The 57,671-nt window shown below is 62.0% G+C and carries 44 protein-coding genes and 6 pseudogenes (1 of these 50 only partly in view); 22 read left to right on the top strand and 28 right to left on the bottom strand.

Annotated features, from left to right (window positions below; translation table 11 throughout):
* The 5 genes in view from MF410_RS35095 to MF410_RS35075 are tightly spaced (at most 40 nt apart) and all read left to right on the top strand, a layout consistent with a single transcriptional unit that may run on beyond the window.
* Positions 1–842, top strand: the 3' portion of a protein-coding gene (locus tag MF410_RS35095; RefSeq protein WP_064841519.1) for an ABC transporter permease. The gene continues 31 nt to the left of window position 1, outside the view; the window shows 842 of its 873 coding nt (coding positions 32–873); the start codon falls outside the window, past its left edge; its stop codon occupies positions 840–842.
* A 1-nt stretch (position 843) separates the two neighbouring features.
* Positions 844–1,644 (top strand): ABC transporter permease, encoded by an 801-nt coding sequence (locus MF410_RS35090; protein ID WP_097626293.1) that lies wholly within the window; start codon positions 844–846, stop codon positions 1,642–1,644.
* Positions 1,641–2,717, top strand: coding sequence for an ABC transporter ATP-binding protein (locus MF410_RS35085; RefSeq protein ID WP_222134906.1), 1,077 nt, complete (start codon positions 1,641–1,643; stop codon positions 2,715–2,717). The genes MF410_RS35090 and MF410_RS35085 overlap by 4 nt, the downstream gene beginning before the upstream one ends.
* Before the next feature lie 10 nt (positions 2,718–2,727).
* Positions 2,728–4,182, top strand: coding sequence for an NAD-dependent succinate-semialdehyde dehydrogenase (locus tag MF410_RS35080; protein WP_131711285.1), 1,455 nt, complete (start codon positions 2,728–2,730; stop codon positions 4,180–4,182).
* A gap of 40 nt (positions 4,183–4,222) precedes the next feature.
* The gene (locus MF410_RS35075; RefSeq protein ID WP_131711284.1) at positions 4,223–5,023 is read left to right on the top strand and encodes a PhnD/SsuA/transferrin family substrate-binding protein; all 801 of its coding nucleotides are present in this window, start codon (positions 4,223–4,225) and stop codon (positions 5,021–5,023) included.
* A 14-nt stretch (positions 5,024–5,037) separates the two neighbouring features.
* Here MF410_RS35075 and MF410_RS35070 read toward each other — a convergent pair whose 3' ends face one another.
* The 11 genes and pseudogenes from MF410_RS35070 to MF410_RS35020 all read right to left on the bottom strand — a co-directional run.
* The gene (locus MF410_RS35070) at positions 5,038–6,567 is read right to left on the bottom strand and encodes an FAD-dependent oxidoreductase (RefSeq protein WP_239621444.1); all 1,530 of its coding nucleotides are present in this window, start codon (positions 6,565–6,567) and stop codon (positions 5,038–5,040) included.
* Positions 6,564–7,781, bottom strand: a complete 1,218-nt coding sequence (locus tag MF410_RS35065) for an NAD(P)-dependent oxidoreductase (RefSeq protein WP_239621442.1) — start codon at positions 7,779–7,781, stop codon at positions 6,564–6,566. Before MF410_RS35065 ends, MF410_RS35070 begins: the two co-directional genes overlap by 4 nt.
* A 9-nt stretch (positions 7,782–7,790) precedes the next feature.
* A complete protein-coding gene (locus MF410_RS35060; protein ID WP_003591637.1) occupies positions 7,791–8,771 on the bottom strand; it encodes a GHMP kinase in 981 nt (326 codons plus the stop codon).
* On the bottom strand, positions 8,768–10,717 hold the full coding sequence (locus MF410_RS35055) for an HAD-IIIA family hydrolase (RefSeq protein WP_222134910.1): 1,950 nt from the start codon (positions 10,715–10,717) through the stop codon (positions 8,768–8,770). The genes MF410_RS35060 and MF410_RS35055 overlap by 4 nt, the downstream gene beginning before the upstream one ends.
* Entirely contained in the window at positions 10,707–11,648 is a 942-nt protein-coding gene (locus MF410_RS35050) for an SDR family NAD(P)-dependent oxidoreductase (RefSeq protein ID WP_222134911.1), read from the bottom strand. Before MF410_RS35050 ends, MF410_RS35055 begins: the two co-directional genes overlap by 11 nt.
* A 32-nt stretch (positions 11,649–11,680) precedes the next feature.
* Positions 11,681–12,640 carry a lysylphosphatidylglycerol synthase transmembrane domain-containing protein gene (locus MF410_RS35045; RefSeq protein ID WP_222134912.1) on the bottom strand — a complete coding sequence of 320 codons (960 nt, stop codon included), beginning with the start codon at positions 12,638–12,640 and terminating at the stop codon, positions 11,681–11,683.
* A complete protein-coding gene (locus tag MF410_RS35040; RefSeq protein WP_222134913.1) occupies positions 12,637–14,607 on the bottom strand; it encodes a hypothetical protein in 1,971 nt (656 codons plus the stop codon). Before MF410_RS35040 ends, MF410_RS35045 begins: the two co-directional genes overlap by 4 nt.
* Positions 14,608–14,627: 20 nt before the next feature.
* Positions 14,628–15,866, bottom strand: a complete 1,239-nt coding sequence (locus tag MF410_RS35035; RefSeq protein WP_131711278.1) for a glycosyltransferase family 2 protein — start codon at positions 15,864–15,866, stop codon at positions 14,628–14,630.
* A gap of 17 nt (positions 15,867–15,883) precedes the next feature.
* Positions 15,884–16,510, bottom strand: a complete 627-nt coding sequence (locus MF410_RS35030; RefSeq protein ID WP_239621440.1) for an SIS domain-containing protein — start codon at positions 16,508–16,510, stop codon at positions 15,884–15,886.
* Positions 16,511–16,717: 207 nt separating this feature from the next.
* A complete protein-coding gene (locus tag MF410_RS35025) occupies positions 16,718–17,074 on the bottom strand; it encodes a RidA family protein (RefSeq protein WP_222134914.1) in 357 nt (118 codons plus the stop codon).
* A 16-nt stretch (positions 17,075–17,090) separates the two neighbouring features.
* Positions 17,091–17,249: pseudogene (locus tag MF410_RS35020) on the bottom strand (ABC transporter permease); the annotation flags it as partial.
* A 12-nt stretch (positions 17,250–17,261) separates the two neighbouring features.
* Between MF410_RS35020 and MF410_RS35015 the strand changes: the two are divergent.
* Positions 17,262–17,573, top strand: a pseudogene (locus MF410_RS35015) (UDP-galactopyranose mutase); the annotation flags it as partial.
* 35 nt (positions 17,574–17,608) lie between these two features.
* On the opposite strand, the gene ugpC reads toward MF410_RS35015, so the two are convergent.
* The 5 genes and pseudogenes from ugpC to MF410_RS34990 form a co-directional block, all read right to left on the bottom strand.
* Entirely contained in the window at positions 17,609–18,586 is a 978-nt protein-coding gene (ugpC, locus tag MF410_RS35010; protein ID WP_131711275.1) for a sn-glycerol-3-phosphate ABC transporter ATP-binding protein UgpC, read from the bottom strand.
* Between the two features lie 3 nt (positions 18,587–18,589).
* On the bottom strand, positions 18,590–19,417 hold the full coding sequence (locus MF410_RS35005) for a carbohydrate ABC transporter permease (RefSeq protein WP_097626279.1): 828 nt from the start codon (positions 19,415–19,417) through the stop codon (positions 18,590–18,592).
* Positions 19,414–20,292, bottom strand: a complete 879-nt coding sequence (locus MF410_RS35000) for a sugar ABC transporter permease (protein ID WP_131711274.1) — start codon at positions 20,290–20,292, stop codon at positions 19,414–19,416. The genes MF410_RS35005 and MF410_RS35000 overlap by 4 nt, the downstream gene beginning before the upstream one ends.
* A 121-nt stretch (positions 20,293–20,413) precedes the next feature.
* Complete coding sequence (locus tag MF410_RS34995; protein WP_097626277.1) at positions 20,414–21,697, bottom strand: extracellular solute-binding protein; 1,284 nt, start codon at positions 21,695–21,697, stop codon at positions 20,414–20,416.
* Between the two features lie 37 nt (positions 21,698–21,734).
* Positions 21,735–24,055: pseudogene (locus tag MF410_RS34990) on the bottom strand (family 78 glycoside hydrolase catalytic domain).
* Between the two features lie 144 nt (positions 24,056–24,199).
* Here MF410_RS34990 and MF410_RS34985 point away from each other — a divergent pair.
* On the top strand, positions 24,200–25,258 hold the full coding sequence (locus MF410_RS34985; RefSeq protein ID WP_222134917.1) for a LacI family DNA-binding transcriptional regulator: 1,059 nt from the start codon (positions 24,200–24,202) through the stop codon (positions 25,256–25,258).
* A gap of 60 nt (positions 25,259–25,318) precedes the next feature.
* Here the strand turns inward: MF410_RS34985 and MF410_RS34980 are convergent.
* Positions 25,319–25,534, bottom strand: a pseudogene (locus tag MF410_RS34980) (alpha-L-fucosidase); the annotation flags it as partial.
* Here MF410_RS34980 and MF410_RS34975 point away from each other — a divergent pair.
* Positions 25,525–26,272: pseudogene (locus MF410_RS34975) on the top strand (mandelate racemase); the annotation flags it as partial. The pseudogenes MF410_RS34980 and MF410_RS34975 overlap by 10 nt on opposite strands.
* A 512-nt stretch (positions 26,273–26,784) precedes the next feature.
* A protein-coding gene (locus MF410_RS34970; RefSeq protein WP_239621483.1) for an IS5 family transposase occupies positions 26,785–27,542 on the top strand; the annotation gives its coding sequence in 2 pieces (ribosomal slippage) (positions 26,785–27,109 and positions 27,109–27,542; 759 coding nt in all).
* Positions 27,543–27,714: 172 nt separating this feature from the next.
* On the opposite strand, the gene MF410_RS34965 is transcribed toward MF410_RS34970, so the two are convergent.
* Both MF410_RS34965 and MF410_RS34960 read right to left on the bottom strand, forming a co-directional pair.
* The gene (locus MF410_RS34965) at positions 27,715–30,867 is read right to left on the bottom strand and encodes an efflux RND transporter permease subunit (RefSeq protein ID WP_239621439.1); all 3,153 of its coding nucleotides are present in this window, start codon (positions 30,865–30,867) and stop codon (positions 27,715–27,717) included.
* A complete protein-coding gene (locus tag MF410_RS34960; protein WP_222134919.1) occupies positions 30,867–31,967 on the bottom strand; it encodes an efflux RND transporter periplasmic adaptor subunit in 1,101 nt (366 codons plus the stop codon). The genes MF410_RS34965 and MF410_RS34960 overlap by 1 nt, the downstream gene beginning before the upstream one ends.
* A 320-nt stretch (positions 31,968–32,287) precedes the next feature.
* On the opposite strand from MF410_RS34960, the gene MF410_RS34955 reads away from it, so the two are divergent.
* From MF410_RS34955 to MF410_RS34945, 3 genes are all read left to right on the top strand, one after another.
* Positions 32,288–32,974 (top strand): response regulator, encoded by a 687-nt coding sequence (locus MF410_RS34955; RefSeq protein ID WP_222134920.1) that lies wholly within the window; start codon positions 32,288–32,290, stop codon positions 32,972–32,974.
* Between the two features lie 2 nt (positions 32,975–32,976).
* Positions 32,977–34,266, top strand: a complete 1,290-nt coding sequence (locus MF410_RS34950; RefSeq protein WP_222134921.1) for an ATP-binding protein — start codon at positions 32,977–32,979, stop codon at positions 34,264–34,266.
* Positions 34,267–34,381: 115 nt separating this feature from the next.
* Positions 34,382–35,833 (top strand): efflux transporter outer membrane subunit, encoded by a 1,452-nt coding sequence (locus tag MF410_RS34945; protein ID WP_131711267.1) that lies wholly within the window; start codon positions 34,382–34,384, stop codon positions 35,831–35,833.
* A gap of 10 nt (positions 35,834–35,843) precedes the next feature.
* Here the strand turns inward: MF410_RS34945 and MF410_RS34940 are convergent, their stop codons facing one another.
* The 6 genes from MF410_RS34940 to MF410_RS34915 are packed head-to-tail and all read right to left on the bottom strand — an operon-like array spanning position 35,844 to position 42,833.
* Positions 35,844–36,680, bottom strand: a complete 837-nt coding sequence (locus tag MF410_RS34940; protein ID WP_183780235.1) for a CoA ester lyase — start codon at positions 36,678–36,680, stop codon at positions 35,844–35,846.
* Entirely contained in the window at positions 36,677–37,129 is a 453-nt protein-coding gene (locus tag MF410_RS34935; protein ID WP_183780233.1) for a MaoC family dehydratase, read from the bottom strand. Before MF410_RS34935 ends, MF410_RS34940 begins: the two co-directional genes overlap by 4 nt.
* The gene (locus MF410_RS34930) at positions 37,129–38,994 is read right to left on the bottom strand and encodes a biotin carboxylase N-terminal domain-containing protein (RefSeq protein WP_239621438.1); all 1,866 of its coding nucleotides are present in this window, start codon (positions 38,992–38,994) and stop codon (positions 37,129–37,131) included. The genes MF410_RS34935 and MF410_RS34930 overlap by 1 nt, the downstream gene beginning before the upstream one ends.
* Before the next feature lie 8 nt (positions 38,995–39,002).
* The gene (locus tag MF410_RS34925; protein ID WP_222134924.1) at positions 39,003–40,613 is read right to left on the bottom strand and encodes a carboxyl transferase domain-containing protein; all 1,611 of its coding nucleotides are present in this window, start codon (positions 40,611–40,613) and stop codon (positions 39,003–39,005) included.
* The gene (locus tag MF410_RS34920) at positions 40,610–41,755 is read right to left on the bottom strand and encodes an isovaleryl-CoA dehydrogenase (RefSeq protein ID WP_222134925.1); all 1,146 of its coding nucleotides are present in this window, start codon (positions 41,753–41,755) and stop codon (positions 40,610–40,612) included. Before MF410_RS34920 ends, MF410_RS34925 begins: the two co-directional genes overlap by 4 nt.
* A 43-nt stretch (positions 41,756–41,798) precedes the next feature.
* Positions 41,799–42,833 (bottom strand): AraC family transcriptional regulator, encoded by a 1,035-nt coding sequence (locus MF410_RS34915; protein WP_097626265.1) that lies wholly within the window; start codon positions 42,831–42,833, stop codon positions 41,799–41,801.
* Between the two features lie 131 nt (positions 42,834–42,964).
* Here MF410_RS34915 and MF410_RS34910 point away from each other — a divergent pair, with 131 nt between their 5' ends.
* The 7 genes from MF410_RS34910 (at position 42,965) to lpdA (ending at position 51,030) form a co-directional block, all read left to right on the top strand.
* Positions 42,965–43,732 carry a 3-hydroxyacyl-CoA dehydrogenase gene (locus MF410_RS34910; protein ID WP_222134926.1) on the top strand — a complete coding sequence of 256 codons (768 nt, stop codon included), beginning with the start codon at positions 42,965–42,967 and terminating at the stop codon, positions 43,730–43,732.
* 23 nt (positions 43,733–43,755) lie between these two features.
* Positions 43,756–44,943, top strand: coding sequence for an acetyl-CoA C-acyltransferase (locus tag MF410_RS34905; protein ID WP_222134927.1), 1,188 nt, complete (start codon positions 43,756–43,758; stop codon positions 44,941–44,943).
* A 14-nt stretch (positions 44,944–44,957) separates the two neighbouring features.
* Positions 44,958–46,085, top strand: a complete 1,128-nt coding sequence (locus MF410_RS34900) for an acyl-CoA dehydrogenase family protein (protein ID WP_097626263.1) — start codon at positions 44,958–44,960, stop codon at positions 46,083–46,085.
* Positions 46,086–46,148: 63 nt separating this feature from the next.
* Positions 46,149–47,381, top strand: a complete 1,233-nt coding sequence (locus MF410_RS34895; protein ID WP_183780221.1) for a 3-methyl-2-oxobutanoate dehydrogenase (2-methylpropanoyl-transferring) subunit alpha — start codon at positions 46,149–46,151, stop codon at positions 47,379–47,381.
* Position 47,382: 1 nt separating this feature from the next.
* Positions 47,383–48,396: an alpha-ketoacid dehydrogenase subunit beta gene (locus tag MF410_RS34890; RefSeq protein ID WP_131711263.1), complete on the top strand. Its 1,014-nt coding sequence runs from the start codon at positions 47,383–47,385 to the stop codon at positions 48,394–48,396.
* 3 nt (positions 48,397–48,399) lie between these two features.
* Entirely contained in the window at positions 48,400–49,629 is a 1,230-nt protein-coding gene (locus tag MF410_RS34885) for a dihydrolipoamide acetyltransferase family protein (RefSeq protein ID WP_239621437.1), read from the top strand.
* Between the two features lie 3 nt (positions 49,630–49,632).
* Positions 49,633–51,030 carry a dihydrolipoyl dehydrogenase gene (lpdA, locus tag MF410_RS34880; protein ID WP_222148870.1) on the top strand — a complete coding sequence of 466 codons (1,398 nt, stop codon included), beginning with the start codon at positions 49,633–49,635 and terminating at the stop codon, positions 51,028–51,030.
* A gap of 296 nt (positions 51,031–51,326) precedes the next feature.
* On the opposite strand, the gene MF410_RS34875 is transcribed toward lpdA, so the two are convergent.
* Entirely contained in the window at positions 51,327–52,265 is a 939-nt protein-coding gene (locus tag MF410_RS34875) for a LysR family transcriptional regulator (RefSeq protein WP_239621436.1), read from the bottom strand.
* A gap of 115 nt (positions 52,266–52,380) precedes the next feature.
* On the opposite strand from MF410_RS34875, the gene MF410_RS34870 reads away from it, so the two are divergent.
* On the top strand, positions 52,381–53,454 hold the full coding sequence (locus MF410_RS34870; protein WP_131711260.1) for a tartrate dehydrogenase: 1,074 nt from the start codon (positions 52,381–52,383) through the stop codon (positions 53,452–53,454).
* A gap of 198 nt (positions 53,455–53,652) precedes the next feature.
* Positions 53,653–54,129 (top strand): Lrp/AsnC family transcriptional regulator, encoded by a 477-nt coding sequence (locus tag MF410_RS34865; RefSeq protein WP_003577877.1) that lies wholly within the window; start codon positions 53,653–53,655, stop codon positions 54,127–54,129.
* 95 nt (positions 54,130–54,224) lie between these two features.
* Here MF410_RS34865 and MF410_RS34860 read toward each other — a convergent pair.
* Together MF410_RS34860 and MF410_RS34855 are read right to left on the bottom strand one after the other, a co-directional pair.
* A pseudogene (locus tag MF410_RS34860) lies at positions 54,225–55,600 on the bottom strand (aspartate aminotransferase family protein).
* Positions 55,601–55,613: 13 nt separating this feature from the next.
* Complete coding sequence (locus tag MF410_RS34855; protein WP_131711259.1) at positions 55,614–56,450, bottom strand: GNAT family N-acetyltransferase; 837 nt, start codon at positions 56,448–56,450, stop codon at positions 55,614–55,616.
* 409 nt (positions 56,451–56,859) lie between these two features.
* On the opposite strand from MF410_RS34855, the gene MF410_RS34850 reads away from it, so the two are divergent.
* Positions 56,860–57,528, top strand: a complete 669-nt coding sequence (locus tag MF410_RS34850; RefSeq protein WP_097626254.1) for a haloacid dehalogenase type II — start codon at positions 56,860–56,862, stop codon at positions 57,526–57,528.
* The last annotated feature ends 143 nt before the right edge of the window (positions 57,529–57,671 follow it).

Here is a 57,671-nt window from a genome sequence, read left to right as displayed (position 1 = left end):
TTGCGCCCTTGCCGAAGATACGCAGGCCAACAGGTTTCAGCGGGGTCGTTCCGGCTTTCGCCTTCGTCGGTATCTTTTTCGTCGTGCCGGTAGCGATACTGCTGTTGCGAAGCGTGCTGGAACCCGTGCCGGGTCTGGGAAACTATGCGCAACTGATCGGGTCATCGACCTATCTGAAGATTTTCGCCAACACCTTCATCGTCTCGGGTCTCGTCACGGTGATTTCGCTCGCGATCGGTTTTCCCGTCGCCTGGGCGCTGGCAATCATGCCCGGCCGGCTGACCTCGGTGATCTTTGCGATCCTGCTGCTGTCGATGTGGACCAACCTCTTGGCCCGCACCTATGCCTGGATGGTGCTCCTGCAGAGGACGGGGCTGATCAACAAGATGCTGATGGGAATGGGCCTGATCGACCAGCCGCTGGCGCTCGTCAACAATCTGACCGGTGTCACGATCGGCATGACTTATATCATGCTGCCTTTTATCATCTTGCCGCTCTATGGCGTGATCAAGAAGATAGACCCGTCGACCCTGCAGGCGGCCGCCCTTTGTGGCGCCAACCGCTGGCAGTGCCTGACGCGGGTTCTGCTGCCGCTGGCGATGCCCGGCATGGCGGCGGGCGCCCTGATGGTCTTCGTCATGTCACTTGGTTATTTCGTCACGCCCTCGCTTCTCGGCGGCACTGCCAACATGATGCTCGCGGAGCTGATCGCGCAGTTCGTGCAGTCGCTGGTCAACTGGGGAATGGGGGGCGCTGCGGCGCTGGTCCTTCTGGTGGTGACGCTCTCGCTTTATGCCGTGCAGTTGCGCTTCTTCGGCAATCAAAACCCGGGAGGACGTTGACATGCTGCTCAATTTCGACCGTCTCGGCTGGTGGAAATACGTCCTTCTCGGCATAACGCTTCTGACCGCAGCCTTCCTGCTGCTGCCGATCGTGTTCATCGCGGCGCTGTCCTTCGGCTCCTCGCAGTGGCTGATCTTTCCGCCGCCGGGCTGGACGTTTCAGTGGTACAGCGAACTCTTTGCCGACCCGCGCTGGCTGGAATCGGCTTTGACGAGCCTCAAGATCGCGGTCATCGTGACGATCTTGTCGGTGCTGCTCGGGCTTGTGACATCCTTCGGGCTGGTGCGTGGTTCGTTCATGTTCCGGGATGCGCTGAAAGCGCTGTTCCTGACGCCGATGATCCTTCCGGTCGTGGTTCTGGCGGTCGCCCTCTACGCCTTCTTTCTCAGGATCGGCCTTGGCGGCACGCTGACGGGCTTCGTCATTTCGCATCTCGTGCTGGCACTGCCCTTCTCGATCCTGTCCATCTCGAGTGCCCTGGAAGGCTTCGACAAGTCGATCGAGGACGCGGCCGTGCTCTGCGGCGCCTCGCCTTTGGAAGCGAAGATCAGGGTCACCCTTCCGGCAATCAGCCACGGGTTGTTTTCGGCGGCCGTCTTCTCGTTCCTGACATCCTGGGACGAGGTGGTGGTGGCGATCTTCATGTCCAGCCCGACCCTGCAGACGCTGCCCGTGAAGGTATGGGCGACGCTCAGGCAAGACCTGACGCCGGTTGTCGCCGCCGCATCGACCCTTCTCATCCTTTTGACGATCATCTTGATGGCGCTGGTTGCCGTCGTGCGTAAGGTACTGAAACAATGAACGAACCATTCCTTCAGATCCGCGGAATACGCAAGGAATACGGCCCTGTGGTCGCCGTACATGATGTTACCCTCGACGTTCGGCGCGGGGAGTTCCTGACCTTTCTCGGGCCATCGGGATCGGGCAAGAGCACGACGCTGTACATCCTGGCGGGATTTGACAATCCGACGAAAGGTGACATTACGCTGGAGGGCAAGACCCTGCTCGCCACGCCGTCGCACAAGCGCAACATCGGCATGGTGTTCCAGCGCTACACGCTGTTCCCGCATCTGACGGTGGGTGAAAACATCGCCTTTCCGCTGAAGGTCCGGCGCAAATCGAAGGCCGAGATCGACAGCAAGGTGAAGGAGATGCTGCGCCTCGTCCGTCTCGAAGGCTTCGAGGATCGCAAGCCCGCGCAAATGTCCGGCGGCCAGCAGCAGCGCGTCGCGCTTGCCAGAGCCCTTGCCTATGATCCGCCGGTGCTTCTGATGGACGAGCCGCTGTCTGCGCTCGACAAGAAGCTGCGCGAGGAAATCCAGCATGAGATCCGTCGCATCCACCAGCAGACCGAAGTGACGATCCTTTATGTCACACACGACCAGGAAGAGGCACTGCGGCTCTCCGACCGCATCGCTGTCTTTTCCAAGGGGGTCATCGACCAGATCGGCACCGGCCCCGAACTCTACGCCAATCCGAAGACCCGCTTCGTTGCCGAATTCATCGGCGACAGCGACTTCATTTCCTGTGACCTGCTGTCGTCATCCGACGGACAGGCCACGATTTCGCTAGGCCGCGGAACCGTCTTCAACAGCATTCCGGTGCATGGAAAAGGCGCTGCCGGCACAAAAGCAGCCTTGATGCTGAGGCCGGAGCGCATTCGGCTGTCGCGCGCTCATGCGGGAGTGGGTCTCGCCGCGACTGTCAGCGACATTACTTTCCTCGGCAACAATATTCACGTTTCCACCGAAATGGCCAACGGCGAGGCGCTGGCGGTTCGCCTGCCGTTCGGCCACGATGCGATCACCGGGCTCAGCCGCGGTGACACGGTGCATCTGGATTTCGATCCGGGTGCGGCCCACGTATTCTGTTGAAAGTCATCCTATGAAGCTTAATGATCCCTCGCTGTTCCGTCAGGCATGCCCGGTCGGCGGCCGCTGGATCGAAGCGGAAGGCCGCCAGGCGACGACTGTGCGCAATCCGGCAACCGGCGAGCCGCTCGGTGCGGTCCCCGACCTCGGGGCGGCGGAAACGGAAGAGGCCATCGCCGCCGCCGTCATTGCCCAGAAGCTTTGGGCGAAGAAGACCGCCGGCGAACGCGCCGCCGTTCTCAAGGCATGGCACCGCCTGATGATCGAAAACCGCGACGATCTGGCGATGATCCTGACGCTGGAGCAGGGAAAACCGCTCACTGAGGCTAAGGGAGAGATCACCTATGGCGCGAGCTTCATCGAATGGTTCGCCGAGGAGGCAAGACGCATCAACGGCGAGACCATACCGGGACATCAACCGGATAAGCGCATCCTCGTGCTGCGTCAGCCGGCAGGCGTGGTGGCGGCGATCACGCCCTGGAACTTTCCAAATGCGATGATCACCCGCAAGGTGGGCCCGGCCCTTGCCGCCGGCTGCGCCGTCGTTCTCAAGCCGGCGCCGCAGACGCCGTTCTCGGCAATCGCCATCGCCATTCTTGCAGAGCGCGCCGGCCTGCCGGCAGGCCTGCTCAACATCGTGACCGGTGATGCTGCCGCAATTGGCGGGACGCTGACGGCAAGCCGTGACATCCGGGTCCTGACCTTCACCGGTTCCACCCGGACGGGCGAGCTGCTTTACCGGCAATGCGCGCCGACGATCAAAAAGCTCGGCCTCGAGCTTGGCGGCAATGCACCCTTCATCGTCTTCGACGATGCTGATCTCGACGCGGCCGTCGAAGGCGCAATCATCGCCAAGTTCCGCAATAATGGCCAGACCTGCGTCTGCGCCAACCGGCTCTATGTCCAGGACGGCGTCTATGAGGCCTTTGCCGCCAAGCTGGCGACGGCCGTTTCGGCACTGAAGGTTGGCAATGGCCTGGAGCGCGATGTCGTGCTCGGCCCGCTCATCGACGAAAACGCCGTTGCCAAGATCGAAGCCCATATCGGCGATGCCGTCTCTAGGGGCGCCCGGATTGTTTCAGGCGGCAAGCGCCATGCGCTTGGCGGCCATTTCTTCGAACCGACCGTTCTCCGCGATGTCGCGGCCGGCATGCAGGTCGCCCGCGAGGAAACCTTCGGACCTCTTGCGCCGCTCTTTCGTTTCCGCGACGAAGAGGACGTCATTGAACAAGCAAATGACACCGAATTCGGGCTTGCCTCTTATTTCTATGCACGCGATCTGTCGCGGGTCTTCCGTGTCGCTGAAGCGCTCGAATATGGGATGGTCGGCGTCAATACCGGTCTGGTCTCCACCGCCGAGGCGCCGTTCGGCGGTGTCAAAATGTCGGGTCTCGGTCGCGAAGGCTCCAGGCACGGGTTGGACGAGTATACCGAACTCAAGTATGTATGCCTGGGCGGCATTGCCTGACTTGGTCGACATTTGCGCATGCCGCAAAAGAAAGACCAGCATGCAATTCGCCAGCATAGCGATGTATCTCACACCCCAGCCGCTTGCAGATGCGACGGCCAAGCTCTGGTCGTTCCTCCGGCATTATCTCTCGCAGGCCGGCCTGACGGACCTGCCCGAAACGCTCGATCGGACGCTGCCCTATGACGAGGCCTGGCTGAGATCGGATCTTCTCCTTTCGCAGACCTGCGGCTATCCCTTTGCCAGCCGCCTGCGCGGCAAAGTTCGCCTGGTTGCGACACCGGTCTATGATCATCCCGGCTGCGACGGTCCGCTGATGCGCAGCTTCATCATCGTCCGCACGGGTTCTTCCCTTCGCACGCTGGAGGATCTGCGCGGCACCACGGCTGCAATCAACAGCCCCGACAGCAATTCCGGCAGCAATCTCTTTCGCGCGGCCGTCGCTCCGCGTGCCCGCGAAGGCCGTTTCTTCGGGCGGATCATCGAAACCGGCAGCCATGGCAACAGCATCGCTGCCGTCGTCGAGGGCAGGGCGGATAGCGCGGCCATCGATTGCATCACCTATGGCAATATTCGCCGTTTCAATCCCGGCCATGTCGACGGGGTCCGCATCATCGCCGAAACGCCGAAAGGCCCAGGACTGCCGCTCGTAACTTCAGGCGATGCTTCGGACGAGAGGGTCCTTCTCCTGCGCCGTGCGCTGACCGCCGCTGTCAAGGAGCCACCGCTGGCGGCGACGCGGGCCACGCTCGGCCTCGTTGATTTCGCGGTGCTTTCCGAAGCCGACTACGAGCCGCTTCTCTCATTGGCCGGCGACGCATTGCCGCAATTAACGGCTTGAAGAGGCGGCGGACTTCACTGCGCCGCAGGTGCTTCCAATGCGGCAAGACGATGGGCGATGCGATCGGCATTGGCCATGATCGTCATGGTGATGTATTTCGAGGACAGATCGGGAAGAATGGAGCCGTCGACGACGTAAAGACCCGGGTGGAGATTTAACTCGCCGTCCGAGGAGGTGCCGAAGGGGCCGGCTTCGCCCATAGGCAGAGTGCCGGCGAAATGGGCGTCGATACCGGGCTCCGCCAGTGATGCGCCCGGGAGCTGAATAAGCCCCAGCCGTTTCCATTCCCGGCGAAGCGCTTTTTTCAAAGCCTCGGCGCGGATTTCGAAACCGTCCGTGAAACCGCCGCGGACGGTCAGCCCTTTTTTCGCCGTTGCATCCCGGTGAATGTAGCTCCGGCTTTGATCGCCGGGATAGTAGATCGTCGCGACGAGAAGGCTGCCGGCGATCAGTTCGAAGGCGGCTCGCCCGGCCTTTCGGCCGAGCGGCATCCTGTTGACGAAACTCTGCACCGGCAGGGAACCGACTTCATAGATCGCGCCCGTCACGTAATCGGATGCGCCGTCGCCATAGCGCAGTGACAATCCGAGTTGCGCAAGACTGTGCGTCGGCGTCGTCGAACGCAGCAATCTCGCGGGAGAGAGCAGAGGGATGGCCAGTGTGGGGCTGTTCAGGAGACGCAGTCCCTGCTGGCCGATCGGCAGAAGATCGGTGAGCAGGGCGGCCGTTCCGAGAACTCCTGCGGCAAGAATGATCCGCGGTGCGGAAAATGACGACCCATCGGCCGTTTTGACCGTCCAGCCCAAGTCCCGTGTCAACGAGACAGCCCGCCTGTTGTCGAGCAAACGAAAATGCGGCGACTTTCGTAAGAGCAGCAGATCGTGCCTGCTGTTATAGATCGCGCCGCTGGGGCAGCCATAGAGACAGTCGCCCCGCAGATCGCACGCCGCCCGTCCGGGCCTCGCCTCGGAGAGTATCGCATTGACGGCGGCAAATAGCCGAAACGATCCATCCGCCGGTTTTGCAGCCTTGTGCCGACGAAGAACATGGGCGGCGGTCGCGCCAAACGGCAAGACGGCCTCGCCATCGGCGCCGGTCGTGAGATCGGCGTTGGTGCTGATCCCGATGCGTTGGGCGACCCGCTCGTAAGAGCTCTGCAGGGACGCGAGGTCGATCGGCCAATCGGCGATATCCCCAGCGTCGAGATAGCTGATTTGCGCACCCCAGATATTGGAGAGCCCGCCGCGCGCGAGACTGCCGATCGGTTTGAAGCCATTGCCCGATATTCCGGCGTCGCGTTGGAATCGTTCGAGAATCCCGCGTGATACAGGAGTCTGCAGTTTCGGCGAGCTGCCGTCGTCGACGCGCAGCGATTCCAGATCGCTTCCCAGGACACGGACGCTGCGGTTTTCCTCCTGCAATCCCAAGTCATCGCCGGCATCAAGCATCAGAACGCGGCGGCCGGCCACTATCAGCGGAAACGCAGCGGAGACGCCTGCAGGGCCGCTGCCGATGATGATGAAGTCGGCATCGGGCGCATTCATCGATATGTCCCGGCCAAAAGCGCGCGGAGCGGAAACAACAGGACATCGCCGGCGATGGTCAATGCTGCGCCGAAAAACCCGGCCTTTGGGCCTGCATGCCTTTCCGGTTCGCTCGCGAGGTCCGCCAGATAGAGGGCTCGCGCGAGACGATGCTGCGTCCGACTGGCCGGCGGCTCGAAGAACGCCAGCAGGCGCGGATGCCTGATCACGGTTGTGGAAAGGCCGAGCGGCGACAGCCCTTCACGCCGAAGCCCTTCGCAGAGCCGCTGGAGCTGCATTTCGGTCGGCGCGATGCCGAGATATCGCAGCAGAGCCTGCGCCTCGCTGCGCGAATGATCCTTGCCTGTTTGGCTGAATTCGCCAGCAAGCGCAGTCATCGGGTCAGCCAGGTTCAATTTCAGCAGTCTGAGGCTCTCGCCGCTTTCCATGGGAGCGGCACCCGCAAGCCCCAGGACGCGCTCCGGATCGACCGTCGGGATCAACGGCACGAGCTTGGTCATGCGGCAGGCAAAGAGGGCGGCGGCCAGGGGGATCGGTATGAAATGGAGATTGCCCTTGCCCTGACTGCGGCGAAGCATTCTGAGCCATGCGGCAAAGCTTATCGGCTTTTGCTGCGCAAGCACGAAGGTCTGCGGGGGCTGGCTCTCCTGGGTCGCCAGCGCCAGCAGACCTTCGGCGACTTCGTCGAGATGAATCGGTTGGACCTCGCGGCTGAGCCCGATCATCGGCAGAAGCGGACTTAGAGCGGCCAACTTGGCCATCAGTCCGTACATGGCGGTACGTGGTCCACCATAGACGAGCCCTATTCGTGCAACGCGAACGATCGGCGCTGCGGGGCTGGCAGCCAAATGCTGTTCGATCCTGAATTTGGTGCGGCCGTAAACATTGAGCGCCTCCCGCCGGGACGAAGTGGAGGAGGAAAAGACGAAACGCGGCACGCCGGCTGTCTTTGCGGCCTCCGCCAATCTCACCGTGCCGGATATATTGATGTTGTCTTCTTCGGCGGCCTCCGGCTCGGTGGCCCAGGAATGCGCGAGATGGACGATTCCCACCGCCCCTTCCAGGTCGGAGGCAGCAGGCGCATCACCGATGCGCCATTTGGCTCCGGACCGCCGGCCGAGTTCAACCACCTCGAAGCCGCGCTCACGCGCCATCGCTGCCAGTCTTGCGCCGATATAGCCGGTCGATCCCGTGATGATGAGACGCGGTGCCATTCACACCCTCTACTGCGCAAAGGCGATACGCGCGCCGCTCCAGTCGAAACGAAACTCGATTTCCTTGAGCTGCGACAGCGCCTGGCGCACTTTTTCCTGGCGGTCTTTCGGGCAATAGAGGACGAGGAAGCCCCCTCCGCCAGCACCTGCCAGCTTGCCGCCGATGGCGCCGGCAGCACGGGCCGCATCGTAAAACTCGTCGATCGCGCTGTTGGTGATCTTCGAGGTCAGCGACCTTTTCATCATCCATCCGCGATGAAGCGCTTCGCCGAAGGCGCCGAGATCCCCGCTCATCAGGATGTCGCGCATTTCGTAAGCCAGTTGCACCATGCGCTCGACGGTCCGAAATTTTTCCTCGTCCGCCTCCATGGCCTGCACCTGCGTCGACAGCACAGAGCGCGTATCGCGCTGGCTTCCGGTGAAAAACAACAGGATGTTGCTCTCAAGCTCTGCCATCTTTTCAGAGCTGAGGACGACGGGCTGTACGTTCACGCTGCCGTTGGAATTGAATTCGATGAAGTTCAAGCCGCCATGAGCGGCTGCATATTGGTCCTGTTTGCCAATCGGCTCCTTGAGGATATCGATTTCGAGTTTGCAGGCTTCTTCCGCCAACTGGTCCTTGGAGGCAAAACGCGACCTGTGAGCATAGAGCGCGTTGATCAGTGCCACGGAAAAGGAGCTGGAGGATCCGAGACCCGTTCCGGAGGGAATGTCGGCGACGGAAGCGACCTCGATGCCGGGCTCGACGCGATGCATCCGAAGTGCCTCGCGCAACAGCGGATGCGCAATCTCCTCAAGCGTCTCGGCAAGTTCGGTACGCGTATATTTCAGATGATATTTGTTTTCATTGAAATAGTTGTGCACGATCACGAAGCTGTATTTGGCTATCGCACAGGACAGTACCGCGCCCGCCTGACGGCGGTAGTAGGACGCTATGTCCGAGCCGCCGCCGGCGAAGCTGACCCGAAAAGGTGCGGATGAAACGATCAAAGGATTGCCTCCTCGAGATTGATGACGATATCGGCCGATTTGCGCTGCAGATCGATCCTCGGCCACTCTTCCTGAATTCGCGACTGCCAGAGCGCTTCGGCGGCAACTGGCGTAAGGCCTTTCCAGGCGTAGAACGTGTGAAAGCGGTTCAGCAGGCTCTGCTGAGATGCTTCGACGAAGACGGACATGTCGACCTGTTCTCGGATCGACGCATGTCCGGCAAAGATGCCGTCCATGAGGATGACCTCGGCATCGCGGGCGTCATAGGCGGTGGTACCCCTAAGCCGGCCGCGGCTTGCCGCGTCATAGCCGGGTGCCTTAACCTGCCCGGAGCGGCGCAGCATGCTGACGATCTCGGGATAGAGCTCCACTCTGCTGCGCTCTTCCGCATTCATGTCGGGGCGGCGATGTTCGAGCGGCAGTATCCAGCGGTCGAGTTCAAGTCTCAGCACCCTCCGCCCTGTTTCCGAGAGCATGCGTTGAACGGCATGCGCAAACGTACTTTTCCCGGAGCGGGAACGGCCGCATATGCTGATGAGCAACGGACCGGCCGTAGATGAAAGCCGTTCATCAATCGCACCGGACAGAGCCTTGCCGATCTCTTGGTAGCCGCATTGGAAACGGACCGCGTCATAGACCGTGTCGAAGACAAGATCGGCATGCGGAATCTCTGTTTCGACGGTGGGATAGCTCTTTTCGTCCCGCAGGCCATAGCCTGTCCGAACGCCGTAGGACCAGATGCCCGCCTTGCGGCCAGCACCGATGTCGCGCAGGCTGTCGCCGATGATGATGGATTTCGATTTTTCGACAGGCAGTTCCGACATGGCCTGGCGGATCATCAGATCGCCCGGCTTCCGGCAGGCACAATCGATCTTGAGCGCGGCGACTTCGTTGGGAAATCCTTTGCCCGGATGATGCGGACAAAAATAAATGCGATCCAGGACGCCGCCATCTTCGGCAAGCTCGGCCTCGAGGCGACCGAGAACATGATCCAGCCCGGTTTCATCAAGAAAGCCTTTGGCGACCTGCGGTCTGTTCGTGACCGCAATCGTCAGGAAGCCCGCCTCACGGGCGAGCCGCACGGCTTCGCCTGCCCGGTCGATCAGCTTCACCTGGTCCGGATGGATGACGCCATGGCCGCCGACATCTTCGTTGAGCACGCCGTCGCAATCGAAGAAAACCGCGGGCCTTCGCACCGACAGATGCGCCGCATGAACCCGTTCCTGCCGGAGGTCCTCCTCGGCGGCAGCATGCCGGTTCGGCGACCCGGTATCCTTTATATATTCCGGCGTGTCATAAATCGCGACCGGAACGGACCGTTCGAGGAGGCGGGGAATGACGTCGTGGATCATATCCGCCGTTTGCGCCGGCACGAGCGCCTGGAAAAACTGCTCGGAGGCAACATACAAACCGGCCGGCACCAGATTGCGCCAATCCGCATCGCGCGGCGTTTTGCGGGGCAAGAGGCGCTGGAGATAACCGCTCTTCTGGACGACGAGATCGGATGTGCGGGGATGATCGTTGGGATGGGCGATGATGGTCAGAGCGGCGGGAAATTGCTGACGATGACGCGTCAGCGCCGATAGATCGATATCGAAAAGCATGTCGCCGTAGACGATCAGGACGTCGCCGGCCGTCATGTCCAATGTCGTCAGGCAGCCCGCCGTGCCGAGCGGAGATTTCTCGACGAAGACCTCGATCCTGATGCCGAGTTTTTCAGCTTCCGGACCGAGGGCGGGCTCGAGCTGGCTGCCGAGGTGGCCACCAAGCACGCGCACATGCTGAATACCTTCGCGGGCCAGGATGCGGATCTGCCGCAAGATGATCGGCACGCCGGCAAGCGGCAGAAGCGCCTTCGGGATAGCATCGCCCGTCATGCTGCGCGCGCGCGTTCCAAGGCCACCGGCAATAATGATCGCCTGGCGGATCGCGTCCTCAGAAGCCATTCGCCAGAATCCGTTCGACGGCAAGTTCAACGGCTTCTGTCGATTTCCGCTTCGGAGACCAGCCCAACGTTCCCAGCCGGCTTATGTCGTAGCTGAAGCGCGGCACGTCGCCCAGCCAGCCGCGGTCCTCGCTTCCATATTCGATGGCAGCTCCGGCCGCGACCTTGGAGACCACGATTTCGGCGATATCCCGGACCGACGTCTCGCCGATGCCGCTGGCGTGAAATACCTCATAGGGGCCGGGCGCCTTGTCCCAGGCCAGGAGAATCGCGTCCACCAGGTCGCCGACATAGAGATAGGGCTTCGTCTGCCTTCCGTTGCCGAGCACCTGAAGTCTCGTCGGATCGGCTTTCAACCTGTTGATGAAGTCGTAGATTGCCCCGTGGGTTGAGCGCTCCCCCACCACATTGGGAAAGCGCAGCACCAGCGTCTTGATGCCGAATGACAGAGCATAGACGGACAGATAGGCCTCCGCAGCAAGCTTGCTGGCGCCATAGAGCGAGATCGGCCGCAGGGGGCCGTGGTTCTCGTGGATGTTTCCTTCGGCTTCGCCGAAAACCGCAGAAGTGCTGGCAAAGAAAAGCCTGCCGACACCGTGCTTGCGCATGATGGCAAGCAGCGTCGTCGTCGTAAGCTGGTTCAGCTGCAGATCCAGTTCCGTATTGGTATTGCCCGCGGCAATATCGGAATTGGCGGCGAGATGGAAAACAGCATCAGGACGATCTGTCGCAAAGAGTTGATCCATGCCCTCCCGATCGAGCATATCAAGCTTCTGGAAGCGAAAATCCGTCCGGCCCTGGAGATGATCTATATTGCGCATCCGGCCGAGGTGAAGATTGTCGATCGCGGTTACCCGATAGCCCAAGGCCAAAAGGCGATCGCAGAGATGGCTGCCGATAAATCCGGCCCCTCCCGTTACCAAGGCATGCATGTCGGCAGCTCCATATGATCTGTTAAGGCTCATCAGAGCGCTTTGATCTTTCCCGAATGGGGACGCGAAAGGACGAATACACCACCGGCCAAGCCGACCACAAGCTGCAACAGGCCGAAAACCACCGATAGCGTTGCGGCGTCCGTCGTGCCGATGCCGAATACGGCAAGCGAAATGACCATGCCGCCTTCCCGCAGCCCCCATCCTCCGACAGAAATGGGAACCATGGCGATCAAAAGCACTGGCGGGAAAGCGGCTGCGGCCTGACCCCAATCGAGCGGGAGGCCAAGTCCGAGAACGAGGATCTCAAGCGAGACGACACTCAAACCGTGAATGACGAGGGTCAATAGAGATATTCCGAGCATTCCCCGGTGGGTGAGAAAAGCACCCAGCGCGTCGCTCAGCGCGTGCAGCTTTTCCGGAAGAAGCCGAACGAAGAGATGGCGACGCCAGCAGAACACCAGGGCCGATGCGATGGTTCCCGCGACGGCAAGGGCCGTGAGTTCGGTGAGATAGGGGATTGGGAAGTCGTGCCCGTAAAACGCCCGCATGATGATCAGACCGATGAGCGCAACGACCGCCAACCCGAACAGGGTGAGGATACGGTCCATGACGACGCCGAGCGTGGCTTCCTGGATCGTCAGGCCGTATTTGAGGGCGCCGAAAATGCGTGCGGCATCGCCTGGAATGGGACTTGGAAGAGCCTGATTGTAAAAGAGGCTTTGCATGAACAGTTTCATGGCGCCTGATATTTTCAGCCTCTGCCCGATCATCTCCGCTAGAAGGCACCACCGCCAGGCCGAAAGCAGGGCCTGCAGGAGAAGAAGGAAGATGCTGACGCAGATGGTCGTCGCCGACAGGGTCCGGACCGCGGCCCAGCCTTCTGCGAAATCGACCTTACGCGCGATCCATATGACGAGGCCAAGCGCCACGGCCACTTTCAGAACCGGTATGCCGATGCGAAGGAATGCTCGGGAGGATGGAGTCGTCACGATGCCCGATCCGCGTCAAAACGGTAGAGCTTCCAGCCGAACCGATCCGTCAAGATCAGCGAGGCGCGGGGCATCATGTGGGCTATGACGCTGTTGGCCAGCATTATTTTGTCTTCTCCTATGCGTTCTGCGAGGAACGCGCTGCCAGCATCCGGGGGAAGGATGAAGTAACCTATATGATTATCCCGGATGAAAGCATCGATATCCGACCCCGGTCTGGGCAGCACATAGCGTGGCAATTGCCAACCGCCATCGCGGCCATCGTTATAAGCCGTCGACAATAATGTGTTGGCGGTGTCGAAAGGCTGAAAAACGGTCCGCAGGTCATGCTCCGCGATGTAGCGATACATGAAATAGGCTTCGCGGTGGCTCTCCATATATTTGTCGACACTGATCATCCCGAGCACGACGTCGAGGTCTTTCGCCTTGCCGGGATCCATGTCGCTGCCGCCCACGCGGTACCACTGCGACAGCCAGAGTCCCCCGGCCAGCACGCCTAAGATCACCGGGCTGGCGATCATGCATGCCGGCGAAGAGGCGATTTTCGTAATTGGGGCCATCCGCGGCAGAACTTGCCGGTCGAGCCATTGATCCAGCCGTTCCCGAACCAGGGAGGCGCCGATAAACCCGGTCGAAAAGAACAGCAGATAGGCTGGCGTCGCCCACCGGATGTGATTGAACATAACGGTGTACCATATCACAAACATGGCAGCGGTAATCGCTGCGAGAAATGCGATGCGCCGAAAGGCCACGGCAAGACCGGCCAGGATCAAAGCGAGAGCGACGAAAGCATTCGGCTTGCCGGCCAGGAACCAGCTGTAAAGGATATGGAGGAAGTCGCGCCAACCTTGCAGAGTTGCGAGGTTCGTTACGAAATGTCGGTTAGCGGGATCGAAGGCCCGGCCCAATTCGAGCATGTAGTCCGCCATCCAGGCGTCGGTGAGGCCCGGATGACCGAACATGAAAGGATAGATCGGATTGCCGAGAACGATCAGGTTTTTCGCATACCAGTAGCCCGCGACTGCAAGGAATGCGCAAAGGCATGACAAAAAGAGCGGCAGCGATACCCTTCCCTTGAGAAGCATTGGCATCAGCGCCAGCCCTATCAGGCAAACCATTTGCAGTTCCGTATATTTCCCTCCGACCGCTCCCCCCAGCACGAGCGCACAATGAAAAAGCTCCCCCGGACGCCGGGTTTCCAGATAACGCCACAGGAAAAGCACAGCGGCGACTGAGAAACACGACCGTGCCAGATCCGTCATCGGTTCGCCGACACTTCCCCTGAAGAAGGGGATGCTGAGCATCAGAGCGGCCACCAGGAAAAAACCGCATGCCCGCCAACGACTGGCGCAGCTTGAAAGCAGGAACAGAAATCCGAAGAAAATTGCGACATTCATGATCGCCGCACCGGTCCAGTGACCGCTGACCATCATGACGAGCGCAAACAGCAGATTAAAGAAGAGCGGAATATTGCCGTAGAAGGGATGGTCGATCTGCGGCGACACAAAGCCGCTGTGTTCGATGATACTGTTTGCGAGCGGGATGTGGAAAACCCAGACGTCGGCAATGCCGGATGGAAACAGGGCCATAACGCTCCACACATAGCAAAGTACAGTGCATGTGAGTGCTGCAAGCACCGGAACCGGGTTTCCGGATCTCGTTTCAGCGGCAATTTTACGAAACAGCGAACCGAGGTCGTAGAGAACGGCGACGAGATCGCGCCACCGCCAAATCATCGAGACAGCGACGATCGGGAGAACGATCTCCCATCGCAGCCCATGGAACGCCCCAAGGACGGTGGCCGCGCCCCCGGCGATCGCCAGAGCCGGCAGAATACCGCTGAGCAGAAAGTCGGTGCCGTCTCGAAAGGGTTGATCGCAACGTTGGTTGAGCGAGGCAACGATGCCTCTGTCGATCACGAGGCCCCATAATATTATGGCGAGAACCGTGCACCAGCCTACGATCATGATCGACCCTTTCGTGGCTCCTATCCCGCGAGAGGAGGCGTAGGCTTTTTGACGGGCAGCATGACCCCAAGGGCTCTTATCATCAGCCCTGATATAAAGATCTGAAACGCGGTAATGATGAGCCAGAGCCCGAAGACGGCCCAGTTGGTCTCGATGCCGATCTCAGGCAGCAGGTATCCGTTCCCGACATAGGAATCGAAGAGCGGAACCGCCAGAAAAACGCCGGCCAGAACGGCGACCACTGATCCCCAGATGGTTGCATTGTAAGGCAGGAGCCGCTCGAAACGGCTCTGCACATGTCCTGAATAGTCGAAAATCACCCGACCGATTGCCGCCGAAACCAGCATTGATTGGCCAAGGACGGCCAGGGCCATGGCAAACAGCATGGCATTGGACGAAAACCGCACACCGCCAATAGACATCGGCCCGGCGAGCAGCGGCAGCATGATTATCAGGCCGAGGGCCAGAAGCAGGAATCCCGGCCAGATGAGAAAAAAATCAAACCCGTAGACGAACATTGCCTGCAGATTGCGCCAGCCTGCGCGCCACGGCTCCATCCAGCCCCGCCGCTTCATGTGGCTTAGCCGGCCTTCCGGATCCTTCAGGAAGTGGATTGGCACCTCTGTGGTCGGAAGCTCCATATGCACGGACTTCAGCACCATCTCCGACGCATATTCCCATCCTTGCGATCGAAGGTCCATGCGAAGCAAGGCATCGACGCTGATGCCCCGCATGCCGCAATGGATGTCGGAAAAGCGGCTGCTGAACATCCGATTGAGGATCCACGTGGTCAGCGGCGTTCCGAAATAGCGATGCAGCGGCGGCATCGCTTTGTCTTCGATCGAGCCCTTGAACCGTGAGCCCATCACGAAGTCGAAGCCCTTCCGGAAGGCTTCGATAAACGGCGCTATTTGCCGAAAATCATAGGTGCAATCCGCATCACCCATGATGATGAACTTGCCGCGCACGTATGGAATGGCATCGATGTAAGCTCTGCCCAAACCGCGCTTCGGTGTCCGCAATACGCGGGCTCCTCTGTCACGGGCGATTTCCGGGGTTCGATCGGTGGAGCTGTCGACGATAAGGATCTCCACAGCCGCACCGCTTGCCGCAATACCCTCGCGGCACCAGTCGACGAAGGTTCCGATCGTCAATTCCTCATTGAGAGAGGGAACGAGGATCGTCACTTCGGGGTTGGCGACGTCATCGTCGGGCGTCAGAAGCGTCAATTCCGGATCGTGGATGCGGGGAAAATTCATGCGCGTGAAACGGCTCTTCAGGAAAGGGTAGGCGGAACAAGTCCGCAGGAAAAATCCAATACGGCATGGCATATCGCCAGATGGGCGATCTCCACATAACCATATTGATCGGACGCCACATAAAAGTTCAGGTCACCCAGATCGCGCAGCGGATTGCCCGGAGCGAAGCCGCTCAGGGTCATCACGGCGCAGCCCTTGTCGCGTGCGGTCCGGACGGCCTTGGTAATGCTTTCCGATCTTCCGGAGCTGCTGATTGCCACCAGCAGGTCACCTTCATTGGCGTGCATATCGATCTGCTTTGCGAAGACGTTCTGATAGCCGAGGTCGTTCGACAGGCAGGTCAGCGTCGCGCCGTCGTTCATCGCCATCGCGCGCAGCCCACCGTTTTTCGAGTAGTCCGTCGCCATGTGGCTGGCAATTGCCGCGCTGCCGCCGTTGCCGATGAACATGATCTTTCGGCCGGCATCGTGTGTGGCACGGGCCAATTGCATGGACTCCGTCACCGCCGCCGCATAATCCAACGGCTTTCCGGCTGACCGCGTGGCGGTCGTATTCACCAGAGCATGGCGGAGAAAAGTGAAGTAGCGATCCAGATCGCCGGTTGTGACACCGAGCCCCGAAGACCTGTTCTCATGATCTGACATGCTCGTCCAGTCCCTCCGCCTTGGAAATTGGGGCGTCCTTAAAGTGTAAATGGTACAAAGGCAAGTTGCTCGCCCGCTCTTTTAAGGGTTGTCGGCAAGTGTCACGGCTTTGCAACCAACGGCCTCACGCCGCTTTCAGCGCTCGCACGGGTCATGCCATACCGGGTGGGCGAGGGGTTGGCGGTCGTTTCCAGCAAGGACCGACCGTCAGTTCCCGATTGCGGCGATCATGCCGATCTCCACGGAAAATTCCGGCGCGGCGAGCCTCGCTTCGACGGTGGCGCGCGCCGGCGCGTGGCCGGACGGCACCCAGGTGTCCCAGACGGCGTTCATCTCTTCGAACTTGGACATATCCGCAAGCCATATCGTCGCGCTGAGGATTCGTGTCGAATTGCTGCCCACGCCCTCCAGAAGCCGCGTGATCCGCGCCAGGATGTCGGTCGTCCGCTCGCGGACGGAGGCATGAGGCGCATCAATCGCGACCTGGTCTGCGAGGAAGACGAAGCCGCCATAGGTCACGGCCTGGCTCATCCGCTTTCCGGTTTCGTAGCGCTCGATCTGCATGCTCAAACTCCTTGAGTTAGTCTCTGTGCGCGATCTTCTGGCGTTCGGCGCGTCGCTGCAGCCATTGGATCGTGGCGAGAAACAGCGTCGAAAACAGGATGAGGAGGGTGGCGACGGCAGCGATCGTCGGACTCAGCGTTTCCCGCACGCCGCTCCACATCTGGCGCGGCAGGGTTTCGGTACCCACACGCGTCTGACGGAACATAAGCATCTGTCTCCATGGGAGGTCCATTCCTGCTCGGTCTGTTATCGAGAGTTCTCCAGGGCCTGTGGCCCGGACGACATTCCCTACTATCCGATCCGCCTGATGGAAGAGAAGACGCAGCTTGCCCAATATGTAGCAAGATCCCTGCGGGAGACCTCCGTCACCTTTGTCGGTGGGCTCGGGACATACCGCTATCTCGACATGGACGTAACCATCCGCGAGGCGCTGGACACGGTCCGGCTATATCTATCCGCCGGGGCCGAGATGCCGGCATTCCTGCATCGGCCGCTCTAGCTATTTTACTCTCCTCGAGGGGCTTGGTCTTACCTTCAAAACCGATGCTCCGATCCATCGACCGGATTTGCCCAGACCGTCATGCCAGGTGCAAACGGCGTCTCGCCTTCGGCGCGCACGACCATTTCTCCTAAATCGGGAACGTCGAGGTAGAGGATCGCGTCGGCGCCGAGCCGTTCCACATGCCGGATCGTGCCCTGCCATTGTCCGGCATCTTCCGAGAGTTTGATATGTTCCGGGCGCACGCCGTAGGTCGTGCAGTTGAATCGCCGCGCCGTCTCGCCGCCGTAGAGGTTCATCTTCGGGCTGCCGATGAAGCCGGCGACGAAGGGTGTGGCGGGATTGCGGTAGAGTTCCATCGGGCTGCCGATCTGCTCGACCGCCCCGCCGTTCAGGACGACGATCTTGTCGGCCATCGTCATGGCTTCGACCTGATCGTGGGTGACATAGATCATCGTCGATTTCAGCCGAGCGTGGAGATCGGCGATCTCGAGGCGCATCTGGGCTCTCAGCGAAGCGTCGAGATTGGAGAGCGGCTCGTCGAAGAGGAAGACCTTGGGGTCGCGCACGATCGCGCGGCCGATGGCGACGCGCTGCCTCTGGCCGCCGGAGAGCGCCTTCGGCTTTCTCTGCAGGAGATGGGTGAGCTGCAGCGTTTCGGCGGCTGCGTTGACCCTGGCTGTGATTTCCGCCTTCGGACGGCGGGCGAGCGAAAGTCCGAAGCCGATATTCTCGGCAACCGTCATATGCGGGTAGAGCGCATAGCTCTGGAACACCATGGCGATGCCGCGCTCGGAGGGTTCGGCATGGGTCACATCCTTGCCGCCGATCGTCAGTACGCCCGACGTCGTCTCCTCCAGGCCGGCGATGATGCGCAGCAGCGTCGATTTTCCGCATCCCGACGGGCCGACGAAAACGACGAACTCGCCGGAGGCGACCTCCAGATCGATGCCCTTGATGACCTCGAGGGCGCCGAAGCTCTTGCGGACCTTTTTCAGAGTGAGCTCAGCCATCTTCTAGCCTTTGACCGCGCCTGATGTCATGCCCGCGACGATCTGCCGGTTGAAGAAGATGAAGACGATCAGCGGGGGGATCGTCACGAGCAGGATATTCATGAAGAGCAGGTTGTACTGGCTCGTATACATGCTCTGGAAATTATAAAGCGTCAGCTGCACCGTCACGTTCTCCTTGCCGGGAAGGTAATAAAGCGGGTTGGTGAAATCGTTGAAGATCGCGATCGACTGCACGACGATATTGGTTACCGTCACCGGTTTCAGAAGCGGCAAGATGACCCTGAAGAAGATCTGCCGCGGCTTGGCGCCGTCGATCAGCGCCGCTTCGTCGAGATCGCGCGGTATGGTCGAGATGAACGACCGGTAGAGCAAGATCGAAAAGGACAGATTATAGGCGACCTGGATCAGGATCATTCCGGTCATGGTCTTGAAGAGACCGATCTCCTGCAAAAGGCCGATGGTCGGCACGACCGCCGGCGGCATCATCAGACCCATGAACAGCGCAACCGAAGCCACCTTGTTCCAGACGGTCCTGCGGCGCTGCATCACATATCCGACCATCGCCGATAGCAGGAGCAGGATGCTGACAGAGACGACGGTGATCAGAGTGGAGTTGAAATAGGCGAGCGCGAGCTGGTAGTCGCGAGCCTTGAAGACGGCGATCAGATTGTCCCAGAACAGCCACTGCCCGGGCAATTCGAAATCGAGGCGGGAGGCTTCGGATTTCGATTTGACCGCCTGAAGAGCGACGAAAACGAAGGGCATTACGAAGATCACGGCCGCGACGGCCAGGGCGATCGCGCCGGTCACGTAAGGGCGGACGCTTCTCATTCTTCGACCTCGCGCCGGTTGAACCACAGGGAGATGGGCAGGATGATCCCGGCGATCAGTGCAAACAGGATGACGTTTCCGGCGGTCGACAGCCCATAAAAACCGGCCTGGTACTGCTTGTAGATGACCGAGGCGATCACATCCGAGGAGAAACCGGGCCCGCCGCGCGTCATCGCCCATATCAGGTCGAACGAACGAAGCCCGCCGATCAGCGACAATGTCACTACGACGATAGTGGCGGGACGCACGAGCGGCAGGGTGATCCGGAAAAATTGCTGAAGCCGTGTCGCGCCGTCGATTCTCGCCGCCTCGTAATAATCGGGGCTGATCGCAGCGAGGCCGGCGATGAAGATCAGGGTCGCAAGGCCGACACCCTTCCAGACATCGACCAGGGCCACCGAAAAAAGCGCGAGCGCCGGATTGGTGAGCCATCCCGGCCCCGGAATGCCGAGCGCTTCGAGCGTGACATTGATGATGCCCCTGGTCGGATGCATCATCACCGTGAAGGTGATGCCGATGCCGATCGTCGACACAAGGACGGGAAAGAAGACCAGCGTGCGCAGGAAGCCGCGAGCGAAAATATTGCTGGTCAGCAGCACGGCGAGCAGCAGACCGCAGACCGTCTTCAGGCCCGACGTGGTCACGGCGTAGATCAGCGTATTGACGAGCCCCTTGACCAGGAAGGGTTCGGAAAAGAACTGCCGAAAGTTTTCGAGCCCGATGAATTCTGCCGTCGAAAGATCCCAGCGCGTCAGGCTGAACCAGAGAGACGATACCGTCGGAAAAAGAAACAGCACGCCGTAAATGATGGCGGCGGGAATGAAAAACCACAGCGGATAGGGCGATTTGCGCGCCGGGCGGCGTGTCTCGGTCATGGCTCCCTCTTCCCTCGGGCGGAGCCTCGCTTTTTAGAAACGAGGCGCCAACTGCATAAGTGTTACAGCGTCATTTGCGCGTCCGAAACGATGCGCGGCGCCGTAGCCCCGAAAGACCGCTCTACCAGTTGGGCAGGCCGAGCTGCTTGGCCTGCTTGCGCACATCCTCGTCATAGAGTTTCGCCGCCTCGGCGGGTTGGCGAATACCGGAGCCGACCTCAACGGTGATCTGCTCGAGCGCCGGTCCCTTGACGGGCGACACGAATTCCAAGGCGGGAGTCGTCTTGTCCTTGGCCTCGAAATAGGGAAGCATGTCCTTGATCGCAGGCGGCACGTCGGCCGGCAGATCGCAGCCGTCGACCAGGGAGGGGCCCTGGACCGCGTTGGTTTCCACCATGATCTTGCAGCCCTCGACGCTTCCGGCGAAGTCGACGAATTTTTTCGCTTCCTCGGCATGCTGGCTGGTCGCGGGAATGTAAAGGCCCGGTGGCATCCAGACCGTCAGGCCGTTCGTTGCCGCATCGTCGCTCGGCTGGGCGAAGAAGCCGACATCTGCGAGGTTTTCCGGATAATTCTGTTTGAGCGCACTGACCGCGAAGCTCAGCATCGGATAATGCGCCGCCTCGCCGGTCGATACCATTCTCAAGCCGTCGTCGTAGCTTGCCGCGCCGAAGTCTTCGTTCATCAGGCCGGCGTCGTGAACGTCCTTCAGCCGTTCGAAGCCCTTCATAGCCGCCGGTGTCTCCGCATATTTCGCCTTGTTGGCGGTATAGTCCGCGGCGAAATTCGGCACGGCGGCATGCAGATTGTAATAATCGGCCAGAACGAACAACTGCGAAGTCCAGGTATCGCGATAGGTCTGCGCCACGGCGACCTTGCCGGATGCCTTGACCTTGGCGTTGTTCGCCATGAAATCCGCCCAGGTCTTCGGAACGGAGAGGCCGAGATCCTGATAGATCTTCCTGTTGTAGAGGATCCCGCCGGCCATCGCCGTGCCGAAAGGAACGCCGTAGAGTTTATCGCCGGCGCTGACCACCGCCTTGAAGCTTTCGTCCACCTTTGCCTGTGACGGCAGGCCGCTCAGATCGACAAGTTTCTGCGTGGGCTTGAGCGCCTGTAAGAGCGAACCGGAATTATAGAGGAATACATCGGACATCTCCCCTGTCGCCAAGCGCGTCTTGATGATGTTGTCGCCCTCGCCGCCGCCCGGCCGCTGTTCGATTTCGATCGTCACGTCGGGCGCCTTGGTCTGATAGGCGGCAACCAGGGCCTCGGCTGCTGCGACCGTGTCGGGATTGTTGTCAATCAGGAAAGACAGCGTGGTTTCTGCATGCGATGGACCGGCCGCTGCCAACGCCAGAAGCGTGGATGCGCCCGCAAGAATGCGCTTTATCCGATGTGTCATGACGTTCCTCCTCTGAACGGTGTGACGTTTATGCTCCTCAAAATTCGGGTAGAGAAAAGACCAGTTGGTGCGTTCCCGGGGGAGAACGGCCTCCTCGCCGACGGGCTTTCCGTTCAGCGAGGGGTTCTGATGCCGCCGTCCGGGCCGGAAGCGGCCGATGCAGCCTTCCGGAAGGGTCAGCACATAGGTGACCTCGCTGCCGGTGCAATGCCAGCCGGCCTCGATGCGGCCCTGGCTGACGTCATGATGGGCCGCAACCGGCGAGAGGCCGGGGATCGGCGCGGGATCGACGATCACCTCGGCAAAGCCGGGCGCGCTCGGGTTCGGCGAAATTCCGGCGACGCATTCGAACAGCCACTGGCAGACGGCGCCATAGGCGTAGTGGTTGTAGCTGTTCATGTCGGGTTCGTAGATGGTGCCGTCAGGCGCCATCGAATCCCAGCGCTCCCAGATTGTCGTCGCCCCCTTCGAAACCTGATAGAGCCAGCCCGGCACATTCTCCTGCAGGAAGACCTTTTCGGCGAGATCGTCCATCCCGAGCTTCGTCAGCGCCGGCAAAAGGGCAGGGGTGCCGATGAAGCCGGTGCCGATCCGGTAATCGGCATCGATGACCACCTGCCGGAAATGCCGCCGGGCAGCCTCATGATGTTCCTGTGGGATCAGATTGTGCAGGAAGGCCAGCGCATAGGATGTCTGGTCGTTGTGCGCGAGCCGCCCCGCCGGCGTGATGAACTCGTCGGCGAAAGCCCGCCGGATCTCGCCGGCGCGCCGCTTCATCTCGTCTTCAAGTTTTTGCTCGCCGAGAACGGCGGCGATCCTTGCAAGAAGGTCGGTGGAGATGAAGTGGTAGAGTGTGGCCGCGCAGTCGTCGGCAATCGTCGGACGCGGCTTGCGGTTGTCGCCGACCGGCTGCAACCAGTCGCCGAAAGTAAAGCCGCGGGCGCCCCAATGCGACGGCGGATGCACGATCGGGCCATCCGAAATGGACCAGACGAAATCGACCCAGCGCACCATTGAGGCTAGGCATTCCGCCAGAACCGCCCGGTCGCCGTAATGGGTGTAAAGCACCCAGGGGATCACGACGATCGCATCGCCCCAGCCGGTCGAGCCCGCATAACCCGGGAAATTGGCGGGATGCAGGCGCGTCGGGTCCGGCGAAAAATGCGAGACGGCGCCGTCCTCTCGCTGATCGGCCATCACATCGCGCAGATATTTCCTCAGGAACGACTGGCTGTCGCTCAGCCAGCAGGCGGTTGCAGCAAACACCTGCGCGTCGCCGGTCCAGCCCAGGCGTTCGTCGCGCTGCGGGCAATCTGTGGGCACTTCGACGAAATTGGCGCGCTGCGACCAGATGGTATTCTGGACGAGGCGGTTGACGAGCGGGTTGCCCGAGGTGAACGCGCCGGCCGGTTCCGGCACCGATGAGATCGGGATGGATGCGATTTCAAGAATCTTCGCATTTCCCGTGATCGTCACCCTGGCATAACGGAAGCCGTGGAATGTGAAATGCGGCGCATAGGTCTCGTCGCCGTCGCCGCGCACTGTGTAGAGCGTGTGCGCCGCGGCCGTGCGATAGTTGCGATTGTCGAAATGCCGGTCGGGGCCGAGCACTTCCGAGTGCTCCACCCGCACTTCGGCACCGCCGACGCCGCGGACTGTATATCTGACGTAACCGCCGACGTTCTGGCCGAAATCATAGATCGTTCTGCCGTCGTCGTCGGTCCAGCTTTCGACGGCGGCGAGCGGTTGCAATTCCCGCACTGCTGCCGTCTCATGCGCGACGAGCAGCGCCGTGTTGAACGGCAATCTTTCGGTGCCGTGCGTTTCCGTGGGATTTTCCAGCAGCGCGTCATAGATCTCGCCGAAATAGATCCCCGATTTCAGGATCGGCAGCCTGCCGCTGCGCCAGGTCGTGTCGGTGGAAAGAATGACGCCGCCCGGTCCCACAAGATCCGCAATAGCGCCGATCCTGTCGCCCCAGCAGTTCGGGATCGGCTTGGTGCCCCACATCAGGGGCGACCGGTACCATCCGTCGGCAATCCAGATCTCGATGCGATTGAGGCCCGGCTTGATGAGGCTGGAAACATCGTAGCGCTGATAGGCGATGCGATCGTCGTAATTCGTCCAGCCCGGCGTCAACAGGTCGTCGCCGACGCGCGCGCCATTGATGAAGCAGCGGTAAAGGCCGAGGGCGGAGATGAACAGTTCGACGGGAAGTTCGGCGCCATCATGTTCGAAGCTTTTGGAGACGAAGCTTGCGGCGGTTCCCTGGCCGCCGTCCGACAGGGGCGCGATCATCTCTCCCGACCAGGCGCGCGAAACGAGATTGCCGCTTATGGCTGCCGGCTGAAAGTTCATCAAATCCTCCCGATGAAATGTAGAACGTTCTCCATATAACGTTCTACATTTTCTTCGGAAGCGCAATAGAAATTTCATCGCCAGTCTGCCATGGTGGTTTCGCGGGCGATTAATGACGGCTCGCAGCCGCAAGCCAGAGAGTCCATGTCAGTCGAAGACAAACAGAAGCCGCAACGAAACGATCGCGTGACGATCCGAACAGTGGCAACCCATGCAGGCGTCTCGGTCGCAGCGGTTTCCAAGGTGATGCGAAACGCCTACGGCGTCAGTGAGGCGCTGCGCGCCAAGGTGACGGATGCCATCGAGACGCTCGGCTATCGTCCCTCGCGGGCAGCAAGAGGCCTGCGCGGCCGCAGTTTCACCATCGGCGTGCTGCTGATCGACATCCGCAATCCTTTCCTCCCGGAAGTGATCGCCGGCGTCAACGGGGTACTGGCGCCTTCGCATTATCAGGCGATGATCGGCGTCAGCGATGCGCGCGTGCAGCTGGAGACGTCGTTGATCGAGTCGATGATCGACTACAAGATGGACGGGCTCGTTCTCGTGGCGCCGCGACTGCCCTCGGAAATCCTCGCCAAGTTCGCGGCCCAGATCCCGATCGTCGCTGTCGGCTACCACGATGCCGGCGCCACGGCCTTCGACACCGTCAATGCCGACGATCAGCGCGGCGCGGAGATCGCGGTGGAAGCGCTGCTTGCCTGCGGCTATCGCGACATCGAAATGCTCAGTCTCGGCGAGCGCGAAGGGCATGCGGTTTCCGTCGTCCGCCAGCGTGAGATCGGGTACCGCCGAGCGATGCAGCGCGGCGGGCTCGGCGCCTCCGCGCCGATCGGCAAAATTCCGATCGCCCCGCTGAAGCGGGAAGCCGCGATGCGAAAATTCCTCGCGAGGAAAGACAGGCCGCGCGCCGTATTCTGCTGGAGCGATCTCGACGCGATCACGCTGCTGAGCCTGGCGATGGAAATGGGCGTGCGCGTGCCCGAGGACCTCGCGGTCATCGGATATGACAATTCGTCGACCGCAGCCCTCGGCCTCGTCAATCTCGCCAGCATCGATCAGTCGGGCAGGGAGCTTGGCCAGATCGCGACCCGGACCCTCATCTCCAGAATTGAAGGCCGCACCGCGGCCGAGCATATTCTCCAGACACCATCGCTCGTCAGCCGCAACAGTCTGATCGGGTCTGAGGACGCGAGACAAGGCTGATGCCGACCGAGCCGGTCTCCTGAGCGGGCACCATGTCGTGCCCGCTCAAGGCACTGCACCTTAATCCTGAACGCCAGCAGCGCTCCCCGCCTTCAGCTTGACCTCGATGACCGGGACGACGACCTTGGGGCGGCGCAGCGGCAACACGAATGTCAGTTCGTCGTCGCCGACGGGGAACTGGGTGTTCGTCCACAGCGTATTGGCGGACGGGCGCAGCCAGGTGACCTCACTGGCATCGTGCAGGAATTGCGCATATTCGATCTTGCCGGCCAGGGAACCGCTGGTTCAAGATCAAGCTTTCTGGCGTGGTCGATGCCGATATCGACCGGCTGGCGCGGATCGCCGTCGTGCTGGACCGCCTGCCGGACTATCGGCTGACGGTCGACAGCAACGAACAATTCAGCTCTGCCGAACCGCTTGCCGACCTACTGGCGCGCATCGCGGGGATGCCGCCGCTGGCACGGTTGCGTGCGTGGGGCCATTGCCTTTGTCGAACAGCCGTTCTCGCGCGCGATCACCATGGAAACACCGCTCGGGGCTCTGGCGGCGCAGCTGCCCTTCCTGATCGATGAGAGCGACGATGGCGACGAGGCCTTCGCCCGCGCCCGTGAGCTTGGCCATACCGGCGTCTCCTCGAAAACCTGCAAGGGCGTCTATCGCTCGCTTCTCAAGGCGATCCGCATCAGGACGACAGGCGTGCCGGGCCTGTTCCTCTCCGGCGAAGACCTGACCTGTCAGGTCGGGCTTGCCGTGCAGCAGGATGTGGCGCTGGTTTCGCTGCTCGGCCTCTCCCATGTCGCGCGTAACGGCCATCACTATGTAGCCGGCATGCAGGGTGCGCCGCAGGCGGAGATGGCGCGTTTTGCGGCGGCCCACCCGGATATTTACGAGCAGGGTGCCGAAGGACCGCTGTTGTCGATCCGCGACGGAAGGATCTCTATCGCTTCGCTGGGGGCGATCGGCTACGCCAGCAGCGCCTTGCCCGATTTCGAGGCGATGAAACCGCTGTCGTGAGCGCGCGATGAATCACCCCGTTCCGCCAATTGAAATGTCTTCCGACAGAGCATCACGCTCTTTGCGAAGGCTCTCCGCACGGCCTGGTTCAATCGCTTCGCTCAGAAAATGAGAGAGCAAGACGTAGTTATCTTGCAGGCAAAGTCGAAGAACTTTGGCAATTCTATAGTCGTAAAATATCGAGTGAAACGGACGCGCCCTCCGCGAAATCGCGGCGAGTATGACTTTCCCCTCCGCGAAGCGGCCAAGCAGAATATTTCGAGGTGCCTTGGACACACGACCCTCCGGATTGAGCTGAGGTCGATCTCTAATAGCTGTGCGGATGTCAAGCGCAGTTAAGGAAGTGTAAAGTTTGGTAAAGATTCTCGTGGCGACGTGCGCGCTGCGCTGCGGGCAGTCGATCGAGACGGGGAAACTGCAATCAGGATGAGTGCTCGGACTAGGAGTTCGTGGACTCTTGGGATTCCCAAAGGTGAGCAAATCAGATTCAAGACTGTCTTTTGGAGGCAGTCATGGGTGTTTTAGATCGTCTCATTCGAGATGACCAGTGGGAGCGGATGTCTCGTCATATCATTGGCGATGATCGCACGCGCGGTTCGTCTGGACGTGACAATCGCATGTTTGTGGAAGCGGTCTTGTGGATCGTGCGGACGGGTTCGCCCTGGCGCGATCTGCCGGAGGTGTTCGGTGATTGGAACAGCGTGTTTCGCCGCTTCAGCCGCTGGAGCCAAAAGGGTGTCTGGTGGCGTGTCTTTGAGGCGATGTCGGAGGATGCCGACTTCGAATATCTGATCGTCGACAGCACTATTATTCGCGCCCACCAGCACGCCTCCGGCGCAAAAAAGGGGCTGAAGATCAGGCCCTTGGCCGTTCTCGCGGCGGCTTGAGCACCAAAATCCATATGGCCGTGCGTGGCCTTGGATGTCCCGTTCGTTTCATTCTGACCGCCGGTCAGAAAGGCGATGCACCGCAAGCCGATCTCCTGATCGAAGACCTACCAGCCGAGGTCGTCATGGCCGATACCGCCTACGACAGCGACCGGCTACGCAAACTCATTGCCGACAAGGGCGCGCAAGCGGTCATCCCGAACAGCCCCTCGCGTGCCAAGAAGTATCCGCTCGACAAGCAACTCTATGCTCAGCGCTATCTCGTCGAATGCTGCTTCTCGAAGCTCAAGCAGTTTCGACGCATCGCCACACGATATGAGAAAACCGTTCGAAACTACAAAGCCATGATCGCTCTGGCCGCAACAATCCTATGGCTCAGATAAGTGTCCACAGCTCCTAGCGTTTCTAGAAGATGCAGGACGCGCAGGCGGCTTGTGGCCGCCTGCGGGGAATACGTCCCGCGGTCTTGTTCCGGGGGAGGGGAACGCGACCGAAGAGGGTGCCGTCGCCGGCCTTGTGCGGTGGGGCAGCGTCTGCCCAATCACCTGTGGGGCATCATCTCTGAGCTTGTCCCCGTTTCGAAATCTCAGGCTGGAAGGCGATCGCCGCGTGATCGTTGGACGCATGCGGCTTATCCCCGGCGATGTCCTCGGCCAGTCCGATCCGGCGCAGGACCCGTTTGAGGATCTGTTCCAGATCGTCGACGAAAGTGAAGATGACGGGGATGACGATGAGGCTGAGCAGCGTCGACATCACCACGCCGCCGATCACGACGATTGCCATCGGCTGGCGGAAGCTCGAATCACCGCCCATCAGGCTGAGTGCCGCCGGCAGCATGCCCGAGGCCATGGCAATGGTGGTCATGACGATCGGCCGTGCGCGCTTATGGCAGGCATCCACTAAGGCGTCGAATCTCGACATGCCACGCTGACGCGACATGATCGCATATTCGATGAGCAGGATGGAGTTCTTCGTCACCACGCCCATCAGCATGAGCAGGCCGATGACAACAGGCATGGAGAAGCTCGTTCCGGTCACCACCAGCGGCACCAACGCGCCGCCGAGCGAGAGCGGCAGCGCCATCAGAAGCGTCAGCGGCTGCAGGAAATCGTGGAAGAGCAGCACCATGACCGCATAGATGCAGAACACGCCGATCGCCATCGCCAGCCCGAAACTCTGGAACAGCTCCGAACTGCGCTGAACTTCGCCCTGGTTGACCACGGTGACGCCCGAGGGCAGATGACGAAGTGCCGGCAGCGCCTGCGCTTCGCGGTTGACGTCGCCGAGGATGCGGCCATTGAGTTCGACGGAAAGGGTAACATTGCGCATCCGGTCGATCCGATCGATCTCCGACGGGCTGCCGCCGATCTTCACATCGGCGATCGATCCGAGATCGACGTTGCCGTTGGTTCCCGCGACCCGCATGTTCTTGATGTCGTCCAGATTGGTCCGCGCCTCGGGCGAGAAGCGGACGACGATCGGAATCTGCCGCTGAGGCAGGTTGAGCTTCGGCAGGTCGGCCGAATATTCGCCGTTGGTCGCCACGCGCACGGCCTCGGCGATGGCGCTCGACGTTACCCCAAGTGCGGCGCTGCGCGCAAAGTCGGGCGTGATCTGGATCTCGGGCGCCTGTCTGGCTGCGGTCGATGTCACAGCGCCGATGCCCTGCAGTGAGCGGAGCTGCTCCTCGAGCGCCGTACTGGCGCTGTCGAGGACATTTGCATCGTCGCCAGCCAGCGTGATCTCGAGTTTCGTGCCATTGCCGCCGCCGCCGACCTCCACGCGCACGCCGGGGAGGATGGAAAGCGCCTGCCGGATATCGTTTTCGATTTCCGACTGCTTGCGGTCACGCTCGTCGATGGGCGGCAGCACGGCAACGATCGTCGCCGATCCGACATCGCTCGTGGTGCCGGCGTCGGGACCGCCGCCCGAGGACACCGATCCGACGGCGGAGAAGACATGGGTCACGTCGGGAAGCTTGCCGATGATATCCGCGGCCTTCCTGCTGGTGGCGTCGGTCTGCTCGATGGTGGCGCCCGGCTGCATGGTCAGCGTGATCTGGGTCCGCGCGTCGTCGGACGCGGGCAGGAAGCCCGATTTCAACAGGGGAATGGTCGAAAGCGAGAGCGCCACGATGACGGCGGTGACGGCCACGGTCGTCTTCCTGCGGTGCATGGCGGCCTTCACGATTGATATATAGGCGCGCATGATCCGGCCGTCCTTCTCCTCGGTCGGATGGGCCTTCATGAAATAGGCGGCCATCATCGGCGTCAGCAGGCGAGCGACGACCAGCGAGGCGAGAACGGCAACGGCAGCGGTGATGCCGAACTGGCGGAAGATAAGGCCCGGTATGCCGCTCATGAATGCTGTCGGCAGGAACACCGAAACCAGCGTGAAGGTGGTTGCGATGACGGCAAGCCCGATCTCGTTGGCTGCTTCGAGAGCGGCATCGATCGGCCGCTTGCCCATCTGCAGGTGGCGGGCGATGTTTTCGATCTCGACGATGGCATCGTCGACAAGGATGCCGACCACCAGCGACAGCGCAAGCAGCGTGACGATGTTCAGGCTGAAGTCGGCGAGATACATGACAAGGAAGGTCGGTATAACGGACAAGGGCAGCGCCACGGCCGACAGGATCGTCGCCCGCCAGTCCCGGAGGAAAAGCCAGACGACGATGATCGCCAGGATCGCGCCTTCGTAGAGCATGTGCATCGAGCCATCGTAGTTGCCGATGATCGGACCGATCGTGCTGTAAGCCTCTTCGATCTCAACGTTGGAATGCTTGGCGGCGAACTCCCCGATCGCCTTGTCGACATCGGCGGCGACACCGCTGTCGGAAAATCCGTTCGAGCGCTTGATCTCGACCGCGATCACCGGCTTGCCGTCGAGATAGGCCATCGAGGAGCGCTCGGCGAAGCTGTCGCTGATGGATGCGACGTCGTCGAGGCGAACCTGCTGGCCGTTCGCCAGCGGGATTTTCAGCCCCTTCAGCGCCTCGACCGATGGCAGGGCACCGAGCGTGCGCAAGGTCTGGCGGGTGCCGCCGATTTCGCCGAGGCCGCCCGACGTATCCGTCTGCATGGCCTTCAGCTGCGACGATACGGTGGCCGCGGTGACGCCGAGCGACGCCATCGTCGCGGGATCGAGATCCACATGCACCTCGCGGTCGATCCCGCCGATGCGGTTGACTTGCCCGACACCGGGCACCGAAAGCAGTGCCTTGGTCAGATCATTGTCGACGAACCAGGAAAGCTCGGTCTCGTTGAGAGCGGTCGAGCGGACGGCATAGGTGACCAGTGCGGAGCTCTGTACGGTGACCTTGGTGACGCTCGGTGTTTCCATCTGCGCCGGCAGGTCGCCTTTGACGCTGTCGACGGCATTGCGGACTTCGTTCAGGGCCGTTTCGCTGTCTTTTTCCAGCTTGAAGGACACCTTGACCGAAACGGTTCCATCCGTGATCGTCGTGGTGATGTGATCGAGATAGCTGAGCGCGGCAAGACTGTCCTCGATCGTGCGGGCAACCTCGGTTTCCAGCTGCGTCGGCGCCGCGCCGTCGAGCGTCGCGGTGACGTTGATCGTGGGAAGATCCATGTCGGGGAAATTCTGGATCGGCAGCTGTTTGAAGGCCAAGAGCCCGCCGGCTGTCAGCATCACAAACAGCAATATCGCCGGTACGGGGTTACGGATCGACCAGGCTGAGAAGTTCATCAGTTTGTCTCCGCAATCTTCACGAGGTCGTTGTCGGACAGGAACGCGCCGCCCGAGTTCACCACTTTCGCCGAGCGATCGATGCCGGAGACGATTTCCACCTCGCCATTGTTGCGGCGGCCGGTTTCCACTCTGACCTTTCTGACCCGCTGATCCTCACCTGAAGTGAAGAGGTAACTGATGCCATCCCGGAACACGATCGCCGTCTCCGGAACGGTCAGTGCCGGCGAGGTCTGCAACTCGATATTGCCGGTGACATAGAGACCGGTGCGCGGCCGGACATCGGTGGGAAGCGCCACATAGACGATTGCCCGGCTGGTATCGGTGCTGACCGAAGGCCCGACAAGTCTCACCTTGCCGTCGATGACCTGGCCGTACGGTCCGTTGATCCTGACGCTCAAGCCTTCCGAAATGCGCGGGAGGTAGCGTGCTGACACTTCGGCCTGCCATTCGACACGCTGCTGGCGAACCATGCGAAACAACTCGGTGCCGGCGGAGACGACGGCGCCGAGATTGGCGGAACGCGACGTGATCACCCCGTCGTCGACGGCCGTGATTGTCGTCTGCGCAAGCTTGATCTTTTCGGTGTCGAGCGCGGCTTCTTCGGACGCAACACTTGCCGTCGCCGTCTGCTCATCGGCCAGATATTCGACGATCTTCTCGTCGGAAAGCGCGCCGGAAGGTTGCAGCTGTCGCGCCCGGTCGGCATTGGCCTTGGCCTTCGACAGGCTTGCCTTGGCGTTTTCGACCGCCGCCTCCTGCTTGCGGAGATCGGCGAGCACGCTCTCCTGCGAAAGCTGGACGAGCGTCTGTCCCTTGGTGACCACGGAGCCGACGTCGACCAGGACATCGGTTATGCGCAGGCCGCTGGTTTCGGAGGCGATGACCGCTTCCTGCCAGGGCTTCAGCCAGCCGCTCGCGGGAACGGTCTCCGGCCAGTCCCGCTGCGCCGGCGCCGTTAGGGAGACGGTGAGGGCGGGCGCCGCCGCCTGCTCGGCCGCGGCATTGCGCAGGGGGAAGAAAAGCGCGGCCGCAACGAGAGCGGCGGCGCATAGCCTGGATGGTTTTCTCAACGATGCACTCCTTGTGGTCAAAGGCATCGCTGCCTTTTCCCGATCCGCGATCAACTCGATGACGGATTGCGGCTCATGCACGGCAATCCGATCCCGGCTCGCGTCGATGTCATGGCAGGTTAAGTAACGGACCGAACGTTAAGTGCGGTCAAGTTAGTGTTAAGTTGGGTAAAACTTGGCCGCGCGACTGTGCATGTGCTGTATGGCTGCCGGGATTCGAGCATGATGCCGAAAAGTGTGAGCGGTTTTCTCAAGACATCATGCTCTAACTCTTTAATGGAGAACAGGATTCAGATTTTAGGCCGACCGGGCCTAAAATCATCCTGTTCTAATGACGGACGAAGTGAATGAACAAGGTTCTCCTCATCGACGACGATGCCGAGCTGACGACGCTTCTGCAGGAATATCTGATCGAAGAAGGGTATGACGTCGCAACGGATACCGACGGTCGCGCCGCCATTGCCGCTGCCGCCGGCAATACCGTCGATATCATCGTGCTCGACATCATGATGCCTCGGATGAACGGGATCGAAGTTTTGCAGAGAATCCGGAAACTGAGCCAGATTCCCGTACTGATGCTGACCGCAAGAGGCGACGACGTTGATAGGATATCGGGCCTCAATCTCGGTGCCGACGATTATGTGCCGAAGCCATGCTCGCCGGGTGAATTGGCGGCGAGGCTGCGCGCCATCCTGCGCCGCGCCGGGCAGCCGGCAGCCGGCGCATCGACCGACACGATCAGGGCGGGGCAGCTGGTGATTCACTCCGGCAGCAGAAGTGCTGAATGGCGCGGCGAGACTTTGGAGCTGACCGGCACCGAATTCAGCCTGCTCGAAGTCCTCGCCCGCAGCGCCGGTCAGCTGGTGTCGAAGCAGGATATTTCAAAGCGGGCCTTCGGCAAGCCGCTCACGCCGTTCGACCGCCGTATCGACGTCCATATCAGCAGCGTTCGCCAGAAGCTCGGCCTGAGGGAAGACGGACAATCCTGGATCCAGTCCGTCCGCGGTCAGGGCTATCAACTTCTCGTGGACTGACCATGCCCCGGCTTTTCTGGAAATTCTTCAGGATCATCTGGCTGACGCTGGCCGCAAGCCTCGCTGTCATCATCCTTATCGTCAAACTGCTTCAGGCGGTTCCCTTCGCAGGTGAGCTGGAACAGGAGCGGCGGGCGCTCGTGCTGAACCTGACGGCAAATATTCTGGTTGAGGACGGCGAAGACGCCGCGGCCCGTTTTGTCAGCACAAGCGAGAAGACTCAGCCACTGGGCCTCAGCCTTGCGAAACCTGCGCAAGCCGATGCCTGCGCCGGGAAGAACACGGTGACCACCCGATCCGTGCTGAAGGATGGCGTGTGCTATCGGCTTTCCGTGTCGGCTCCAGCCAGTTCCATCTTCGACAATCTTGGTCCGTTCATGCCGTGGTTCACCATACTGATCGCCAGCACGATCGCGGCCGGCGCATTGGCGCGATATCTCATTCGCCCCGTCGTGCATCTGCGCGACGGTCTGAGCGCGCTTGCCCATGGCCGCTTCGATTTTCGCATCGGCGACAAGATGGCTGGCCGAAAGGATGAGGTGACGGCACTCGCCTATGATTTTGATGCGAGCGCCGCCCGGCTTCAGGAATTGCAGGATGCGCAGCAGAGGCTGTTCCACGACGTCTCCCACGAACTGCGTTCGCCTTTGTCCCGCCTGCAGGCGGCCGTCGGCGTTCTCAGGCAAAGCCCGGCCAAACTCGGCGCCATGCTCGACCGTATGGACCGGGAAGTCGAACGGCTCGATACGCTGGTCGGCGAGGTTCTGACCCTTGCCAGGCTGACGGCGGGTTCCGGTCGGCCGCTGAAGACGCAGACCCTCGACGTCATCGAGCTGCTGAATGAAATCCTCGGCGACGCGGCATTCGAGGCCCAGGCCCGCGAGGTGACGATCACGACGAGTGTCGACGGCGTCTTCCGGGCCGAGGTCGAAGGCGAACTGATCTACAGGGCGCTCGAAAACGTCGTCCGCAACGCCGTCAAATATACGGCCGAGCATTCGCGCATATCAGTATCCTGCGAGGTAGGGGCCGACCGCCTTACGATCCGCGTTGGGGATCAGGGGCCAGGTGTCGGCCGGGACGAGCTCGAACGCATCTTCCAGCCGTTTTCCCGCGGCAAGGACGCCGTGCCGAGAGGCGGATACGGCCTGGGACTTGCCATCACCCGGCAGGCGATCGAACGTCACGGCGGGCGCGTGCATGCCTCGCTGCCGGAGGCCGGCGGCCTGGCGATTATGCTGGAGCTTCCGAGGCGGCCGATGCCCTATGGTGTGGCCGGCGATGAAAGCTGATTTAGACCGCTCGACGGGCGGTGCCGGATTTTACCTAACTTTACAGTTTCTTAACCGCCATTAACGCTGGTCTCGCTAAGCCTGAACCCACGATCCCGGTTCGGAAGGCTCGCCCGTGAGTACGTCGCTTCGCACAAGACTATCATCCCTCCGCTACGCCGCATCCGCACTGACGTTTCTGCTGACCGGCTGCGTCAGCGGCCCGGATCATGTTCCTCCGCAAATGCCGCTTCCGGTCAAATTCGAAGAAGGGGGCAACAAGAGCAACGGCAATGTCGTGACGGCCGAGTGGTGGACGGCCTATCGCGACAAGCGGCTCGACGGTCTGGTGGCGCACGGCCTCAGCGAGAACCTCGACGTGCTGCAGGCGCTCGAAAGCATCAACTCGGCTTCGGCCAATGTCACCGTTGCCGGCGCCGGCGGCTTGCCGAGCCTGACTGTCGACGCTTCGCACACATCATCCGGCGAGAAGGGCCGGCTGCGCACGACCGTCGGCACCACGAACACGACGGGTGGCGAGGCCAGCCTCTCCTGGCTGCTCGATTTCTTCGGCCAATATCGTCGCTCCAGGGAGAGCGCAATTGCCTCGTTGGGGGCCGCCTATGCGACCGCAGATAACGCCAAGCTCACTTTTCTGAAAGACCTCGTCGAGAGCTATATAGACGCCCGCTACTACCAGGAGCGCATTGTGCTTTCAAAAGCGAGTTTGAAATCCCGCCAGCAGACTTACGAACTGACGCAGCTGCAGTTGAAAGCCGGTGCCGCCTCCCGCCTCGACGTCGTGCAGGCGGAGGGCCTGGTACAGTCGACAAAATCCGACATTCCCGGCCTGGAAAAGAGCTTCACGGAATCGGCCCATCACATAGCCACCCTCATTGGAATGCCGGCATCCGCGCTGATGGGAGAGCTGCAGAAGAGTGCGGGCCAGCCGGTGTTCCGCGGCGATCTTCGCGCTGGCATTCCGGCCGATCTGATCCGCAACCGTCCCGACATTCGCAAGGCCGAACGCGAACTGGCGGCCGCCGTTGCCGATATCGGTGCAGCCGAAGCCCAGCTCTACCCGTCGATCTCGCTCTCCGGCTCTATCTCGCCGAGTTGGGTCAAATCATCGGGCGCCAAAGGCGCAAGTCTGACCAGCTGGTCCTTCGGACCCTCGCTTAACCTTCCGATCTTCGACGGCGGCACGCTGCGCGCCAATGTCGATATCGAAAAATCCGACGCGAAGACCCAGTATCTCGCCTGGAAGGCGGCAGTGCTGAACGGCGTCGAGGAGGTCGAAAACGCTCTGTCGGCCGTTCGCCGCGACACGCAGACGTTGGAGCCGCTGCGCCGGCAGGTGCAGACGGCGCAGGAATCGCTGGCGCTTTCGACCACGAGCTACAAGGACGGCGCCTCGTCGCTACTCGATATCCTGGAGGCGCAGCGTTCGGTCTCCGATGCCGAGGCAAGCCTTGCCGGCACCGTGCAGCAGGTCGCCAAGGACTACGTCGACCTCTACGTCGCTATCGGCGCCGGTTACCTGGAGCCGCAGCAGGTCGCCACCAAACCAGCCGCAAAGTCGGGCTGATCGGCAGAGGCTATTGTCCGGCGCTCTTCAAAAGGCGGAGCGCGAGCTTGAGATGTGGCAGGTCAAGCATGCGCCCGTCAAGCTGGATGACGCCGGCGTCGGGCCTGGCGGCAAAGGCGGCCGCAACTTTCTCTGCCCAGGCGATTTCGGACGCATCCGGCGTGAAGGCGTGGTTGATCGTCTCGATCTGGCTCGGATGGATGGCCATCATGCCGGAAAAACCGTCGCGCCGGCCGCGGCCGGCATAGGCCCTCAGACCGTTGTGATCGCGGAAATCGGGATAGACGGTTTCGATCGCCGGAACGGCGGCGGCTTGCGCTGCAAATAGCATGAGCGAGCGGGCAAGCTCGTAAGGCGGCGTATAACGGCCGTCGGTCCTCCGCGCGGTCGTAGCCCCCATGGCGGCCGGCAGATCCTCGGCCCCCCAGGTCAGCCCGCAGAGGCTGGCCGAAACCTCCCGATAGCTGCCGATCTCGAAGATGGCGGACGGCGTTTCCGTCGCGATCGGCAGGATGGGAATAGCCGATGCGAGGGAGTTTGCGAGCTTCAGCACGGAAGCGGCCCCCTCGGCCTTCGGCAGCATGAGAGCGAAAGGTTGGAGGCCGGTCAGGGCGGCAAGGTCGTCTTCGAATTCAGGCGAGGCGAGGGGATTGATGCGGATCAGGAGAGCGGTTTCGCCGGAATGGTGCAGGGCGAATTCGTGCACGCTCTCGCGTGCCCTCGGCTTATTCGCAAGCGAAACCGAATCCTCCAGATCGAGAATGACGGCATCGGCGCCCGAGGCGAGGGCTTTTTCGAAGCGTTCCGGCCGGTCGCCGGGCACGAAGAGCAGCGAGCGCAGCCTCATGACGGCTTCACCTTCAGCATCGCCGTGCGCAGGCACTGACAGACGATCTCATCGCGCTGGTTGAGGGTGATGTGCCGGAAGGTCACGATGCCGGCGTCGGAGCGGGAGTTGGAGCGGCGCAGCTCCGTCACCTCGGTTTCCACCCGCAACGTATCGCCGATGAAGACCGGTTTCGGCATCGTCACCTTGTCGTAGCCGAGATTGGCGACGAGCGTGCCGAGCGTGGAGTCGCCGACCGAAAGGCCGACGGTGAGCGCAAAGGTGAAGGTGCCGTTGACGACGATCCGGCCGAATTCGGTGCCGGCCGCATATTCGGCATCGAGATGCAGCGGCTGCGGATTGTGGGAGAGCGTCGTAAACAGCAGGTTGTCGGTCTCGGTGACCGTGCGGCGGATGTCGTGGGCGATGCGGTCGCCGATTGCCCATTCGTCGAAATAGCGGCCGGCCATCACTCCTCTCCCTTCATGACGGTGACGACCAGCTGGTTTTCCGAGACCCTGGCGCCGGGGGAAACCTGCAGTTTGCCGACGATGCCGTCGAAGGGCGCCCGCAGCGTATGCTCCATCTTCATCGCTTCGACCGTCAACAGACGGTCCCCCTTGGCGACCGGATCGCCTTCGGCGATATCCACCGAAATGACAAGGCCCGGCATGGGTGAAAGAATGGCGCCGTCGCCCACGCCGTGATTTGCCTCGACCTCCCCCGCATGGGGCAGGCCGATCGACCAGGCATTGCCCGCATCGAAAAGCACCGTCGCCTCGTTCATCTCGACAGCATTCGCCTCGAGGTCGGCGCGGGCACGGCCCCAATGGAGATGACCGTCAATGCGCACGCGCACGCGGCCGTCGTTTGGCCCGGCGATGCGGAAGCCGGTCAGCGTGGACCAGGGGTCGCCATCCATGTCCTTCGAAAGTGCCGTGGCCGCTTTGTCGATGACGGTTTCATCGGGCTCGCTGGCGACGAGGTTTTCGCCGTGGCGGTCGAGGAAGCCGGTATCGATCCGCGCGGCGCGAAAATCCGGATCATTGGCGATGCGGGCGATGAGGCCGGCATTGGATCTGACCGGCCAGACCTCGATGCCGGCACAGGCGGCGGCGAGCTTCGAAAGGGCGGCCTCACGGTTCGGCCCATGCGCGATGATCTTGGCGATCATCGGATCGTAAAAGGCGGTGATCTCATCGCCCTCAACGACGCCGCTGTCGACGCGGGCCGTCATCGGCAGTTTGAGATGGTCGAGCCGGCCGATCGAGGGCAGATATCCAGCGGCGGGGTTTTCGGCATAGAGCCGGGCTTCGAAGGCCCAGCCCTTCATTGTGATCTCTTCCTGGCTTTTCGGCAGCGGCTCGCCGCTTGCGACCGTCAGCTGCCAGAGGACCAGATCTTCGCCCGTGATTGCCTCGGTGACCGGATGTTCCACCTGCAGGCGCGTGTTCATCTCCATGAACCAGATACGGTCGGGATCGAGGCCAGAGGAGGCATCGGCGATGAATTCGATCGTGCCGGCGCCGACATAGTTGACCGCTCTTGCGGCCTTTACCGCCGCCTCGCAGATCGCCGCCCGGGTGGCGGCATCGAGGCCGGGGGCAGGGGCCTCTTCGATGACTTTCTGGTGACGGCGCTGCAGCGAGCAATCGCGTTCGAAGAGGTGGACGCAATTGCCTGATTTGTCGGCGAAGACCTGAACCTCGATATGGCGCGGATTGGCGATATAGCGCTCGATCAGAACGCGGTCGTCGCCGAAGGCGGAAGCCGCTTCACGCCCGCAGGAGGCGAGACCTTCGGCGAAATCCTGCGGCCGGTCGATGCGACGCATGCCCTTGCCGCCGCCGCCGGCGACGGCCTTGATCAGCACGGGGTAGCCGATGATATCGGCTTCGGCCGCGAGCCTTGCTTCGCTCTGGTCCGAGCCGAGGTAGCCGGGGGTGACGGGCACGCCCGCCGCCTGCATCAATTGCTTGGCGGCGTCCTTCAGTCCCATGGCGCGGATGGCGGCCGGCGGCGCGCCGACCCAGATCATGCCGGCCTCTTCAACCGCTTCGGCGAATTCGGCATTTTCCGACAGGAACCCGTAACCGGGATGGATGGCGGCAGCACCTGACTTTCGGGCGGCTTCCAGGATGCGCTCCTGTGAGAGATAACTCTCTCGGGCCGGCGGCGGGCCGATGGCGATCGCCTCGTCCGCTTCCCTGACAAAGGGCAGGCCGGCATCGGCCTCGGAATAGACGGCGATGGTGCGGATGCCGAGCATCTTTGCCGTGCGGATTATGCGGCGGGCGATCTCGCCCCGGTTGGCAATGAGGAGACTTTCCATCATACCGCGCCTCACATCCTGAACAGGCCGAAGCGCGGCCCTTTCGGGATCGGCGCATTCAGGCAGGCCGAAAAGGCGAGACCCAGCACATCGCGCGTCTGGCGCGGGTCGATGATGCCGTCGTCCCAGAGACGGGCCGTGGCAAAATAGGGATTGCCCTCCGCCTCGTAGCCGGCGCGGATCGGTGCCTTGAAGGCCTCCTCCTCGGCGGCCGACCAATCCTCACCGCGCGCCTCCATCGCGTCGCGGCGGATGGTGGCGAGCACCGAGGCCGCTTGTTCGCCGCCCATGACGCTGATGCGGCTGTTCGGCCAGGTAAAGAGGAAACGCGGGCGATAGGCGCGGCCGCACATGCCGTAATTGCCGGCCCCGAAGCTGCCGCCGATGATGACGGTGACTTTCGGCACGGTGGCGGTCGCAACGGCCGTCACCAGCTTCGCCCCATCCTTGGCGATGCCGCCGGCCTCATAGCGGCCGCCGACCATGAAGCCGGAGATGTTCTGCAGAAAGAGCAGCGGCACGCGGCGCTGGCAGGCGAGCTCGATGAAGTGGGCGCCCTTCAGCGCGCTTTCGGAAAACAGCACGCCATTATTGGCGATGACGGCGACCGGCATGCCCCAGATGCGGGCGAAGCCGCAGACGAGCGTGGTGCCGTAGAGCGGCTTGAACTCATGCAGTTCCGAGCCGTCGACGATCCGGCCGATCACCTCGCGCACGTCATAGGGCGAGCGCACATCATCCGGAATGAGGCCGATGAGATCTTCGGGATCGAGTTTCGGCGGGCGCGGCGGCGTGACGTCGATATCGACGGATTTGACGCTGTTGAGGCTGGCTGCGATATCGCGAACCAGGAGCAGCGCATGTTCGTCGTTCTCCGCGACATGATCGACGACGCCGGAGCGGCGGCCATGGGTCTCGGCGCCGCCGAGTTCTTCGGCCGAGATGATTTCGCCTGTGGCGGCTTTCACCAACGGCGGGCCGGCCAGGAAGATCGTGCCCTGATTGCGCACGATGACCGTTTCGTCGGACATGGCCGGCACATAGGCGCCGCCGGCGGTGCAGCTTCCCATCACGCAGGCGATCTGCGGAATGCCTTCGGCCGACATTTGCGCCTGATTGTAGAAGATCGCGCCGAAATGGTCGCGGTCGGGAAAGACCTCCGCCTGATGCGGAAGATTGGCGCCGCCGCTATCGACAAGATAGAGGCAGGGCAGCCGGTTCTGCAGGGCGATCTCCTGCGCCCGCAGATGTTTCTTCACCGTCAGGGGGTAATAGGCGCCGCCCTTCACGGTCGCGTCATTGGCGACGATCATCACCTCACGGCCCGAAACGCGGCCGATGCCTGATATGATGCCGGCGCCCGGCGCCTCGTCGCCATACATGCCGTTGGCAGCCAGCGTGCCGATCTCCAGGAAGGGGCTGCCGGCATCGATGAGCAGCTGGATGCGGTCGCGCGGCAGGAGTTTGCCCTTGCTTGTGTGGCGCTCGCGTGCCGATTGCGATCCGCCCTCACGCGCTTTCGCCGAACGGGCGTGGAGCTCGTCGATCAGGGTTTTGTTCTTGACGGCATTGGCCTTGAAGCTGTCGCTGTCGGGATCGATCGCAGTCGAAATCACCGTCATGACGCAATGAGCTCCCGGCCGATCAGGTAGCGGCGGATCTCGTTGGTGCCGGCGCCGATATCGTAGAGCTTGGCATCGCGCAGGAAGCGTTCGACCGGCCATTCCCTGGTATAACCGGCGCCGCCGAGCGCCTGGATCGCCTCCAGCGAAACCTTCACCGCATTCTCGCTGGCAAAGAGGATCGCGGCGGCGGCGTCGGTGCGTGTCGCCCGGCCGGCGTCGCAGGCCCGGGCGACGGAATAGACATAGGCGCGGGCCGAATTCAGCGCGACATACATGTCGGCGATCTTGGCCTGCATCAGCTGGAAATCGCCGATCGGTTTGCCGAACTGCTTGCGATCGCGCACATAGGGCAGCACGACATCGAGGCAGGCCTGCATGATGCCGAGTGGACCGCCGGCAAGCACGGCGCGCTCGTAGTCGAGGCCGGACATCAGGATCTTCACGCCTTCTCCCTCCCGGCCCATCAGCGCCTCGGCCGGCACCTCGCAATCCTGGAACACCAGTTCGGCCGTGTCGCTGCCGCGCATGCCGAGCTTGGAAAGTTTTTTCGAGACGCTGAAACCAGGCAGGCCTTTTTCGATAATGAGGGCGGAAATGCCTTTCGGACCAGCCGCCGGATCGGTCTTGGCATACACGACGAGCACGTCGGCATGCGGCGCATTGGTGATCCAGAACTTGGTGCCGTTCAGGATATAGCGGTCGCCCTTTTTCTCGGCCCGTAGGCGCATCGAGACGACATCGGAACCGGCGCCAGCCTCCGACATGGCGAGCGAGCCGACATGTTCGCCCGAGATCAGCTTCGGCAGATGGCGGTGTTTCTGTTCCGGCGAGGCCCAGCGGCGGATCTGGTTGACGCAGAGATTGGAATGGGCGCCGTAACTCAAGCCCACCGAGGCCGAGGCGCGGGAAATCTCTTCCATGGCGACGACATGATCGAGATAACCAAGACCGGCGCCGCCGAATTCCTCTTCGACGGTGATTCCATGCAGGCCGAGCGCGCCCATCTCAGGCCAAAGCTGGCGCGGAAACGTGTTGCTTTCGTCGATCTCCGCGGCCAGCGGAGCGATATGATCGGCCGCAAACCGCGCCGTCGTTTCACGGATCGCGTCCGCGGTGTCGCCGAGCGAAAAATCAAACATGGCACTCCTCCCGCTGAAATATGTAGCGCGGGTTGCGGAAGGTTCAAAGTGTCCTTGATTGCAATGGCCCATCCAATTGCGAGAGAGCTTCCTCCCGGCGAAAGACCTCGGGGCTCTTGCCCATCCATTTCCGAAAGGCTCGGAAGAAGGCGCTCGGCTCGGAATAGCCGAGCTGCACGGCAATCTCACCGATGGACATCGAAGTGTTCAGCAGCAGTTCGACGGCGAGATCCCGGCGGATGTCGTCCTTGATGGCGGCATAGCTTTGTCCCTCGTCGTGCAGACGGTGGCGTAGCGTGGAGGGCGGCATTCGCATATCGGCGGCAAGCTCGGTAAAGCGCGACCAGGCAGCCGGCGTGGCCAGATTCAGGCGGCGGCGGACGGCGGCGGCGATACCGGCATCATAGCGATAGCGCACCAGAATATTGGCGGGCGCGCCGCGCAGGAACTGTTTGAGCGCCTGTTCGCTGCGCGCCACCGGCAGGTCGAGCAAGGCGCTGTCGAAGCCGAGCCGGCTGATGGTTTGCGAGAAACGCACTGGCGCGCCGAAGAAGAGCCGATAGTCGGCGCCTTGTTTGGGCTCCGCGCAGCGGAAATCGACGAGCCGGATCGGAATGCGCCGGCCGACCAGCCAGCAGGTGATGCCGTGCAGGATGATCCAATAGGTGCGATAGGCGAAGGCTGAACGCGGGCCGCCGGCATCCGTGAGCTCGACCTCGGCCAGGCCGTCGCGGATGACGAGCCGTCCCCTGGGATCGTCGAGCACGACATCGAGGAAACGCAGCGCTCGGCGCAGGGCGTGGCCTAGCGTTGGCGCATGCAGCACAGAGTGGCAGAGCAGCGTGAAGCTGCCGCCGCGCATCGGTCGGCCACCCATGCCGAAGAATTCGTCGTCGAGCTCGGCGGCGATTGCCAGCCAGAGCGCGCCATAGGTCTCGGCCGACACCGGTTGATCGACCAGCGGCGGCAGTCCCACACGCGCAAGAATAGGCTCTGTCGGCTTGTCCAGCCGCCGAAGGCTGTCAAGGGCCTCCTCGACAAAGGCCGGTGCAATCATGCGTCGCTCGATTTCGGCCATCGCGCCCTCTATGGCAAAACTGTCCGAAATAATGGAGCAGTTCTGTCATCGCTTGCAATAGGTCGACGGAATGAGAATCCTGTCATTCGGCTGAGCCTGGAGGAGGCGTGGCCGGCAGGAGGAACAGGTCCATGCTGATCCGAGGTTCAAGTTTCATCGTGACCGGCGGCGGCTCCGGCCTCGGCGCGGCGACGGCGCGGATGCTTGTGGAGGCGGGCGGGCGGGTGACGATCGCCGATCTCAACTCGGAAGCCGGACAGGAAATCGTCCGGGAATGTGGAAGTGATGCCCGTTTCGTCAGGGCCGATGTGACCGGTGGCGAGGAAGGGGCGGCGGCGGTTGCCGCTGCCGTCGAATCCTTCGGCAACTTGCGCGGATTGGTGAATTGCGCAGGCGTCGCACCGGCCGAAAAGGTGATCGGCCGCGACGGGCCTCACCGGCTGGAGAGTTTTGCCCGCACGGTGAGCATCAATCTCATCGGCACATTCAACATGATCCGGCTTGCCGCCGCAGCAATCCAGACTACCGAGCCGGATCCGGAAGGCGAACGTGGCGTCATCGTCAATACGGCCTCGGTTGCCGCCTTCGACGGCCAGATCGGCCAGGCAGCTTACGCCGCCTCCAAGGGCGGGGTGGCGGCCATGACCTTGCCGATCTCCCGCGAGCTTGCTCGTCACGGCATTCGCGTCGTGTCGATCGCACCCGGCATTTTCGAGACGCCGATGATGGCTGATATGCCGGCCGAGGTTCAGGCGGCGCTCGGTAAGAGCGTGCCCTTTCCACCGCGGCTCGGTCGGCCGGCGGAATTTGCCGGGCTGGTACGCCATATCTTGGAAAACAACATGCTGAACGGCGAGGTCATCCGCCTCGATGGCGCATTGCGGATGGGCGCGCGGTGAACGCTTCGCCCCAAGGAGGAAAGATGGTTTTGCAGGATCCCATCGTCATCGTCGGTGCGGCGCGCACCCCGATCGGCAGCTTTCAGGGAGAGCTGAAGGAGGCGACTGCGCCGGAACTCGGAGCAACGGCGATCCGCGCGGCGCTGCAGCGGAGCCGCATCGCGGCCGAGGCGATCGAGGAGGTCGTCTTCGGTTGTGTCCTGCCGGCCGGGCAGGGGCAGGCGCCGGCGCGCCAGGCGGCGATCCATGCCGGTCTGCCCTTCGCGACTGCGGCGAGCACCGTCAACAAGATGTGCGGCTCAGGCATGAAGGCGGTGATGATGGCGCATGACCTGATTGCCGCTGGCAGCGCCTCAGTGGCGATTGCAGGCGGCATGGAAAGCATGACGAATGCGCCCTATCTTCTTGACAAGGCCCGTGGCGGCTACAGGCTCGGCCATGGGCGTGTCGTGGATCACATGTTCCTCGACGGGCTGGAGGATGCTTATGACAAGGGGCGCTTGATGGGCAGCTTCGCGGAGGATTGCGCCGAGGCCTATCAGTTCACGCGCGACGCGCAGGACAGCTACGCCATCGCCTCTCTGACGCGGGCGCAGAAGGCGATCGCGGACGGGTGTTTCGAAAGCGAGATCGTGCCGGTCACGGTGAAATCGGGCAAATCAGAGCAGGTGGCGAACCGCGACGAACAGCCGGGAAAGGCCAGGCTCGACAAGATCCCGTCGCTGAAACCGGCTTTCCGCGACGGCGGCACGGTGACCGCGGCGAATTCCAGCTCGATCTCCGATGGCGCGGCAGCCCTGGTACTGATGCGCCGCTCCGAGGCGGCGCGGCGCGGCCTGACGCCGCTCGCCACGATCCTCGGCCACGCCACGCATTCGCAGGCACCCAATCTTTTCGCCACCGCGCCGATCGGCGCGCTGCAGAAGCTCTCCGACCGGACCGGCCTGGCGCTTTCCGACGTCGATCTCTTCGAAATCAACGAGGCTTTCGCCGTCGTCGCCATGGCGGCGATGCGCGATCTCGACCTGCCGCATGAAAAGGTCAACGTGCATGGCGGCGCCTGCGCGCTCGGCCATCCGATCGGCGCATCGGGGGCTCGGATTTTGGTGACACTGCTTTCGGCGCTGCAGCGATACGGACTAACGCGCGGCATGGCCGCGCTCTGCATCGGCGGCGGCGAGGCGACGGCTGTCGCCATCGAGCGGCACTAGCGGGGGGCGAGCAGATGATCCTTTCCGACCTCCAACAGCAGATCACAGATCTCGCCCGTGATTTTGCCCGCGATCGGCTGGCGCCGGGAGCCGCTAAACGCGACCGGGAGCATCTGTTCCCGCGCGAGGAACTGAAGGAGATGGGCGAACTCGGCCTGCTCGGCATGCTGGTGCCGGAGGCCTATGGCGGCTCGGATACGGGCGTCGTTGCCTATGCCGCGGCACTCGAGGAGATTGCCGCCGGCGATGGACCTTGTTCGACGATCATGAGCGTGCACAGCTCCGTCGGCTGCGTGCCGATCCTGAAATTCGGCACCGAGGAGCAGCGGCAGCGCTTCCTGCCGAAACTGGCAAGCGGCGAATGGATCGGCGGTTTTGCGCTGACCGAGCCGCAGGCCGGTTCCGACGCCTCCAACCTGAAGACCCGGGCGCGGCGTGACGGCGATCATTATGTGCTCGACGGTGCCAAGCAGTTCATTACCTCGGGAAAAAACGGCAATGTCATCATCGTCTTTGCCGTCACCGATCCCGATGCCGGCAAGAAGGGCATCACCGCCTTCGTCGTGCCGACGGAGACGCCGGGCTACGAGGTGATCCGCGTCGAGGAAAAGCTCGGTCTACATTCCACCGATACCTGTCAGATCGCCTTCAACGCCATGCGCATTCCTGCAGAATTGAGGCTCGGGGCGGAAGGCGAGGGCTATCGCATCGCGCTCGCCAATCTCGAGGGCGGGCGGATCGGCATTGCAGCGCAGGCGGTCGGCATGGCGCGGGCGGCCTTCGAGGCGGCGCGCGATTACGCTAGGGAACGCACGGCCTTCGGCAAGCCGATTTTCGAGCACCAGGCCGTCGCCTTCCGCCTTGCCGATATGGCGGTCCGCATCGAGGCGGCGCGCCAGCTGGTCTTTCACGCGGCCGCGTTGAGGGAGGCCGAAATGCCCTGCCTGTCGGAAGCCTCGATGGCGAAACTCTTTGCCTCGGAGATGGCCGAGCGCGTCTGCTCCGACGCAATCCAGATCCATGGAGGCTACGGCTACATGGCCGATTATCCGGTCGAGCGCATCTACCGTGATGTGCGCATCTGCCAGATCTATGAGGGAACGAGCGACGTGCAGCGCATGGTAATCGCCCGCAATCTATAAGAACCATACCGGCCTTGCCCCCCGGGAGAGGGGCGTGGCCGGCAAAGGGAGGAAAGAAAAAGCATGGTGGATTCCGGTCGTTTGAGCCTGCACGTCCCCGAACCCGCTGTCCGTCCGGGCGGCCAGCCCGATTTTTCCAACGTCAAGATCGCCAAGGCCGGCTCCGTGCCGCGGCCGGAGGTGGATGTCGCCTCGGAAGAAATCCGCGACCTCGCCTATTCGATAATCCGCGTGCTGAACCGCGACGGCGAGGCGGTCGGTCCCTGGGCGGGGTCGCTCTCCGACGAGGAATTGCTGACCGGGCTACGCAACATGATGAAGCTGCGCGCCTTCGACGCCCGCATGCTGATGGCGCAGCGCCAGGGCAAGACATCTTTCTATATGCAGCATCTCGGTGAAGAGGCCGTCAGCTGTGCCTTCCGCAAAGCGCTCAACAAGGGAGATATGAACTTCCCGACCTATCGCCAGGCAGGTCTGCTGATCGCCGATGATTATCCGATGGTCGAGATGATGAACCAGATCTACTCGAACGAGAGTGATCCGCTGCGCGGCCGGCAGCTGCCGATCATGTATTCTTCCAAGGAGCACGGCTTCTTCACCATCTCGGGCAATCTCGCCACCCAATATGTCCAGGCTGTCGGCTGGGCGATGGCCTCGGCGATCAAGAACGACAGCCGCATTGCCGCCGCCTGGATCGGTGACGGATCGACGGCGGAATCGGATTTCCACTCGGCGCTCGTCTTCGCCTCGACCTACAAGGCGCCCGTCATCCTCAACATCGTCAACAATCAGTGGGCGATCTCCACCTTCCAGGGCATCGCCCGCGGCGGTTCGGGGACTTTTGCCGCCCGCGGCCTCGGCTTCGGCATTCCGGCGCTCAGGGTCGACGGAAACGACTATCTCGCCGTCCACGCCGTCGCCCGCTGGGCGGCCGAGCGGGCGCGGGGCAATCTCGGCCCGACGCTGATCGAATATGTGACCTACCGTGTCGGCGCGCATTCGACCTCCGACGATCCGAGCGCCTATCGGCCGAAGACGGAATCGGAGGCCTGGCCGCTCGGCGATCCGGTGCTGCGACTGAAGAAACATCTGATCGTCAAGGGCGCATGGTCGGAAGAGCGGCATGTGCAGGCAGAAGCCGAAATTATGGACGAGGTGATCGAGGCGCAGCGCCAAGCGGAGGCTCATGGTACGCTGCATGCCGGCGGCAGGCCTTCGGTGCGCGATATTTTCGAGGGCGTCTATGCCGAGATGCCGCCGCATATCCGCCGTCAGCGGCAGAAGGCGGGGTACTGACATGACCAGGATGACGATGATCGAGGCGGTGCGCAGCGCCATGGACGTCTCGATGGCCAAGGACGACAATGTCGTGGTTTTCGGCGAGGATGTCGGCTATTTCGGCGGCGTTTTCCGTTCCACGCAGGGCCTGCAGGCAAAATACGGCCGGACGCGCTGCTTCGACACGCCGATCAGCGAATCCGGCATCGTCGGCACGGCGATCGGCATGGCGGCCTATGGGCTGAAGCCCTGTGTCGAAATCCAGTTCGCCGATTACATGTATCCCGCCTATGACCAGCTGACGCAGGAAGCCGCGCGCATCCGCTACCGCTCCAACGGCGATTTCACCTGCCCGATCGTCGTGCGTATGCCGACAGGCGGTGGCATCTTCGGCGGCCAGACGCACAGCCAGAGCCCGGAAGCGCTCTTCACCCATGTCTGCGGGCTGAAAGTGATCGTGCCGTCGAACCCCTATGACGCTAAAGGCCTGCTGATCGCCGCGATTGAGGATCCGGATCCCGTCATGTTCCTGGAGCCGAAGCGGCTCTATAACGGCCCCTTCGACGGCCATCACGAGCGGCCGGTGACGCCTTGGTCGAAGCATGAGCTCGGGGAGGTGCCCGACGGCCACTACACCATCCCGATCGGCAAAGCCGAAGTGCGGCGCGTGGGATCGGCGGTGACTGTAGTCGCCTACGGCACGATGGTGCATGTGGCACTTGCCGCCGCCGAAGATGCCGGCATCGACGCCGAGGTGATCGATCTTAGAAGCCTGCTGCCGCTCGATCTCGATACGATCGTCAAATCGGTCACCAAGACCGGGCGCTGCGTCGTCGTGCATGAGGCGACCCTGACGTCGGGCTTCGGCGCCGAAGTCGTGGCGCTGGTGCAGGAGCATTGCTTCTATCATCTCGAAGCGCCTGTTGTGCGCGTCGCCGGCTGGGACACGCCCTATCCGCATGCGCAGGAGTGGGATTATTTCCCCGGTCCCGGCCGGGTTGGGCGGGCGCTTGCCGAAGTCATGGAGGCCTGAGCCATGGGCGAATTCATCATCAAGATGCCGGATGTCGGGGAAGGGATCGCCGAGGCCGAACTTGTGGAGTGGCACGTGAAGGCAGGAGATCCGGTCCGCGAAGACATGGTGATCGCCGCCGTCATGACCGACAAGGCCACAGTCGAAATTCCCTCACCCGTCAGCGGCACCGTCATCTGGCTCGCTGGTGAGATCGGAGACCGTATCGCGGTCAAGGCGCCGCTGGTGCGGATCGAGACAGCCGGCGAGGCCGACGAGGCTCAGCCCGTGCAAATCTCGCAGGCGCGTGTTGCAGAAACGACGAAAGTCGAGATTGCCAAGCCTGCCCCTGCGGCGCCTGCCCCTGCGGCTGCACCGGTTGAAAAGCCGCTTGCCGCGCCCTCCGTCCGGCTCTTCGCCAGGGAAGGCGGGGTCGATCTCCGGCAAGTGCAGGGCACGGGGCCTGCCGGTCGCATCCTGCGCGAGGATGTCGAGCAGTTTCTGTCTCAGGGAGCAGCGCCCGCAACGGTAAAGAATGGTCTCGCCAGAAAGACGGCGACCGAGGAGATCAAGCTGACCGGCCTGCGCCGCCGCATCGCCGAGAAGATGGTGCTGTCCACCTCGCGCATTCCCCACATCACCTATGTGGAGGAAGTCGACATGACCGCGCTTGAAGAATTGCGCGCCACCATGAACAGCGAACGCCGCGAAGCGCACCCGAAATTGACGGTCCTGCCCTTCTTGATGCGGGCGCTGGTCAAGGCGATTTCCGAGCAGCCCGAGGTCAACGCCACCTTCGACGACGATGCCGGCATCATCACGCGCCATGGCGCCGTGCATATCGGCATCGCCACCCAGACGCCCGCGGGTCTGACCGTGCCGGTGGTGCGGCACGCAGAAGCGCGCGGCATCTGGGATTGCGCCGCCGAAATGAACCGGCTGGCGGAGGCGGCGCGGACGGGGACCGCGACGCGCGACGAACTTTCCGGCTCGACCATCACCATCAGCTCTCTGGGCGCTCTCGGCGGCATCGTCTCGACGCCTGTTATCAATCATCCCGAAGTGGCGATCATCGGCGTCAACAAGATCGCCACGCGTCCGGTCTGGGACGGAACGCAATTCATGCCGCGCAAGATGATGAACCTCTCCTCGAGCTTCGATCATCGCATTATCGACGGCTGGGACGCGGCGACCTTCGTGCAGCGCGTCCGTACGCTCCTCGAAACCCCGGCGCTCATTTTCATCGAAGGCTGATCCATGAAAGAGATTGTCTGCAAGCTCCTCGTTATCGGCGCCGGCCCGGGCGGTTATGTCTGCGCCATCCGCGCCGGGCAGCTCGGTGTCGATACGGTGATCGTCGAAGCCGGAAAGCCGGGAGGCACCTGCCTGACGGTCGGCTGCATTCCCTCCAAGGCGCTGATCCATGCCGCCGAGGAATTCGCCGCCACGCAAAGGATGCTTGCCGGCAAGAACCCGATGGGCATCCGTGTCGAAGGCGCCTCGATCGATCTTGGCAGGACGGTCGCTTGGAAGGACGGCATTGTCGGCCGGCTGACGAACGGGGTTTCGGGCCTCTTGCAGAAGGCGCGGGTCAAGATCGTTCACGGCCGGGCCCACTTCCGTGACGGCAAGACGGTGGAGGTCGAGACGGAAACTGGCCAGCAGATCATCCGCGCCGAGACCGTGGTGATCGCCACCGGCTCCGACCCGGTGGAGCTTTCCAACCTGCCATTCGGCGGCCGCGTCATTTCCTCGACGGAGGCGCTGTCGCTAACGGAGCTGCCGAAAAAGCTGGTCGTGGTCGGCGGCGGTTATATCGGCCTGGAGCTCGGAATGGCCTTCGCCAAGATGAGATCGGAAGTGACGGTCGTCGAGGCGACGCCGCAGGTGCTGCCGCTCTACGATGCCGAACTCGTGCGGCCTGTCATGCGCAAGCTTACCGAAAGCGACATCCGGGTGCTGACAGGCGCGAAGGCGATGGGCCTTGCTGACAACGGTGAGGCGTTGCTTGTCGAAACCTCCGATGGCCGGCGAGAAAGCCTGTCGGCCGACCGCATTCTCGTGACCGTCGGTCGCCGCCCGCGGACGGCGGGATCCGGTCTCGAGGAGCTCGATCTCGATCGCGCCGGTCCCTATCTCAGGATCGATGATCGCTGCCGCACCTCGATGCGCGGCATCTATGCGATCGGCGACGTGACCGGCGAACCGATGCTGGCCCACCGGGCCATGGCGCAAGGCGAGATGGTGGCGGAGATCATCGCCGGCAAGAAGCGCGCCTGGGACAAGCGCTGCATCCCCGCCATCTGCTTTACCGATCCCGAGATCGTCAGCGCCGGTCTCTCGCCGGCCGAAGCGCAAGCGCAAGGCTATGAAATCCGCACCGGCCAGTTTCCGTTCAGCGCCAACGGCCGGGCGATGACCATGGTATCGGAAGAGGGCTTCGTGCGCGTCGTCGCCCGCGCCGACACGAACCTCGTTCTCGGCATCCAGGCGGTGGGGGCAGGCGTCTCCGAGCTCTCGGCGGCTTTTGCGCTGGCGATCGAGATGGGCGCGCGCCTGGAAGACATCGCCGGCACGATCCACGCGCATCCGACCCGCAGCGAAGCGGTCATGGAGGCGGCGCTGAAAGCGTTGGGAAGCGCCCTGCATATCTGAGGCGAAGCCCGATCCGGATTCTGACGATCCTGGAAATTGGGATATTAAATCAAAATTATAACGATAAATCGGCAGTCCGTCAGGAGGGAAATCTGATATATTCAATTATAAATTGTAAATCTTGCATAAGTTGAATTATGGAACTAACGAATCCCGCTCATTTGAGATCGGAGCATGCTTTCTTCGGCATCTTTGACACAGTTTGTCCCTGATACCGCCTTTCGCTGCAATGCGGGACGCAAGACCTCCGAGCGCCTTCAGCGGCATTCAAGCCGGGGCGATCGAGAGCCGGCGTCTCAGGCCGCTGCCGAATATATTTCGAGATTCCGCCTCAGGAGATCAAGCAGCGCGTCTCGTTCGGGATCACGGACTGCTTTCATCCAGGCGACAGCTAGCGGCAGTTTCGGCGTCGTCTGCCCTGCTCCCTCCTGCACCGGCAGAAAGCGAACGCCGGCAGAGGCGAGAGAGGATGTCCACCGCGGGACGATGGCGAGGCCGAGGCCGGCGGCGACCATGCTGACGATGGTTTGCTTTTCATCGGCGACCTGGGCGATATCAGGGTGCAGGCCGGCTGCGGCAAACAGGTTCATCGTCAAATCGTAGCTGTGGGGCCGGGATCGCCTGTCCGGTACGATCAGCGGCGCATTCGCCAGATCCAGGACAGAGACGTTCTTATGGTCAGCGAGTTCATGAGAGGCCGGGACTGCGACGACGGTCGTCTCGGAAAACAGATCCTCGACCGCAAGATGACGGCTCATTCCCGGACGCGGCCTGATAAAAGCCAGATCCAACCCGCCGGCCAGCAGTTTGGGCACGAGCCGAATGGATTTGCCCTCCATCAGCTGGATTTTGACATCGGGGGCGATGGCTCGAAAGTCGTGGATCAGTGTCGGAAGGAGGCCGGCGGCGGCGCTATCGATCGCGCCAATCCGAAGGATGCGGCTGCGCCGGTGATGCCTGGCACGAAATTTTTGACCAAGTTCATCGAGCCGGGCGAGAAGCGGCCTGACCTCCTCCAGCAGCGCTACTCCATCCTCGGTCAACGAGACGCTCCGGGTCGTGCGGCTCAGCAACTGACTTCCGACCGACTCTTCCAGCAGGCGCACATGGCGCCCGAGCGATCCTGGAAGCAACCCGATCCTTTGCGCCGCCCTTCCAAAATGAAGCTCCTCGGCAACGGCAACGAAGCACCTCAACTGCTCCAGTCTCCACAGGCAGCCTCCTATTATATCCATAATTTATATAATTCTTTCATCGTTGAGTAAACCGAGAGCTCGGCACTAGGCTTAAGGTAGAACGCGTAGGCCGCATCGGGTGGACTGGCGCGGAAGAGGTTGCCGGAGCAAATCAATGCGTGAATATTCTATCGCCGCTATTCCTGCGGACGGGATCGGGCCCGAAGTCATTGCCGCCGGGCGAACGGTGCTCGCAAGTCTGGAAAAACGTCTCGGCGATGTGAGATTTGCCATCGAACACTTCGACTGGGGCTCCGACTACTACAAAAGACATGGCGTAATGATGCCTTCCGACGGGCTTGAACGGCTGAAGAAATTCGACGCGATCTATTTCGGCGCCGTCGGCGCGCCGGATGTTCCCGATCATATCACCCTCTGGGGGCTCAGACTGCCGATCTGCCAGGGCTTTGATCAATATGCCAATGTGCGGCCGACCAAGATCCTTCCGGGCATTACTCCTCCGCTGTGCAACTGCGGCGTCGGCGATCTCGATTGGGTGATCGTCCGTGAGAATTCCGAAGGAGAATATTCCGGCCATGGCGGCCGCGCCCATCGCGGCATGCCAGAGGAAGTCGGAACAGAGGTTGCCATCTTCACCCGCGTCGGCGTCACCCGCATCATGCGTTACGCCTTTAAGCTGGCGCAGGCGCGGCCGCGCAAATTGCTGACGGTCGTGACGAAATCGAATGCCCAACGGCACGGCATGGTCATGTGGGACGAGATCGCCGCCGAGGTGGCCGCAGAATTCCCTGATGTCACCTGTGACAAGATGCTGGTCGACGCCATGACGGTGCGGATGACGCTGAAACCGCAGAGCCTCGACACGATCGTCGCGACCAACCTGCATGCCGACATCCTCTCCGACCTTGCCGGCGCGCTCGCCGGCAGCATCGGAGTCGCGCCCACCGCGAATATCGACCCGCAGCGCCGGTTTCCCTCGATGTTCGAACCGATCCATGGTTCGGCCTTCGACATTGCCGGCAAGGGCATCGCCAACCCCATCGCAACCTTCTGGACCGCCGCGCAGATGCTCGACCATCTCGGCGAGCAGGAGGCTTCGGCCCGTCTCATGCGCGCCTTCGAAGCGGTGACAGGCGCGGGTATCCTCACCCCCGACGTCGGCGGTACTGCCACGACCAAAGAGGTTACCGATGCGGTTTGCGACGCGATCCATTCCTCCAATGTTTAGAACAGGGCTGCGTGATGTCACGCACCATCGCCTCGCCGGCGGGCAGCATAAAATGCTGTCGCAGGCCAGGACGTATACTATTCGTCCCGCCAGGAGCCCAAGAAACGCGATCGACTCGCGCTTTCGATGTGGTAGTGTTGGCAGTGTAGCGGCATAATATGCTGCGGCGCTGGCAGGTTCGACAGGCGGAGTGAAGCGATGAAACTCGACCGGATCGATATAAAAATTCTGCATGAGTTGCAGAAGAATGGCCGCGTCACCAATGTCGAGCTCGCCGAGCTCGTCAACCTGTCGCCGAGCCCCTGTCTGATGCGGGTGAAGAAGCTGCAGTCTGAAGGTTATATCGAGGGTTATTCCGCGCAGATCAACGTCGCCAAACTCGGCCAGACGCTGACGGTGTTCACGGAGATCACCCTGAAAAACCACCGGCAGATCGATTTCGCCCGGTTTTTGACAACGGTCGAGAAGATCGACCAGGTGATCGAATGCCATCTGGTCTCCGGCGGCTATGACTATCTCTTGAAATTCGTGACGGCCGGGATCGGCGAATACCAGACGATCATGGAGCGACTCTCCGATATGGAGATCGGCATCGACAAGTATTTCAGCTTCGTCGTCCTGAAATCGCCCATCGTCAAATCGCACATGCCGTTGACGAGCCTGTTTCCGCTTTAGTTCGATCGTCGACCCGGCCGCGGCGGCAACAAGGTGGGAATGCGCGTGGTATCGCCCTTGTTATAACGTTGCTATGAAACCGCAGCGGGCCGCGGTCAGCCCTTCAGGGCCGCGCGTACATCGGGGTCGGCCAGGGTGTCATCAAGCGTTTTGTGCGTGCGCTCGATGATGGCGTCGATATCGGCGTCGGTGCAGCAGAGCGGCGGCGCATAACCGAGCACGCCATTGGCGAAGGCACGGATGACCAGGCCGTTTTCCCAGGCGCGGTCGAAGACGCGGCGCGCCGGATCAGCGGTCGACGGCAACGGCGTCTTTTTTCCTTGTCGACCACCAGTTCGATGGCGGCCAGCATGCCACGGCCGCGCACGTCGCCGACAAGCGGATGGTCCTTGAGGCTTTCAAGCCCCTGCATCAGCCGTGCCCCGGCTTTCCGGCCGTTCTCCAGGAGGCCGGTTTCGTAAAGGTTCAGCACTTCGAGACCGACGGCTGCGCTGACGGGATGGGCCGAATAGGTATAACCGTGGCCGACGGCTGCGCCTCCGGCGCCATCCGCGATGGCCTGGTAGACATGATCGGTCATGAAAACCGCGCCCATCGGCACATAGCCCGAGGTCAGACCCTTTGCGGTGGTGATGAAATCAGGAACGATCCCGTCGTCCTCGCATGCAAAGAGCGGGCCGGTGCGGCCGAAAGCGGTAATTACTTCGTCGGCGACAAAGAGGATTCCGAGCTCGCCGCAGAGCGCCCGCATCGCCTTCATCCAGCCCTTCGGCGGCACCAGTACACCGCCCGAACCCTGAATGGGTTCGGCATAAAAGGCGGCGACCCGTTCGGGGCCGATTTCTTCGACCTTGCGGCGCAGTGCCGCGAGCGAGGCGTTGATGATCGCCTGCGAATCCTCACCTACCGGGTTGCGGTAGGCGTAGTGCGAGGGGATTTTATGCTGCCAGTCGAAGGGAATGCCGAAGCCGGCGTGGAACAGAGGAAGCGCCGTCAGTCCTGCCCCGACAGTCGATGAACCGTGATAGCCTTGCTCAATGGAGATGAACTGGTCGCGCTGCGGCTGGCCGCGGGCGATCCAGTAATAGCGGATGAACCGGATCGTGCTGTCGACGGCATCGGATCCGCCCAAGGTGAAGTAAACATGATTGAGATCGCCCGGCGCCCGTTCGGCCAATGCCGCGGCAAGCCGGATCGCCGGTTCCGAACCGAGACCGAAATAAGTGGTGGCATAGGGCAGTTCGCGCATCTGCCGCGCCGCCGCCTCGACGATCGATTCATGACCGTAACCGGCATTGACGCACCACAGGCCGGCAAAGCCGTCGACCAACTGCTTGCCCGAAGCATCGGTCACCGTCGCCCCTTTTGCCGAAGCGAGCACACGCACATCGAGCTTTTCATGGTTGCGGTAGGAGGCGACGGGGTGGACGAGATGGGCGCGGTCGAGTTCGACAAGGGAATTGCTGTACATAATGCTCTCCGGATCAGCCGAGTGCCTGGTTGGCGAGGGCGAAGATGGTGGCGACGGAATCGACGGCTGGGATCGATGGCTTCATCATGGCGATGCCGCCGCCGACATGGGCGAAGCCTTGTTCGGCCAGCCAGCCGGACAGGCCGGCGGCAGTCGTGGTATCGACCCTGAGGAACGCGCCGGGGCGCCGTGCGATGAAATGCGTGACGAGCGCCTTGGCGTCATCCACGTTGCCCGCAATGACGGGGCCGATGACCTCGCCCCGGCCGAAGCTGCGAAGGACCGCAAAACCGCTGACGCTTCCATTGCGGCGGCGTACCACGGCGAGTTCACCGACCTTGGCGAGATATGCGATCAGATCGGCGCGATCGGCGCCGAAGGCCTGTCGATCGAGTTCGGTGATTGCCGAGAAATCGGTCATGGCGGCGGCTGACGTTGCCGTCGGCGCGGCGCGTTCTGCTGCGATGCCTTGATGCTGCAGAATGCGGCCGGTCTGGCGGAAGCCGAGCTTCTCGTAGAGTGGAAGGCCATCGGCGGTCGCTACAAGCCGGAGCGGGCGATCGCCGGCGAGCTCCATTGCGGCATGCATTAGCTTGCGGCCAAGGCCGCGGCCGCGCATGGCTTGATCGACGATGACCATGTTGATCGTGGCGCAGTCTTGCTTGTAGGGGGTGACGAGCACGGTGCCCACCACCCGGTCGCCCTCGATGGCGACGACGCCCTCGCTCAAGGCACGCGCCATCTCCCAGTCTTCAGGCCGATGGGGCCAGCCCGCCTGCCGCGACAGCGTGAGGGCGGCACCCAGGTGTTCGCTGCCGAACGCGGCAAAGTCGATCTGGCTTGTCTGCATGACACTTCCCTTATTCTCCTGAGTGGAAGTGTGAAGGAGTGCGGGTTGGCTAATCGTCTGAAGGCTGCGCCCTGAGCGGTATCTTATCGTTTTCCCTTTGTCGCCTGCCGCATCTTATGCTGGCATGTGGGCGCCACCGGGCGGATCGCGAGCAACATTCGCTGCACGTCGGCAAGCCGGGTGAGTGAGTGCGGCGAGCCGATCAAATCAACAAGCATCATAGAGGCCGACATAGCCATCCTCGCCGTCGTTCAGCCACCGCCAGCGAGCGGGGCACCTACTACCATCTGCCAAAGCCGCCTTTCGATACGCAATAATCTGCTTCGATCGCAGCTACATTCAGGCGAGCCGCGGGGTGGGCCGCGCCTATCATGACTGCGCCCCGGTCCACGCTCCAAAGGATATGTTCATGACCCTCATGCGCCCGAAATACATCACCTTCGACTGCTACGGCACGCTGACCAATTTCCAGATGGCGGAGGCGGCCCGCGACCTTTACGGCAATCAGCTCGACGAGCCGCGCATGGCCGAGTTCGTCCGCAACTTCGCCGCCTATCGCCTCGATGAGGTTCTGGGCGACTGGAAGCCCTATGCCGAGGTCGTTCACAATTCGATCGAGCGCAGCTGCAAACGCAACGGCATCAAGTTCAGGGACGAAGACGCCCGGATGGTCTATGAGCGCGTGCCGACCTGGGGTCCGCATGCGGATGTGCCGGCTGGCCTCGCGAAGGTCGCCAAGGAGATCCCGCTGGTGATCCTGTCGAATGCGATGAATTCGCAGATCATGTCGAATGTCGAAAAGCTCGGCGCTCCGTTCCATGCGGTTTACACGGCCGAACAGGCGCAAGCCTACAAGCCGCGCCTGCAGGCCTTTGAATATATGTTCGATATGCTCGGCTGCGCGCCCGAAGATGTCGTGCACTGCTCCTCGTCATTCCGCTATGACCATATGTCGGCCAACGATATCGGCATCAAGAACAAGGTGTGGGTCAACCGCCGCCATGAACCCGCCAACCCGTTCTATGGCTATGTCGAAATCCCCGACATTTCCGGCCTGCCGGGCGTTTTCGGTCTCTGAACCGTACGAGGAAAAGCGCGGGCGTTTCCTCCCGCGCTTCTTTTGAAGTGATCGGCTGTGCTTGCGGACCGACTGAAGCCGAAGGGTTGCCAACCCTCGTGTGTTGCGGTGGTTGTAAAAAAAATGGCGCACCCCGCGTGCGC

Origin of the sequence: Rhizobium sp. C104, assembly GCF_022354505.1 — a bacterium.
GTDB lineage: Bacteria > Pseudomonadota > Alphaproteobacteria > Rhizobiales > Rhizobiaceae > Rhizobium > Rhizobium redzepovicii.
The sequence above is the reverse complement of the archived record's forward strand: the minus strand, read 5'-3'. Positions and strand labels throughout refer to the sequence as shown.

Bases quoted from the DNA above. Each gene is read 5' to 3' on its own strand.
- MF410_RS35025 (WP_222134914.1), bottom strand. From the start codon at position 17,074: ATGCAGATCGAGCGCTACGAAACCGGAAAGCGGATGAGCCAGGCCGTG.
- MF410_RS35035 (WP_131711278.1), bottom strand. From the start codon at position 15,866: ATGAATTTTCCCCGCATCCACGATCCGGAATTGACGCTTCTGACGCCC.
- MF410_RS34950 (WP_222134921.1), top strand. From the start codon at position 32,977: ATGCCCCGGCTTTTCTGGAAATTCTTCAGGATCATCTGGCTGACGCTG.
- MF410_RS35070 (WP_239621444.1), bottom strand. From the start codon at position 6,567: ATGAATGCGCCCGATGCCGACTTCATCATCATCGGCAGCGGCCCTGCA.
- MF410_RS34960 (WP_222134919.1), bottom strand. From the start codon at position 31,967: ATGCCTTTGACCACAAGGAGTGCATCGTTGAGAAAACCATCCAGGCTA.
- MF410_RS34855 (WP_131711259.1), bottom strand. From the start codon at position 56,450: ATGCAGACAAGCCAGATCGACTTTGCCGCGTTCGGCAGCGAACACCTG.
- MF410_RS34920 (WP_222134925.1), bottom strand. From the start codon at position 41,755: ATGTTTGATTTTTCGCTCGGCGACACCGCGGACGCGATCCGTGAAACG.
- MF410_RS34875 (WP_239621436.1), bottom strand. From the start codon at position 52,265: ATGGATATAATAGGAGGCTGCCTGTGGAGACTGGAGCAGTTGAGGTGC.
- MF410_RS34900 (WP_097626263.1), top strand. From the start codon at position 44,958: ATGATCCTTTCCGACCTCCAACAGCAGATCACAGATCTCGCCCGTGAT.
- MF410_RS34985 (WP_222134917.1), top strand. From the start codon at position 24,200: ATGTCAGTCGAAGACAAACAGAAGCCGCAACGAAACGATCGCGTGACG.
- MF410_RS35075 (WP_131711284.1), top strand. From the start codon at position 4,223: ATGCAATTCGCCAGCATAGCGATGTATCTCACACCCCAGCCGCTTGCA.
- MF410_RS35000 (WP_131711274.1), bottom strand. From the start codon at position 20,292: ATGACCGAGACACGCCGCCCGGCGCGCAAATCGCCCTATCCGCTGTGG.
- MF410_RS35030 (WP_239621440.1), bottom strand. From the start codon at position 16,510: ATGTCAGATCATGAGAACAGGTCTTCGGGGCTCGGTGTCACAACCGGC.
- MF410_RS35055 (WP_222134910.1), bottom strand. From the start codon at position 10,717: ATGGCTTCTGAGGACGCGATCCGCCAGGCGATCATTATTGCCGGTGGC.
- MF410_RS35090 (WP_097626293.1), top strand. From the start codon at position 844: ATGCTGCTCAATTTCGACCGTCTCGGCTGGTGGAAATACGTCCTTCTC.
- MF410_RS34910 (WP_222134926.1), top strand. From the start codon at position 42,965: ATGCTGATCCGAGGTTCAAGTTTCATCGTGACCGGCGGCGGCTCCGGC.
- MF410_RS34865 (WP_003577877.1), top strand. From the start codon at position 53,653: ATGAAACTCGACCGGATCGATATAAAAATTCTGCATGAGTTGCAGAAG.
- MF410_RS35065 (WP_239621442.1), bottom strand. From the start codon at position 7,781: ATGGCACCGCGTCTCATCATCACGGGATCGACCGGCTATATCGGCGCA.
- MF410_RS35085 (WP_222134906.1), top strand. From the start codon at position 1,641: ATGAACGAACCATTCCTTCAGATCCGCGGAATACGCAAGGAATACGGC.
- MF410_RS35005 (WP_097626279.1), bottom strand. From the start codon at position 19,417: ATGAGAAGCGTCCGCCCTTACGTGACCGGCGCGATCGCCCTGGCCGTC.
- MF410_RS34905 (WP_222134927.1), top strand. From the start codon at position 43,756: ATGGTTTTGCAGGATCCCATCGTCATCGTCGGTGCGGCGCGCACCCCG.
- MF410_RS34915 (WP_097626265.1), bottom strand. From the start codon at position 42,833: ATGGCCGAAATCGAGCGACGCATGATTGCACCGGCCTTTGTCGAGGAG.
- MF410_RS35080 (WP_131711285.1), top strand. From the start codon at position 2,728: ATGAAGCTTAATGATCCCTCGCTGTTCCGTCAGGCATGCCCGGTCGGC.
- MF410_RS34995 (WP_097626277.1), bottom strand. From the start codon at position 21,697: ATGACACATCGGATAAAGCGCATTCTTGCGGGCGCATCCACGCTTCTG.
- MF410_RS34890 (WP_131711263.1), top strand. From the start codon at position 47,383: ATGACCAGGATGACGATGATCGAGGCGGTGCGCAGCGCCATGGACGTC.
- MF410_RS34850 (WP_097626254.1), top strand. From the start codon at position 56,860: ATGACCCTCATGCGCCCGAAATACATCACCTTCGACTGCTACGGCACG.
- MF410_RS34925 (WP_222134924.1), bottom strand. From the start codon at position 40,613: ATGACGGTGATTTCGACTGCGATCGATCCCGACAGCGACAGCTTCAAG.
- MF410_RS34870 (WP_131711260.1), top strand. From the start codon at position 52,381: ATGCGTGAATATTCTATCGCCGCTATTCCTGCGGACGGGATCGGGCCC.
- MF410_RS34955 (WP_222134920.1), top strand. From the start codon at position 32,288: ATGAACAAGGTTCTCCTCATCGACGACGATGCCGAGCTGACGACGCTT.
- MF410_RS34930 (WP_239621438.1), bottom strand. From the start codon at position 38,994: ATGATGGAAAGTCTCCTCATTGCCAACCGGGGCGAGATCGCCCGCCGC.
- lpdA (WP_222148870.1), top strand. From the start codon at position 49,633: ATGAAAGAGATTGTCTGCAAGCTCCTCGTTATCGGCGCCGGCCCGGGC.
- MF410_RS34935 (WP_183780233.1), bottom strand. From the start codon at position 37,129: ATGGCCGGCCGCTATTTCGACGAATGGGCAATCGGCGACCGCATCGCC.
- MF410_RS34885 (WP_239621437.1), top strand. From the start codon at position 48,400: ATGGGCGAATTCATCATCAAGATGCCGGATGTCGGGGAAGGGATCGCC.
- MF410_RS34895 (WP_183780221.1), top strand. From the start codon at position 46,149: ATGGTGGATTCCGGTCGTTTGAGCCTGCACGTCCCCGAACCCGCTGTC.
- MF410_RS35050 (WP_222134911.1), bottom strand. From the start codon at position 11,648: ATGCATGCCTTGGTAACGGGAGGGGCCGGATTTATCGGCAGCCATCTC.
- MF410_RS35040 (WP_222134913.1), bottom strand. From the start codon at position 14,607: ATGATCGTAGGCTGGTGCACGGTTCTCGCCATAATATTATGGGGCCTC.
- MF410_RS34965 (WP_239621439.1), bottom strand. From the start codon at position 30,867: ATGAACTTCTCAGCCTGGTCGATCCGTAACCCCGTACCGGCGATATTG.
- MF410_RS34940 (WP_183780235.1), bottom strand. From the start codon at position 36,680: ATGAGGCTGCGCTCGCTGCTCTTCGTGCCCGGCGACCGGCCGGAACGC.
- ugpC (WP_131711275.1), bottom strand. From the start codon at position 18,586: ATGGCTGAGCTCACTCTGAAAAAGGTCCGCAAGAGCTTCGGCGCCCTC.